At 59.7% G+C, this 55484-nt stretch carries 57 protein-coding genes, 2 pseudogenes and 1 riboswitch (1 of these 60 running past the window's edge); of the genes and pseudogenes, 23 read left to right on the forward strand and 36 right to left on the reverse strand.

Annotation, left to right across the window (positions count from 1 at the left end):
- On the forward strand, positions 1-209 hold a 209-nt coding region (locus AC1DWG_RS26595; protein ID WP_477788568.1), incomplete at its 5' end, for a ClpXP protease specificity-enhancing factor SspB.
- Positions 210-243: 34 nt separating this feature from the next.
- Here the strand turns inward: AC1DWG_RS26595 and AC1DWG_RS26600 are convergent.
- From AC1DWG_RS26600 to rplM, 7 genes are all read right to left on the reverse strand, one after another.
- On the reverse strand, positions 244-657 hold the full coding sequence (locus tag AC1DWG_RS26600; RefSeq protein ID WP_007998247.1) for a ClpXP protease specificity-enhancing factor: 414 nt from the start codon (positions 655-657) through the stop codon (positions 244-246).
- A gap of 16 nt (positions 658-673) precedes the next feature.
- On the reverse strand, positions 674-1291 hold the full coding sequence (locus tag AC1DWG_RS26605) for a glutathione S-transferase N-terminal domain-containing protein (protein WP_060539471.1): 618 nt from the start codon (positions 1289-1291) through the stop codon (positions 674-676).
- A gap of 150 nt (positions 1292-1441) precedes the next feature.
- Positions 1442-2224: a cytochrome c1 gene (locus tag AC1DWG_RS26610; RefSeq protein WP_477753046.1), complete on the reverse strand. Its 783-nt coding sequence runs from the start codon at positions 2222-2224 to the stop codon at positions 1442-1444.
- The gene (locus AC1DWG_RS26615) at positions 2224-3435 is read right to left on the reverse strand and encodes a cytochrome b (protein ID WP_310053977.1); all 1212 of its coding nucleotides are present in this window, start codon (positions 3433-3435) and stop codon (positions 2224-2226) included. Before AC1DWG_RS26615 ends, AC1DWG_RS26610 begins: the two co-directional genes overlap by 1 nt.
- Positions 3435-4028 (reverse strand): ubiquinol-cytochrome c reductase iron-sulfur subunit, encoded by a 594-nt coding sequence (gene petA, locus AC1DWG_RS26620; RefSeq protein ID WP_477760572.1) that lies wholly within the window; start codon positions 4026-4028, stop codon positions 3435-3437. Before petA ends, AC1DWG_RS26615 begins: the two co-directional genes overlap by 1 nt.
- 266 nt (positions 4029-4294) lie before the next feature.
- Positions 4295-4687 carry a 30S ribosomal protein S9 gene (gene rpsI / locus AC1DWG_RS26625; RefSeq protein WP_003228056.1) on the reverse strand — a complete coding sequence of 131 codons (393 nt, stop codon included), beginning with the start codon at positions 4685-4687 and terminating at the stop codon, positions 4295-4297.
- Between the two features lie 14 nt (positions 4688-4701).
- Positions 4702-5130 (reverse strand): 50S ribosomal protein L13, encoded by a 429-nt coding sequence (gene rplM / locus AC1DWG_RS26630; RefSeq protein WP_007917032.1) that lies wholly within the window; start codon positions 5128-5130, stop codon positions 4702-4704.
- A 245-nt stretch (positions 5131-5375) separates the two neighbouring features.
- Between rplM and AC1DWG_RS26635 the strand changes: the two genes are divergently transcribed.
- Positions 5376-6416 (forward strand): NADP(H)-dependent aldo-keto reductase, encoded by a 1041-nt coding sequence (locus tag AC1DWG_RS26635; protein ID WP_477762650.1) that lies wholly within the window; start codon positions 5376-5378, stop codon positions 6414-6416.
- 103 nt (positions 6417-6519) lie between these two features.
- Here the strand turns inward: AC1DWG_RS26635 and AC1DWG_RS26640 are convergent, their stop codons facing one another.
- Complete coding sequence (locus AC1DWG_RS26640) at positions 6520-7656, reverse strand: acyl-CoA dehydrogenase family protein (RefSeq protein ID WP_046041911.1); 1137 nt, start codon at positions 7654-7656, stop codon at positions 6520-6522.
- A gap of 221 nt (positions 7657-7877) precedes the next feature.
- On the opposite strand from AC1DWG_RS26640, the gene AC1DWG_RS26645 reads away from it, so the two are divergent.
- The gene (locus tag AC1DWG_RS26645; RefSeq protein WP_477753065.1) at positions 7878-8798 is read left to right on the forward strand and encodes a GlxA family transcriptional regulator; all 921 of its coding nucleotides are present in this window, start codon (positions 7878-7880) and stop codon (positions 8796-8798) included.
- A gap of 169 nt (positions 8799-8967) precedes the next feature.
- On the opposite strand, the gene zapE is transcribed toward AC1DWG_RS26645, so the two are convergent.
- From zapE to AC1DWG_RS26660, 3 genes are all read right to left on the reverse strand, one after another.
- Positions 8968-10062 carry a cell division protein ZapE gene (zapE, locus tag AC1DWG_RS26650; RefSeq protein WP_095943473.1) on the reverse strand — a complete coding sequence of 365 codons (1095 nt, stop codon included), beginning with the start codon at positions 10060-10062 and terminating at the stop codon, positions 8968-8970.
- Positions 10063-10152: 90 nt separating this feature from the next.
- Positions 10153-11508, reverse strand: coding sequence for a tryptophan--tRNA ligase (locus AC1DWG_RS26655; RefSeq protein WP_477753042.1), 1356 nt, complete (start codon positions 11506-11508; stop codon positions 10153-10155).
- A gap of 24 nt (positions 11509-11532) precedes the next feature.
- Positions 11533-12162, reverse strand: coding sequence for an alpha/beta hydrolase (locus AC1DWG_RS26660; protein WP_477762648.1), 630 nt, complete (start codon positions 12160-12162; stop codon positions 11533-11535).
- A gap of 144 nt (positions 12163-12306) precedes the next feature.
- Between AC1DWG_RS26660 and AC1DWG_RS26665 the strand changes: the two genes are divergently transcribed.
- On the forward strand, positions 12307-12741 hold the full coding sequence (locus AC1DWG_RS26665) for a Z-ring associated ZapG family protein (RefSeq protein ID WP_007989833.1): 435 nt from the start codon (positions 12307-12309) through the stop codon (positions 12739-12741).
- Between the two features lie 260 nt (positions 12742-13001).
- On the opposite strand, the gene AC1DWG_RS26670 is transcribed toward AC1DWG_RS26665, so the two are convergent.
- The 7 genes from AC1DWG_RS26670 to AC1DWG_RS26700 all read right to left on the reverse strand — a co-directional run bounded on the left by AC1DWG_RS26670 (position 13002) and on the right by AC1DWG_RS26700 (position 23682).
- Positions 13002-13742 (reverse strand): YiaD family glycine zipper/OmpA-like lipoprotein, encoded by a 741-nt coding sequence (locus AC1DWG_RS26670; protein WP_477755992.1) that lies wholly within the window; start codon positions 13740-13742, stop codon positions 13002-13004.
- Positions 13743-13845: 103 nt separating this feature from the next.
- Positions 13846-14487, reverse strand: coding sequence for an MBL fold metallo-hydrolase (locus AC1DWG_RS26675; protein ID WP_108215462.1), 642 nt, complete (start codon positions 14485-14487; stop codon positions 13846-13848).
- A gap of 86 nt (positions 14488-14573) precedes the next feature.
- Complete coding sequence (locus tag AC1DWG_RS26680) at positions 14574-17312, reverse strand: winged helix-turn-helix domain-containing protein (RefSeq protein WP_477788569.1); 2739 nt, start codon at positions 17310-17312, stop codon at positions 14574-14576.
- 176 nt (positions 17313-17488) lie between these two features.
- Positions 17489-18853: a DUF1329 domain-containing protein gene (locus AC1DWG_RS26685; RefSeq protein ID WP_477760568.1), complete on the reverse strand. Its 1365-nt coding sequence runs from the start codon at positions 18851-18853 to the stop codon at positions 17489-17491.
- 28 nt (positions 18854-18881) lie between these two features.
- The gene (locus tag AC1DWG_RS26690; protein ID WP_477756219.1) at positions 18882-20783 is read right to left on the reverse strand and encodes a DUF1302 domain-containing protein; all 1902 of its coding nucleotides are present in this window, start codon (positions 20781-20783) and stop codon (positions 18882-18884) included.
- A 339-nt stretch (positions 20784-21122) separates the two neighbouring features.
- Positions 21123-22805: a fatty acid--CoA ligase gene (locus tag AC1DWG_RS26695; RefSeq protein ID WP_477756220.1), complete on the reverse strand. Its 1683-nt coding sequence runs from the start codon at positions 22803-22805 to the stop codon at positions 21123-21125.
- 247 nt (positions 22806-23052) lie between these two features.
- Positions 23053-23682 carry a LysE family translocator gene (locus tag AC1DWG_RS26700; RefSeq protein WP_218426697.1) on the reverse strand — a complete coding sequence of 210 codons (630 nt, stop codon included), beginning with the start codon at positions 23680-23682 and terminating at the stop codon, positions 23053-23055.
- Positions 23683-23773: 91 nt separating this feature from the next.
- On the opposite strand from AC1DWG_RS26700, the gene AC1DWG_RS26705 reads away from it, so the two are divergent.
- From AC1DWG_RS26705 to AC1DWG_RS26715, 3 genes are all read left to right on the forward strand, one after another.
- Positions 23774-24739, forward strand: coding sequence for a 2-hydroxyacid dehydrogenase (locus AC1DWG_RS26705; protein WP_477788570.1), 966 nt, complete (start codon positions 23774-23776; stop codon positions 24737-24739).
- Between the two features lie 33 nt (positions 24740-24772).
- Positions 24773-25771 (forward strand): class I SAM-dependent methyltransferase, encoded by a 999-nt coding sequence (locus tag AC1DWG_RS26710; RefSeq protein ID WP_347908947.1) that lies wholly within the window; start codon positions 24773-24775, stop codon positions 25769-25771.
- Between the two features lie 39 nt (positions 25772-25810).
- Positions 25811-25935: riboswitch (yybP-ykoY riboswitch) on the forward strand.
- 89 nt (positions 25936-26024) lie between these two features.
- A complete protein-coding gene (locus tag AC1DWG_RS26715; RefSeq protein ID WP_008016665.1) occupies positions 26025-26609 on the forward strand; it encodes a TMEM165/GDT1 family protein in 585 nt (194 codons plus the stop codon).
- A 150-nt stretch (positions 26610-26759) separates the two neighbouring features.
- On the opposite strand, the gene AC1DWG_RS26720 is transcribed toward AC1DWG_RS26715, so the two are convergent.
- Positions 26760-27578, reverse strand: coding sequence for a M48 family metallopeptidase (locus AC1DWG_RS26720; protein ID WP_477755329.1), 819 nt, complete (start codon positions 27576-27578; stop codon positions 26760-26762).
- Positions 27579-28939: 1361 nt separating this feature from the next.
- On the opposite strand from AC1DWG_RS26720, the pseudogene AC1DWG_RS26725 reads away from it, so the two are divergent.
- Both AC1DWG_RS26725 and AC1DWG_RS26730 read left to right on the forward strand, forming a co-directional pair.
- Positions 28940-29137 (forward strand): annotated as a pseudogene (locus AC1DWG_RS26725) (HAMP domain-containing protein); the annotation flags it as partial.
- A gap of 111 nt (positions 29138-29248) precedes the next feature.
- Positions 29249-29992 carry a methyl-accepting chemotaxis protein gene (locus tag AC1DWG_RS26730; RefSeq protein WP_411741538.1) on the forward strand — a complete coding sequence of 248 codons (744 nt, stop codon included), beginning with the start codon at positions 29249-29251 and terminating at the stop codon, positions 29990-29992.
- Between the two features lie 107 nt (positions 29993-30099).
- On the opposite strand, the gene AC1DWG_RS26735 is transcribed toward AC1DWG_RS26730, so the two are convergent.
- The 3 genes from AC1DWG_RS26735 to AC1DWG_RS26745 are packed head-to-tail and all read right to left on the reverse strand — an operon-like array spanning position 30100 to position 31211.
- On the reverse strand, positions 30100-30723 hold the full coding sequence (locus AC1DWG_RS26735; protein ID WP_046041890.1) for an SOS response-associated peptidase: 624 nt from the start codon (positions 30721-30723) through the stop codon (positions 30100-30102).
- A 35-nt stretch (positions 30724-30758) separates the two neighbouring features.
- Positions 30759-31019: a putative signal transducing protein gene (locus AC1DWG_RS26740; protein ID WP_007979315.1), complete on the reverse strand. Its 261-nt coding sequence runs from the start codon at positions 31017-31019 to the stop codon at positions 30759-30761.
- Between the two features lie 9 nt (positions 31020-31028).
- Complete coding sequence (locus AC1DWG_RS26745; RefSeq protein WP_218426687.1) at positions 31029-31211, reverse strand: CPXCG motif-containing cysteine-rich protein; 183 nt, start codon at positions 31209-31211, stop codon at positions 31029-31031.
- Positions 31212-31350: 139 nt separating this feature from the next.
- Here AC1DWG_RS26745 and AC1DWG_RS26750 point away from each other — a divergent pair, with 139 nt between their 5' ends.
- Positions 31351-32517: a 1-acyl-sn-glycerol-3-phosphate acyltransferase gene (locus tag AC1DWG_RS26750; RefSeq protein ID WP_477755327.1), complete on the forward strand. Its 1167-nt coding sequence runs from the start codon at positions 31351-31353 to the stop codon at positions 32515-32517.
- Positions 32518-32591: 74 nt separating this feature from the next.
- Here the strand turns inward: AC1DWG_RS26750 and AC1DWG_RS26755 are convergent, their stop codons facing one another.
- Positions 32592-32870, reverse strand: coding sequence for a hypothetical protein (locus tag AC1DWG_RS26755; protein WP_477755326.1), 279 nt, complete (start codon positions 32868-32870; stop codon positions 32592-32594).
- Positions 32871-33060: 190 nt separating this feature from the next.
- Between AC1DWG_RS26755 and AC1DWG_RS26760 the strand changes: the two genes are divergently transcribed.
- Entirely contained in the window at positions 33061-33267 is a 207-nt protein-coding gene (locus AC1DWG_RS26760; protein WP_085613384.1) for a hypothetical protein, read from the forward strand.
- A 121-nt stretch (positions 33268-33388) separates the two neighbouring features.
- Here AC1DWG_RS26760 and AC1DWG_RS26765 read toward each other — a convergent pair whose 3' ends face one another.
- Positions 33389-33973, reverse strand: coding sequence for a YajG family lipoprotein (locus tag AC1DWG_RS26765; RefSeq protein ID WP_007973847.1), 585 nt, complete (start codon positions 33971-33973; stop codon positions 33389-33391).
- A gap of 204 nt (positions 33974-34177) precedes the next feature.
- Between AC1DWG_RS26765 and AC1DWG_RS26770 the strand changes: the two genes are divergently transcribed.
- The gene (locus AC1DWG_RS26770; protein ID WP_477762645.1) at positions 34178-34417 is read left to right on the forward strand and encodes a hypothetical protein; all 240 of its coding nucleotides are present in this window, start codon (positions 34178-34180) and stop codon (positions 34415-34417) included.
- A gap of 738 nt (positions 34418-35155) precedes the next feature.
- The gene (mqo, locus tag AC1DWG_RS26775) at positions 35156-36664 is read left to right on the forward strand and encodes a malate dehydrogenase (quinone) (RefSeq protein ID WP_477762644.1); all 1509 of its coding nucleotides are present in this window, start codon (positions 35156-35158) and stop codon (positions 36662-36664) included.
- A 67-nt stretch (positions 36665-36731) separates the two neighbouring features.
- On the opposite strand, the gene AC1DWG_RS26780 is transcribed toward mqo, so the two are convergent.
- The 4 genes from AC1DWG_RS26780 to AC1DWG_RS26795 form a co-directional block, all read right to left on the reverse strand.
- The gene (locus AC1DWG_RS26780) at positions 36732-37019 is read right to left on the reverse strand and encodes a PA4642 family protein (protein WP_218426680.1); all 288 of its coding nucleotides are present in this window, start codon (positions 37017-37019) and stop codon (positions 36732-36734) included.
- Positions 37020-37082: 63 nt separating this feature from the next.
- Positions 37083-37568: a hypothetical protein gene (locus AC1DWG_RS26785; RefSeq protein WP_477760567.1), complete on the reverse strand. Its 486-nt coding sequence runs from the start codon at positions 37566-37568 to the stop codon at positions 37083-37085.
- Positions 37569-37697: 129 nt separating this feature from the next.
- On the reverse strand, positions 37698-38171 hold the full coding sequence (locus AC1DWG_RS26790; protein WP_477788571.1) for a WbuC family cupin fold metalloprotein: 474 nt from the start codon (positions 38169-38171) through the stop codon (positions 37698-37700).
- Between the two features lie 3 nt (positions 38172-38174).
- Positions 38175-38732 carry a hypoxanthine-guanine phosphoribosyltransferase gene (locus AC1DWG_RS26795; protein ID WP_008045996.1) on the reverse strand — a complete coding sequence of 186 codons (558 nt, stop codon included), beginning with the start codon at positions 38730-38732 and terminating at the stop codon, positions 38175-38177.
- Between the two features lie 175 nt (positions 38733-38907).
- Here AC1DWG_RS26795 and upp point away from each other — a divergent pair, with 175 nt between their 5' ends.
- Positions 38908-39546: a uracil phosphoribosyltransferase gene (upp, locus tag AC1DWG_RS26800; protein WP_108214877.1), complete on the forward strand. Its 639-nt coding sequence runs from the start codon at positions 38908-38910 to the stop codon at positions 39544-39546.
- A 2-nt stretch (positions 39547-39548) separates the two neighbouring features.
- Entirely contained in the window at positions 39549-40823 is a 1275-nt protein-coding gene (locus tag AC1DWG_RS26805; RefSeq protein WP_477756262.1) for a uracil-xanthine permease family protein, read from the forward strand.
- Positions 40824-40932: 109 nt separating this feature from the next.
- Here the strand turns inward: AC1DWG_RS26805 and hemH are convergent, their stop codons facing one another.
- On the reverse strand, positions 40933-41955 hold the full coding sequence (gene hemH, locus AC1DWG_RS26810) for a ferrochelatase (protein WP_477788572.1): 1023 nt from the start codon (positions 41953-41955) through the stop codon (positions 40933-40935).
- A gap of 13 nt (positions 41956-41968) precedes the next feature.
- Positions 41969-42871, reverse strand: coding sequence for a TIGR01777 family oxidoreductase (locus AC1DWG_RS26815; protein WP_477762642.1), 903 nt, complete (start codon positions 42869-42871; stop codon positions 41969-41971).
- 196 nt (positions 42872-43067) lie between these two features.
- Between AC1DWG_RS26815 and AC1DWG_RS26820 the strand changes: the two genes are divergently transcribed.
- The 7 genes and pseudogenes from AC1DWG_RS26820 (at position 43068) to AC1DWG_RS26850 (ending at position 48862) form a co-directional block, all read left to right on the forward strand.
- Positions 43068-44054, forward strand: coding sequence for an NAD(P)/FAD-dependent oxidoreductase (locus tag AC1DWG_RS26820; RefSeq protein ID WP_477756333.1), 987 nt, complete (start codon positions 43068-43070; stop codon positions 44052-44054).
- A gap of 158 nt (positions 44055-44212) precedes the next feature.
- Positions 44213-45172, forward strand: coding sequence for a YbgA family protein (locus tag AC1DWG_RS26825; protein ID WP_477762641.1), 960 nt, complete (start codon positions 44213-44215; stop codon positions 45170-45172).
- Positions 45172-46113, forward strand: coding sequence for a MerR family transcriptional regulator (locus AC1DWG_RS26830; RefSeq protein WP_477788573.1), 942 nt, complete (start codon positions 45172-45174; stop codon positions 46111-46113). The genes AC1DWG_RS26825 and AC1DWG_RS26830 overlap by 1 nt, the downstream gene beginning before the upstream one ends.
- A gap of 21 nt (positions 46114-46134) precedes the next feature.
- Positions 46135-47577: a deoxyribodipyrimidine photo-lyase gene (phrB, locus tag AC1DWG_RS26835; RefSeq protein ID WP_477788574.1), complete on the forward strand. Its 1443-nt coding sequence runs from the start codon at positions 46135-46137 to the stop codon at positions 47575-47577.
- Between the two features lie 2 nt (positions 47578-47579).
- Positions 47580-47678, forward strand: a pseudogene (locus AC1DWG_RS26840) (transcriptional regulator); the annotation flags it as partial.
- The gene (locus AC1DWG_RS26845) at positions 47675-48457 is read left to right on the forward strand and encodes an SDR family NAD(P)-dependent oxidoreductase (protein ID WP_477762638.1); all 783 of its coding nucleotides are present in this window, start codon (positions 47675-47677) and stop codon (positions 48455-48457) included. The pseudogene AC1DWG_RS26840 and the gene AC1DWG_RS26845, both read left to right, overlap by 4 nt.
- 99 nt (positions 48458-48556) lie before the next feature.
- Positions 48557-48862, forward strand: coding sequence for a YkgJ family cysteine cluster protein (locus tag AC1DWG_RS26850; RefSeq protein WP_007981864.1), 306 nt, complete (start codon positions 48557-48559; stop codon positions 48860-48862).
- Between the two features lie 122 nt (positions 48863-48984).
- Here the strand turns inward: AC1DWG_RS26850 and AC1DWG_RS26855 are convergent, their stop codons facing one another.
- The 6 genes from AC1DWG_RS26855 to hemA all read right to left on the reverse strand — a co-directional run bounded on the left by AC1DWG_RS26855 (position 48985) and on the right by hemA (position 54361).
- On the reverse strand, positions 48985-49503 hold the full coding sequence (locus AC1DWG_RS26855) for an acyloxyacyl hydrolase (RefSeq protein ID WP_223454734.1): 519 nt from the start codon (positions 49501-49503) through the stop codon (positions 48985-48987).
- Positions 49504-49628: 125 nt separating this feature from the next.
- Positions 49629-50420: a glutamate racemase gene (gene murI, locus AC1DWG_RS26860; RefSeq protein WP_477788575.1), complete on the reverse strand. Its 792-nt coding sequence runs from the start codon at positions 50418-50420 to the stop codon at positions 49629-49631.
- Positions 50413-51168, reverse strand: coding sequence for a molybdopterin-synthase adenylyltransferase MoeB (locus tag AC1DWG_RS26865; protein ID WP_477754147.1), 756 nt, complete (start codon positions 51166-51168; stop codon positions 50413-50415). The genes murI and AC1DWG_RS26865 overlap by 8 nt, the downstream gene beginning before the upstream one ends.
- Positions 51162-51992 (reverse strand): peptide chain release factor N(5)-glutamine methyltransferase, encoded by an 831-nt coding sequence (prmC, locus tag AC1DWG_RS26870; protein WP_477754148.1) that lies wholly within the window; start codon positions 51990-51992, stop codon positions 51162-51164. The genes AC1DWG_RS26865 and prmC overlap by 7 nt, the downstream gene beginning before the upstream one ends.
- Complete coding sequence (gene prfA / locus AC1DWG_RS26875) at positions 51993-53075, reverse strand: peptide chain release factor 1 (RefSeq protein ID WP_477788576.1); 1083 nt, start codon at positions 53073-53075, stop codon at positions 51993-51995.
- The gene (gene hemA, locus AC1DWG_RS26880) at positions 53072-54361 is read right to left on the reverse strand and encodes a glutamyl-tRNA reductase (protein WP_007973881.1); all 1290 of its coding nucleotides are present in this window, start codon (positions 54359-54361) and stop codon (positions 53072-53074) included. Before hemA ends, prfA begins: the two co-directional genes overlap by 4 nt.
- A gap of 313 nt (positions 54362-54674) precedes the next feature.
- Here hemA and AC1DWG_RS26885 point away from each other — a divergent pair, with 313 nt between their 5' ends.
- A protein-coding gene (locus tag AC1DWG_RS26885; protein WP_477762635.1) for a tetratricopeptide repeat protein crosses the window boundary here: on the forward strand, positions 54675-55484 show its start. Its footprint extends 915 nt past the window's final position; only the first 810 of its 1725 coding nucleotides appear in the window; the start codon lies at positions 54675-54677; its stop codon lies off the right edge, out of view.

Consider the following 55484-nt stretch of genomic DNA (forward strand, 5'->3'; position numbering starts at 1 on the left):
GGCGCTTTGGTGGCGTGCCGCACACCTTGTACGTGCCAATTGCTTCGATCCTGGGTATCTACGCCCGGGAGAATGGCCAAGGCATGGTGTTCGATCTGGTATCGCCGATGGGCGAGGATGACGAGATCGTGCCCGATGACGATCTTCCACCACCCGACAGCGAGCCGCCGCGTCCAAGCGGTCGACCCAGTTTGAAGGTGGTGAAGTAATAAAAAAGGCGATCCGWWCGGATCGCCTTTTTTATTACTTCACCACCTTCAAACTGGGTCGACCGCTTGGACGCGGCGGCTCGCTGTCGGGTGGTGGAAGATCGTCATCGGGCTCGATCTCGTCATCCTCGCCCATCGGCGATTCCAGATCGAACACCATGCCTTGGCCATTCTCCCGGGCGTAGATACCCAGGATCGAAGCAATTGGCACGTACAAGGTGTGCGGCACGCCACCAAAGCGCCCTTCGAAACTGACCGCCTCGTTGTCCATGTGCAGATGACGCACAGCCTGTGGCGACACATTCAGGACAATTTGTCCGTCACTGGCAAAACCCTGAGGCACCTGGACCGACGGATACTCGGAATTGACCAGCATGTGCGGGGTGCAATCGTTGTCCACAATCCACTCGTAGAGCGCGCGGACCAGATAAGGTCGACTGGAGTTCATAGCGGCTCCTTAAGCCTTAGCGCATATCGCGTTCGACACCAGACAGACTCGCCTGGAAAGCCTCACGCGCAAACGAGCGCTCCATGTAATCAAGCAGCGGCTTGGCAGGCCGCGGCAGTTCTATACCCAAAATCGGCAATCGCCAGAGTATTGGCAGTAGGCAGCAGTCCACCAGACTTTGTTCCTCACTGAGGAAAAACGGCTTGTCGGCAAACAGTGGCGACACACCCGTCAGGCTTTCGCGCAACTCTTTCCGAGCCACGGCACGGGCCGCCTCCTTGGTCCGCGAATCCAGAATCAGATCCACCAGGCCACACCAGTCACGCTGAATACGATGAATCAGCAGACGACTGTTGGCACGCGCCACAGGATAAACCGGCAGCAAGGGCGGGTGCGGGTAACGCTCATCCAGATATTCCATCACCACAGTCGACTCCCACAACGCCAGGTCGCGATCGACCAGGGTGGGCAAGCTGCCGTAAGGGTTCACCTCAATCAGTTTAGGTGGCTGACGCCCAGCTTCCACGTAAATGATCTCGGCGCTGACACCCTTCTCTGCCAGTACGATGCGCACTCGGTGGGAATAGTGGTCGGCGGGGTCGGAGTAACAGGCCAACCGATTGGTCACGCCCATGGCGATCCTCCTCGCTTGTAGAAATTATCGAACGCGGAAAAACGAGCGCGCCCAGAGGACGCCTCCCGTAACGACTGGATAACCAGGCTCGCTACATCTTCAGAGGCGCCCTTGGGCGCGCGCGATTAACAGCAATAGCTTGAAGCTTTATCAGTGCACGTCTTTCCAGTATTCGCGCTTGAGCAGGTAAGCGAAGACGAAGAAGAACGCCAGGTACAACAATACGTACGTACCGATGCGCTGATGTTGCAGCTTAACCGGGTTAGCCGAGTAAGCCAGGAAGGTTACCAGATTCTTGACCTTCTCATCGAACTGCTCTTCAGTCAGAGCACCGCTTTTCGGCACGATGGTCAGTTGATCGCACGCTTCATGAGTCAATGGCGTACCGGTCAGCGGATCAAATTGCTTTTTGCCGCCTTCGACGATCTGAACCTGTTTGCAACCAACCACCTGGCGACCTTGCAGGCCGGCCAGGACGTTTGGCATGCCCACGTTCGGGAAGACCTTGTTGTTCACACCCCATGGACGCGACGGATCTTCGTAGAACGACTTCAGGTAACCGTAGAGCCAGTCGGTACCGCGAACACGAGCAACCAGGGTCAGGTCCGGCGGAGCGGCGCCAAACCAGGCCTTGGCGTCCGCTGGCTGCATGCCGATGCTCATGTGGTCGCCGATCTTGGCGCCAGTGAACATCAGCTTCTCCAGCATCAACTCATGGGGAATGCCCAGGTCGTCGGCAACTCGCTCATAGCGTTGGAACTTGGCACTGTGGCAACCCATGCAGTAGTTGGCGAACGTACGTGCACCATCCTGCATGGCTGCTTTATCGGAAACGTCAACGTCGACTTTTTCCAGCTCGGGGCCACCGTGCTCAGCTGCGAAAGCGAACACTGGCAACGCAGCAAGCATCAATACAGCAAATAGTTTTTTCATCAGCCAGTCACCCTTTCCGGAACCGGTTTGGTCTTCTCGAGCCGGGTGTAGAACGGCATCAGAATGAAGTAGGCGAAGTACAGGAAGGTACATACCTGCGACAGCAACGTACGCTCAGGGGTTGGAGCCAATACGCCCAGCACACCCAGGATCACGAACGCGATGCAGAACACCCAGAGCCAGATCTTGCTCAGCCAGCCTTTGTAGCGCATCGACTTGACCGGACTGCGGTCGAGCCATGGCAGGACGAACAGCACAGCAATGGCCGCGCCCATGGCGATCACACCGAAGAGCTTGTCCGGAATCGCGCGCAAGATGGCGTAGAACGGGGTGAAGTACCAGACCGGAGCAATGTGCTCTGGGGTCTTGAAGGCGTTCGCCACTTCAAAGTTCGGCTTTTCGAGGAAGTAACCGCCCATTTCCGGGAAGAAGAACACGATCGAGCAGAAGATGAACAGGAACACCACCACACCGACGATATCTTTCACGGTGTAGTACGGGTGGAAGGCAATGCCATCCAGCGGTATGCCGTTTTCGTCCTTGTGTTTCTTGATGTCCACGCCGTCCGGGTTGTTCGAACCGACTTCGTGCAACGCCAGGATGTGCAGCACCACCAGACCCAGGATAACGATCGGCAGGGCAACCACGTGCAAGGCGAAGAAGCGGTTCAGGGTAATACCGGAAATCAGGTAGTCACCACGAATCCACTGGGTCAGGTCGTTACCGATGACCGGGATCGCACCGAACAGCGAGATGATCACCTGGGCACCCCAGTAGGACATCTGCCCCCACGGCAGCAGGTAACCCATGAAGGCTTCGGCCATCAGCGCCAGGTAGATCAGCATGCCGAAGACCCACACCAGCTCACGCGGTTTCTGGTACGAACCGTAGAGCAGGCCACGGAACATGTGCAGATAGACCACGATAAAGAACGCAGAGGCGCCGGTGGAGTGCAGCAGACGCAGGATCGAGCCGTACTCGACGTCGCGCATGATGTATTCGACGGAGGCAAACGCCTCTTCCGCCGACGGGTTATAGCTCATGGTCAGCCAGACGCCGGTAACGATCTGATTGACCAGAACGAGCAGCGCCAGGGAGCCAAAGAAATAGAAGAAGTTGAAGTTCTTCGGAGCGTAATACTTGCTGAGATGGTCTTCCCACATCTTGGTTGCGGGAAAGCGTGCATCAACCCAATCCATGAATTTGCTCATCACGCCTTCTCCGTATCGACGCCAATGACAATGATGTCGTCGGTCTCATAGGAATGCGGGGGAACTGGCAGGTTCAAAGGCGCAGGTTGCGACTTGTAGACGCGACCAGCCAGATCGTAGTGGGAACCGTGGCAAGGGCAGAAATAACCGCCTACCCAGTCTTTCCCCAGATCCGCAGGTGCCACTTCGGGACGGAAGGTCGGCGAGCAACCCAGGTGCGTGCAGATACCGATCAGCAGCAGAACCTCAGGTTTGATCGAACGGGTTTCCGGATCAACGTAAGTCGGTTGTGTCGAGTTCTTGGAGGTCGGGTCAACAAGCTGGCCCTCGATCTTCTTCAGATTCCCCAGGATTTCCGGCGTACGGCGGACGATGAACACCGGCTGGCCGCGCCACTCAGCAATCATCTGCTGGCCTGGCTCGACTTTGCTGACATTCACTTTCACCGGTGCACCTGCGGCTTTCGCCTTGGCACTGGGAAACCATGACCCCACGAACGGGACCGCAGCCCCCACCGCTCCTGCAGCACCCACCACGGATGTGGCTGCTACCAAGAAGCGACGCCGGCCTGCATTCACGCCGTCATTGCTCATTCAGTCCTCTCCATCAGCTTTGTGGCCTGTTAAATCAGGCGTCTACTAAGTAAATCTATGTACTTATAAAAATTTTGCCGAATGGTAATGAAAAGCCCCAATTCTGACAAGGTAATTACCGGAGCCCGTCATCCCCAAGCCTTGTAGTATAGGGCGCCTGCGGATGTGGCAAGTTGTCACAGCGCAATTCTTTGATAAATCGCAGACACAAAAAACGCCCAGCTCCGTGAGGAAACTGGGCGTTCTTTTTTGAACGTGAAAGCGAATTAACGCTTCGAGTACTGCGGACGCTTACGCGCCTTACGCAGACCGACTTTCTTACGTTCAACTTCACGAGCATCGCGGGTTACGAAGCCGGCTTTACGCAGGGCGCTGCGCAGAGTCTCGTCGTAGTCCATCAGAGCGCGAGTGATACCGTGGCGGATTGCGCCAGCTTGACCACTTACACCACCGCCGATCACGGTGACGTAGATGTCGAACTTCTCGACAGTCTCAGTCAATTCCAGCGGCTGACGAACTACCATGCGGGCAGTTTCGCGGCCGAAGAAATTATCCAGCGAACGGTTGTTGATGGAGATGTTACCAGTACCCGGACGCAGGAAAACGCGTGCGGTTGCGGTCTTGCGACGGCCAGTGCCGTAATTTTGAGTCGCCGACATAATGTACTATTCCGTTAAAACTTCAGTTCTTGGGGCTGCTGAGCAGTATGTGGGTGTGCAGCGCCCGCATAGACTTTCAGCTTACGGTACATGTCGCGACCCAGCGGGTTCTTAGGCAGCATGCCTTTGACCGCGGTCTCGATCACGCGCTCAGGGGCCTTGGCGATCAGCTTTTCAAAGTTGATCGACTTGATGCCGCCCGGGAAACCGGAGTGGGAGTAGTACATTTTGTCAGTGGTTTTAGCACCGGTAACACGGATCTGCTCAGCGTTGATTACGACGATGTAGTCGCCGGTGTCAACGTGAGGAGTGTACTCAGGCTTGTGCTTGCCACGCAGACGGCTCGCGATTTCGGTGGCCAGACGACCCAGGGTCTGACCAGCAGCGTCGACGACAAACCAGTCGCGCTTTACTGTTTCCGGTTTAGCAGTAAAAGTTTTCATTCTTTATAGCCTCAGGGGCCGCCCTGTAAATTAGACGGCGGATCTTACTGAATAGTGCGTACTTTGACAAGTCAAAGGCAGCCGGATACAGACGCTTTCGGGGGCTCGGGTCGGCGCGTCCGTTCAACGGCAAGATTCTTCGGCGGCGGCGCATCACTTCCACTGCAGAAAGAGGTGCGCAATTATGCAGATTGCGAAAAATAATTCAACCTGCTTTTATGATTGTTTTGCCCAAGGAGCACCCGATGGACTATCGCCAGCTAGGCCGAACCAATCTGAACGTGAGTGCCCTCTGCCTCGGAACCATGACCTGGGGCGAGCAAAACAGCGAGGCAGACGCCTTCGCCCAGATCGAGCGGGCCAAGAGCGCCGGAATCAACTTCATCGACACCGCCGAGATGTACCCGGTGCCACCCAAGGCTGAAACCTACGCCACCACCGAACGCTACATCGGCAATTACTTCAAGAGCCGCGGCGACCGCGTCGACTGGATCCTGGCCAGCAAGATCGCCGGCCCCGGCAACACTATCGACTACATCCGCGATAAAAACCTGCGCCACAATCGCCAACACATTACTGAGGCGGTTGATGCCAGCCTCAAGCGCCTGCAAACCGACTACATCGACCTGTACCAGTTGCACTGGCCGGAGCGCAGCACCAACTTCTTCGGTCAACTCGGCTACAAGCACAAGATCGAGGCCAACCTGACCCCGCTGGAGGACACCCTCGAAGCGCTGGACGAACAGGTCCGCGCCGGCAAGATCCGCCACATCGGCCTGTCCAACGAGACGCCATGGGGCACCATGCGCTTTCTGGCCCTGGCCGAAGCCCGAGGCTGGCCGCGTGCCGTGTCGATCCAGAACCCGTACAACCTGCTCAACCGCTGCTTTGAAGTCGGCCTGGCGGAAATCGCCATCCGCGAGCAGTGCGGCCTGCTCGCCTATTCGCCGCTGGCGTTCGGCTTCCTTTCAGGCAAGTACGAAGGTGGCGCCCGCCCGCCAAAAGGTCGCCTGAGCCTCTACAGCCGCTTCAGCCGCTATTTCAACCCGCAGTCGCAAGCTGCCTGCAGTCGTTACGTGGCCCTGGCTCGCGAGCACGGCCTGGACCCGGCGCAAATGGCCCTGGCGTTCGTAACGCAGCAGCCGTTCGTGACCAGCAACATCATCGGCGCGACCACGATGGAGCAACTGGAGAGCAACATTGCCAGTTTTGATCTGAAATTGTCGGAAGAGGTACTGGAGGGGATCGAGGCGATTCACAAGGAACATCCGAATCCGGCGCCTTGATTGATTCATAGCCCCATTCGCGAGCAGGCTCGCTCCCACAAGGATTACGCCGCACCTGTGGGAGCGAGCCTGCTCGCGATGACGGACGATCAGTCACCGCCAATCAAAGCGACCGCGCAATAATCTCCTTCATGATTTCATTGGTCCCGGCATAGATCCGCTGCACCCGCGCATCCGCCCATGCCCGCGCGATCGGGTACTCCCACATGAACCCGTAGCCACCGTGCAACTGCACACACTCGTCGAGCACCTTGCATTGCAGGTCGGTGCCCCAGTACTTGGCCATCGCTGCCGTTGGCACGTCGAGCTTGCCTTGCAGGTGCAGTTCCAGGCAGCGGTCGACGAAGACCCGGCCGATCTGGATTTCCGTGGCCATTTCCGCCAGTTTGAACCGGGTATTCTGGAAATCCGCGATCGACTTGCCGAACGCCTTGCGCTCGCGGGTGTAGTCCAGCGTCCATTGCAGCGCCGCTTCAGCTGAAGCCAGCCCGCCAATGGCCACCGTCAGGCGCTCTTGGGGCAATTCCTGCATCAGGTAGGCAAAGCCCATCCCGGCCTGGCCCAGCAGGTTTTCCTTGGGTACACGTACGTCCTGGAAGAACAGCTCCGAGGTGTCCTGGGCTTTCATCCCGACCTTTTCCAGGCGCTTGCCCTTGTCGAAGCCTGGCGTATTGGCTTCCACCAGAAACAAACTGGTGCCCTTCGCGCCGGCCTTCGGGTCGGTCTTGGCGACGACGATCACTAGATCGGCCAGGTAGCCGTTGGTGATAAAAGTCTTGGAGCCGTTGATCACATACTCATCGCCATCGAGCACGGCCGTGGTTTTCACCCCTTGCAGATCGGAACCGGCGCCCGGTTCAGTCATGGCGATCGCGGTAACCATCTCGCCGGACACCAGCTTCGGCAGGTATTTGTGCTTCAGCGCTTCACTGCCGTAATGCAGGATGTACGGCGCCACGATGTCCGAATGCAGGGAAAAACCGATGCCGGTCAGGCCAAGTCGCCCCACTTCTTCGATCACCACCGCACTGTAGAGAAAGTCCGCCCCCAGACCGCCGTACTCCTCCGGCAAGTGTGAGCACAGCATCCCCGCCTCCCCTGCCTTGTTCCACAGTTTGCGGTCGATATAGCCCTGTTTTTCCCATTGCCCATGGAACGGCACCGCCTCTTTTTCGAGGAACGTTCGCACACTGTCGCGGAAAAGCTCGTGCTCGGAACTGAACAGGGTTCTGGGGATCATGCGACACCTTTTCTTTGTTATTAGAAGGAATTGACCGTCAGAGCCTAAGCCTCGCTTCCGATACAGGACACTGGACACATCCGACAAAAAATAAGACGATCCAGCCGTCTGGTGACCACTTCCCCCTATAAAAATAAAGTTGAATTATGTCTAACCAAGCCTCCACGCCCCTGCGGCGCGTCAGCATCCTGGCCATTGACCGGGTTTTCGCTTCCACCCTCATGCAAGCCAAGGATTTCTTCCACCTCGCCAGCCTGCGCTACGGCAAACAGCTGGGCCATGGCCTGACACCGGCGTTCGAAACCCGCCTGGTCAGCCCCGATGGCAAACCGGTCAACACCTTCAGCGATGTGCTGATTCCAGTGGATGGCGGGCTGGAAAACGCCGACATCATCGTTCTTCCCGCGTTCTGGGACGATTTCGACAGTCTCTGCAAACGTTACCCGCAAGTCCTGCCCTGGTTGCGCCAGCAACATGCGCGCGGTGCCGTACTGTGCGGCGAGGCCACCGGTGTTTTCTGGCTGGCCGAAGCCGGGCTGCTCAATGGCAAGGAAGCGACCACCTACTGGCGCTTCTTCAATGCCTTCGCCGAACGCTTCCCCCAGGTCCAGCTCAATCAGGACAAGCACCTGACCGACGCCGATAACCTGTACTGCGCCGGCGGCACCACCTCGGCGTGCGATTTGTACATCTACCTGATCGAGCGCTTCTGCGGCGCCAATGTGTCCCAGGCCGTAGCGCGGGACATTCTGTATGAGGTGCAACGCAGCTACGCGCCTGGACGCATCGGGTTTGGCGGCCAGAAGCTGCACCAGGACGTGATCATCCTGCAGATCCAGCACTGGCTCGAAGAACACTTCGCCGACAAGTTCCGCTTCGAAGACGTCGCCCGCGAACACGGCATGAGCATCCGCAACTTCATGCGCCGCTTCCAGACCGCCACCGGCGACAAGCCACTGCATTACCTGCAACGCCTGCGCATCGAAACCGCCAAGGGCTTGCTGTCCGGCAGCCGCAAGAGCATCAAGACCATCAGTTACGAAGTCGGCTACGACGATGCGAGCTTCTTTGCACGGCTGTTCCGCCAACACACGGAGTTGTCGCCGAACCAGTATCGGCAGCAGTTTCAGCAAGCGGCGTAATCACAGGCATACAAATGAACCCTGTGGGAGCGAGCCTGCTCGCGATGACTTCGGCACATCCAGCATTAATGTGACTGACTCACCGCCTTCGCGAGCAGGCTCACTCCTACAGGGATTGGCATAAAAAAGGGCCTGCATTTGCAGGCCCTTTTTTATTTTCCGAATCGTCCTACGGCTTGTGCGCCCGGGCCAGGAATTCGTGGGATTGCATTTCCAGCAGTCGGCTGAGGGTACGCTGGAACTCGAAGTTCAGCCGGCCACCCGTGTACAGGTCTTTAAGCTCGACTTCGGCAGAAATGATCAGCTTCACGTTGCGGTCGTAGAACTCGTCGACCATGTTGATGAAGCGTCGGGCGATGTCGTCGGTGGTGACGCTCATCTGCTCGACATCGCTGAGCAACACGGCGTGGAAGATCTTGCCCAGCTCGATGTAGTCGTTCTGGCTGCGTGGGCCGTCGCATAGTTCGCGGAAGTTGAACCAGGCCACGTCATCGCAGGTGCGCAGGGCACGGATTTCACGGTTCTCGATCATCAGCACGTCATTTTCGACCGCCGCCGTGCATTCCGGTGTCAGCGCACGGAAGCTCTTGCGCAGGCTTTCGTTGGCGGCTTCGTCGAGTGGATAGTGGAACAGCTCGGCTTGTTCGAGGTGACGCAGACGATAGTCGACGCCGCTGTCGACGTTGACGATCTCGGTGTTCTGCTTGATCAGCGCAATGGCCGGCAGGAAGCGCGCGCGCTGCAGGCCGTCCTTGTACAGGCCGTCCGGCACGATGTTCGAGGTGGCGACCAGGGTCACACCGTTCTTGAACAGTTCTTCCATCAGCGTGCCGAGGATCATGGCGTCGGTGATGTCGGAGACGAAGAATTCATCGAAGCAGATGACCCGGGCTTCGGTGGCGAAGCGCTTGGCAATGATGGTCAGCGGGTTTTTCTCGCCGCCCAGGGTCTTCATCTCTTCGTGCACGCGCTTCATGAAGCGGTGGAAGTGCGTACGGGTCTTTTCCTTGAAGGGCAACGCTTCGAAGAAGGTGTCCACCAGGTAAGTCTTGCCGCGACCTACGCCGCCCCAGAAATACAGGCCCTTGACCGGGGTCTGATCCTTCTTGCCAAACAACTTGCCCAGCAGGCCCGGCTTGTTTTGCTCGGCCGCGACCAGATCGTCGTACAGGCGCTGCAAATGACGCACGGCGGTTTCCTGCGCGGCGTCATGGAAGAATTCCGGGCGTTTCAGATCAGCTTGATATCGTTCTAGGGGCGTCATAATTCGTTAGCAAGGCAACAAAAACGGGCCGACACTGTAGCGACGGCCCGCAGGAATGGCAATCGGCCCTTGGTCGGGCCGAGCCGTTGATTATTCCTGAATCGGCGTCAGGGCAATGCGCAAGGCCTCGATAGCCGCGTCGCGTGCGGCGCTGTCGGCGAAGGTCGGGCTGTCGGCAACGCATTGACCTTCGAGCCAGACGCTGAAGCCCAGATCTTCACTGCGCACGTCCAGATCCTGGCCCGCTTGCAGTTGCTTGGTCACCTGCCCCGCGGTTTTACCGTCGGCGAAGTTGCGCGACAGCAGCAGTTGTTCGCCATCGGCCGCCAGCAGACGGAAGCGGAAACTGCCGTCGTCTTCACGGAAGCTGACAAACCGCGCAGCCTTCACGACTTTCTTCTTGGTGGTCGCAGCCACTTGAGTCTGGGCAACGAAGGAGCGCAGGCCTACCGCTTCACGCAGTTCGTTGAGGAAGGGTGTCGCCACCGCGCGGGCCTTTTTCGCGCCGTGTTGCAGGATGTCTTCCAGATCCGCCGGGCGCTCGATCAACAGGTTATAACGCTCGCGGGACTCGCCCAATTCGTTGTCCAGTAGCTGGAACAGACGACTCTTCGCCTCGCCCCAACCCAGACCCTGCAACAGTTCGCTGCGGAACTCGTCGGACTGCGCCGGGGTGGCGAACGCCTGGAACAAGGTGAACAGGTGTGAATTGTCCGGATCCTTGGCTTCGCCCGGCGCGCGGGAGTCGGTGACGATCCGTGAAATCGCATCCTTCATTTCTTTGGCGCTGCTGAACAGCGGAATGGTGTTGTCGTAGCTCTTCGACATCTTGCGGCCATCCAGGCCCGGCAAGGTGGCGACGCTCTCTTCGATCAACGCCTCGGGCATGGTGAAGAACTCTTTGCCCTGGCCAAAAAGATGGTTGAAGCGCTGACCGATGTCCCGCGCCATTTCCACGTGCTGGATCTGGTCACGACCGACCGGCACCTTGTGCGCATTGAACATCAGGATGTCCGCGGCCATCAGCACCGGGTAGCTGTACAGGCCCATGGTGATGCCGGCGTCCGGGTCTTCACCGGTCTCGACGTTCTTGTCCACCGAAGCCTTGTAGGCGTGGGCGCGATTGAGCAGGCCCTTGGCGGCAACGCAGGTCAGCAGCCAGGTCAGTTCGGGGATTTCCGGGATGTCGGACTGGCGGTAGAAGGTCACGCGATCGACATCCAGGCCACCGGCCAGCCAGGTCGCGGCGATTTCCAGACGCGAGCGCTGGATGCGCAGCGGGTCATCGCACTTGATCAGGGCGTGGTAGTCGGCCAGGAAGTAGAACGAATCGGCATTGCTGTCACGGCTGGCGACGATCGCCGGGCGGATGGCGCCAGCGTAGTTGCCCAGGTGCGGCGTGCCGGTGGTGGTGATGCCGGTGAGGATACGGGTACGAGTCGTCATGGGTAATCGCTTGTCAGACTGCAATCAATTCGAGAGACGCGGCAGGATCAGATCCTTGAGATCGGTCAGCTTGCCATGAAAAAAGTGTCCGCATTCTGCCACTTTCAGCAGCTCATGGGGGCGTTCGAGCTTGTCGGACCATTCGTAAACCAGCTGCGGATCGATCACTTCATCGGTTTCCGGCTGGATCAGGGTCAGTTCGCCCTGCTGTGGCAGTGGGTCCCGAGCGCCGAGGCGCATGACTGCCGGCGCGACCATGAACAGGTGCTCGACCTGCTCACCCTTGGCCTCAAGGCGTCCGCCGAGACTTGCGGCAACAAAACCGCCGAAGGAGAAACCGAACAGGGTCAGCGGCAATTGCGGGTGTCTGGCGCGAAACCATTCGGCGACAGCCTGGGCATCATCGACTTCACCGGTGCCCATGTCGTGAGAGCCTTCGCTGGCGCCGACGCCACGGTAGTTGAAGCGCAGGGTGATCAAGCCTGCATCGCGCGCAGTGCGCTGCAGGGTCGAGACCACTTTGTTGAGCATGGTGCCGCCCTGCACCGGATTCGGATGGCAGATCAGTGCCAGGCCGCGAGGCTGCTCATTATCCAGATAAAGAGCTTCCAGTTGGCCAACAGGGCCATCAATCACTACAGGGGTTTCACGCATAAGCAAGGAAGGAACTCCGTGACCTCGAATCGGGTCGACTCGTCTAGCAAATTGTCTGTGGCTGTCTATTGCGAGTGAATCGCGGTATACAGCGCAGGTTCGAGCCGTTAACGTAAAGCAAAGCCGTTTATAGAGGAAGGACTCGTGGAACACTCGCTCTTAGTTTGGTTGTTACCGACTCTTGCCCTGGTTGTGGGTGTCGCCATTGGGTTCCTGATCGCCCGCGTTGCACCGAACGCCGCGCCGAGCCGCACGCAGCGTCAGCTGGACGATATTCAGGAACGTTTCGACAGTTATCAGAACGAGGTGGTGACCCACTTCAACAGCACCGCGACACTGGTCAAGAAACTGACTCAGAGCTATCAGGAAGTGCAGGACCATCTCGCCGAGGGCGCCAACCGCCTGGCCCTGGACGAACAGACTCGCCAACGCCTGCTGGCCTCCCTGCACGCCGATGCAGCTCAGGCTCCACGGGAGCGCCTGACGCCGCCACGCAATCAGGAACCGCCTCGCGACTACGCACCGAAAGCCCCGAACGCGCCGGGCATGCTCGATGAGCATTACGGCCTGAAGAAGTAAGCAGGCCCGCACGCAAAAGCCCCCGGACAGGTAATTGTCCGGGGGCTTTTTTGTTTCTGATCCTGTATCTCTGCTGCCCACACTGGCCTCTTCGCGGGCAAGCCCGCTCCCACAGTTTCCGAGGTCGACCCAGAACCCTGTGGGAGCGAACTTGCTCCGGGCGGCGTTCCGACGATGGGGCCGGAACTGACGACAAAAAAAACCGCCCGATCTGTAGAGGATCGGGCGGGCCTTTTTACGCCTGGGGTTCAATCAGACGATCAAGGGTACTGCTGAACCTGACCTTGTTGCTGGGCACCATACTGCTGGCCCGGAATCGCCTTGAGGTTAACCTCGACACGGCGGTTCTGCGCACGGCCATTGACGTCAGCGTTGCTGGCAACCGGGCCATCCGGGCCGGCACCGCGAGCGCTCAGGTTGGCACCGCTGACACCTTGCGAGGTCAGGTAGGTTGCCACGCTCTGGGCACGACGCTGGGACAGGTCCATGTTGTGCTGGCGGCTGCCGGTGCTGTCGGTATAGCCGACGATTTCGATCTGGTTCTGGTTGAACTCTTTCAGCGAGCCCGCCAGGTTGTTCAGCGGCTGATAGAAACCTGGGGCAATATTCGCCGAATCGGTAGCGAACGTGATGTTGCCCGGCATGATCAGCTTGATCTGGTCGCCCTGGCGCTGCACTTCAACACCGGTGTTTGCCATGCTGGCGCGCAGCTTTTTCTCTTGTTGATCGGCGTAGTAGCCGTAGCCGGCGGCAGAAGCACCAACCACCGCAGCACCGATCAGTGCGCCCTTGCCACGGTTATCGTGGTTGATCGCAGCACCGGCCAGCGCACCGGCCAGAGCGCCGAGGCCACCGTATTTCGCGGTCTTGCTCATGCCTTCGGAGCCGCTATCCGCCTGGCCCTGAGCCTGGCCTTGACCACCGTAAGGGTTAGGCGAGGCGCAACCGGACAAAACGGCCACAGCCGTAGCGACAATAATCAAACGACGCGTGGTGAACATGTAAAGCTCCTACTTTTTTGCATTCTGTGGTGCAACGGGCCAAGGCATCAGCCTTTGCGGGCGTTGGATCATGTTAATGGGTAAAAATTCCGAATGTTACAAATCAGCCCCGAACAAAGGGGTTCTCGCGCATTTCGTCGCCCAGACGGGTATCCGGACCATGCCCGGTCACCACCGTCGCCTCTTCGTCGAGGGTGTACAAACGCTGCTTTATCGAACGCACGATGGTGGCCTGGTCGCCCCCCCACAAATCCGTGCGCCCGACGCCGCGACGAAACAGCGTATCACCGGCAATCAGCAGCTTGGCCTCGGAAAACCAGAAGCTCATGGAGCCCGGCGTATGACCTGGCGTGTGCAGCGCCACGCCACATCCGCAGGCCAGTTCTTCATCATCGGCCAGCCAGCGATCCGGGGACGGTACCGGGGTATAAGGAACGCCGAACATCTGGCACTGCATTTCCAGGTTGTCCCACAGAAACTGGTCTTCCTTGTGCAGATGCAGGGTCGCGCCGGTTTTCTCCTTGAGTTGACCGGAAGCCAGGAAATGATCGAGGTGCGCATGGGTGTGAATGATGCTGACCACTTTCAGCCCCAGGGCATCGAGACGCGCCAGGATCAGCTCATGATTGCCACCCGGATCAACAACGATGGCCTTTTTCGTCACCGGATCGCCGATGATCGTGCAGTTGCACTGCAACGGGCCGACGGGGAAGGTTTCGCGGATGAGGGTGGGTTGCTGGGACATCGGGGCCTGCTCGATAAACGGGGACGAACGATTTTCGCACAATTGAGCATCGAGCCAATGGCCGCGATGGGTAACGTGAAAAATCCTTAACCCAACACCCCCAACTCCTTCGCCCGCGCTACCGCCTGCGTCCGCCGCTCGACCCCGAGTTTGCTGTTGATGTGGCTGGCGTGGGTCTTCACCGTGTGCAGGGAAATAAACAGCTGATCGCTGATTTCCTGGTTCGAACAGCCCTGAGCGATCAATCGCAGGACCGCCATTTCCCGCGTGCTGAGCTGCTCCGCGGCCGCGCAGGACTCCAGTCCGGGACGGGCAGCCAATGCCGGCAGTTTTTCACTGAGACTCAGGGAAACAGGGGTTGGCGGGCAAAGTTGAAGTTGCCCACGCAGCCAGTCCGGATGCTCGGCCAGCAGGCCCTCAAAGGGTTGCAGCACCCCTCCGCCAGCAGCATCCAGCGCCTGAGCCAGTGCCTTGCGGGCTTCCGGCTCCCTTCCGCTGCCCAGCAATAACGCCACTTTCTGGGTCAACGCCATGGCACTGAGCATCTGCCGGCCGCTTTGCTGGCCATGTTCGAGCAGCGCATTCAAACGCCCTTCGGCCAGCATCGGTTGGCCCTGGATGACGTCGAGCAAGGCTTGTTGCAATTCGATATGCAGCGGCAATTGCGGGTGGAACTCCGGTGGTGCCGCCCCGTTTTCGCCGTTATAGGTCTGCCCCAGGCGCGACAGCCAGGCTTCGGCCAGATCGGTGCGCCCCTGGGCCAGCCAGAGTTCACATTTGACCAGGGTGATCATGGCCAGGTAGTAGATGGGTGGCACGTCCCAGATGTGCATGAGCCGTTCAGCTTCAGCAAGTTCGGCAAAGGCTTTGGCGAACTCGCCGCTGCTGCCTTCCAGCCTGGCAATCACACAATGGCCGATCAGCACGCTGATGTCACGACAGGCGCGCGCCTCGCTCAAACCGGCCTGCAATCGCAGCCGCGCCGCCTGCGGCTGCATGCGCAGGGCCAGCAGAAAGCCTTCATACAAGGTCAGCCGGGCTCGAACTGCATACAGCCGCTGCGCAGACAAGCTCTGCAGGCGTTGCATCCCCTGACGGACCTCCTCCAGCGCCCGACAGATTTCTCCGCGCGCTTGCAGAACCCGGGCGCGGTCGTAGTGCGCCAGCGCTTCGAACAACGGGTTGCCGACCCGTTGCGCCAGCTCCAGCGATTCGCGGTTCAGCCCCCGCGCCCGCCACAAATCACCGTCGGCAATGGCCAGGTTGGACAGGGTCGAGAGGCACATCAGGCGCTGGCCGTAACGCTTGGACGGAAGACTGTCCAACGCTTCGCGGCAGTACTGCAGCGTCAGTTCGCGGTTGCCGCGCCCACGGGCAATGATGCCGCTCAACGCCAGCCATTGAGCGAGCATGGACTTCTGGGCGGTGGCCGACGGCGCAGGCAAGAAACGGCTCAAATGGCTGGCCAGTTCCTCGGCGGCATCCAGCTGGCAAGCCATCCCCAGCGCCCAGCTATAGAGCACAATCAGTCGCGGCGTGCTGATCAGCAAGCTGTCAGGCAAGTCCATTTTCCAGCGCAGCAACATGCCGACGTTCTGCTCGGCCAGCAGTTGCTCTTCGGAGAGGTTCTGCACCAGGTTCGCCGCGACGTCCAGGTGACCGGCACGCAAGGCCTGCTCCACGGCCTCATCGAGCAATCCCTGGGCATTGAACCAGCGGCAGGCACGCAAGTGCAGGCTGGCGGCCGGCACCATCGACTGGGAAGCAGGCCGTGTGCGCAACAGATCGGAAAACAGGTGGTGGTAACGATACCAATGGCCATGCTCGTCCAGTGGCACCAGGAACACCTGGTGGGCAAGCAGGAAGCGCAGGATCTCCCCGCTGTCATGGGCGTCGCGAACGGCGTCGCACAGTTTGCTGCAAAATCGTTCCTGGGGTGCCGTGTCGTAGAGGAACGACTGGACCTCGGCAGGCAGGCAATCGATGACTTCTTCGAGCAGATAATCGCGGATCAGCCCTTCCCCACCGTGCAACGATTGCGGCAGCGCGCCATCGGTGCCTGCCTCGGAGGCGGCCAGCAGCCAGAAGCGCAACCCCGCGACCCAGCCTTCGCTGCGCTGGATCAGGTTTTCCAGCGCTTCGCCACGCAAGGAACTGCTGTGGCGATCAAGCAGGCTCAAGGCTTCGTCGTGGGTCAGGCGCAGATCCTGTTCATGCAACTCAAGTAGTTGCCGTGACAGCCGCAGCCGCGCCAGATGCCAGTCGGGACGTTGGCGACTGGTGACCATCACCAGCAAGCCATCGGGAAGATGATTGAGGAAAAACTGCAGGCAGCGGTCCAGCACCGGCCCTTGGGCCAGATGGTAATCATCCAGCACCAGCAGTAATGGCGTCGCTGTAGACAGGTGCACGGCCAGTTCGTCAAGCAGGCCGTCCAGCCACTCTTCGAACGCGAACGGCTGATGGCGCTGGCGCATTTTCAACAGCCCGAGGGATTGCCTGCCCAGATGCGGGAAATAGTCCTGAAGACCTTCCAGCAGGCGCTCGAGAAAACGCCCCGGGTCACTGTCGCGCGGGCTCAACCCCAGCCAGAGACTTTGCCAATGCGCCGGCAACCCCTGACAAAACTCCACCGCCAACGAACTCTTGCCGAACCCTGCCGGTGCGCTGACCAGCAATAACCTGCCGCCGAGCCCGGCACTCAGTCGTTCGCACAAACGTGGACGCAGCACATGGCCGTCGGGCAACGGCGGGCGGAAGAAGCGCCCGTCGAGTGTCGCGACGGCGATGTTTGCAGAACCTGGGGATGTAGACAAATCAGTCATAGCCGGCTCTTGTTTGAATTGCGGGTGGCGGCGTTGCAGATGTCCGCAGACTAGCCGTAAACGGATAGGGAATGAAGGTAGTTGCTACAAATGGCTACAAAAAGTCTACAAACAAAAAAAAACGCCCCGAACCAGTCGGGGCGTTTTCAGAGGGTGCGGCCTCTACTCAGTTCACCTTAGCGAACACCATCCTGACGCAAGGCGGCCGGGGTGAAGTCGCTGGTGGTGGCAGTGAAGCCGAAGTCATAAGCCGACTTCTCTTCGTTCTTCATGCCCAGCGCCAGGTAACGTCCCGATTGCAGGTCATACAAGGCTTCGAGGGCATACCACGGCACTTGCTTGTCGTAGTAGTTCTCGGCGTGGGCCTCGGCGACGCGCCACAGTTGACCGCGACCGTCGTAATGGTCGATGACCGCTGCTTGCCAGGTGTCTTCGTCAATGTAGAAGTCACGCTTGGCGTAGATATGACGCTGGCCTTCCTTCAGGGTTGCAACCACATGCCACACACGGCGCAACTCGTAACGAGCCAGGTCCTGGTTGATGTGACCGGCCTTGATGATGTCGGCGTACTTGAGCTTCGGATCGTCGAGCTTGTAGGCATCGGAGCCGATGTACATCTCTTTCTTGCCTTCGAGCTTCCAGTCGTAACGATCCGGTGCACCATTGAACATGTCCAGGTTGTCGGAAGTACGCAGGCCGTCGGCTGCAGTACCCGGGCCGTCATAGGACACTTGCGGTGCACGGCGCACACGACGCTGACCGGCGTTGTAAACCCACGCCGAGCGCGGCTCCTTGACCTGATCGAGGGTTTCGTGAACCAGCAGCACACCACCGGCCAGACGTGCCGGCGCGGTCACTTTCTGCTTGAAGTAGAACAGGATGTTGCCCGGATTTTTCGGGTCGTAATCCTTCATCTTGTCGCGGAACACGAACTGGTCCTGGAAGTACACCAGGCTGAACGAACCGTTCGGCTGTGGTGTGGCCTGTGTCACCAGGCGGGTCACGCTACCGCCGCGATAACGGGTGATGTGGTTCCAGATGACTTCCACGCCGCTTTTCGGAATCGGGAACGGAATGGCGGTTTCAAAGTTCTCCAGACCGTTACCGCCAGACACCAGATTGGTGTTGGTGGCGTTGCGCTTGATGGCGGCGAACACGTCATCCGGCACAGTGGCACCGCGGTGGGACGGATACACCGGCATCTTGAAGGTTTCCGGGTAGCGCTTGAACATCGCGTACTGGCCCGGGGCGAGCTTTTCCTTGTATTGGTCGACGTTCTGCGCCGTGATGGTGAACAGCGGTTTTTCACCCGGGTACGGATCGGACAGGAAGCCTTTGCTGTCGACGCTGCCGGCGTTCTTCGGCAGCGGTTTCCAGGCCGGGATCGAACCGTCGGCGTTACCCGCCATTTCGGCGCCCATCGGGGTCAGGCTCTTGCCCAGTTTGTCGGCCTCGGCCTGAGGAACCGCTGCGATGACGCTGGTCGCCAGCAGCGAAAGACCCAGAACACCGGCGTGGAACAGACTCTTTGTTATTTTCATTTATGCGTTCGTCCTGAAAATACTGTGCTTAGAAGTTCACGCCGAGGCTGAGCGCAACGAAGTCGCGGTCATCCACGGTGGTGTACTTGCCGTCGAAGAAGTTGGTGTAAGCCAGGCTCGCGGTGTAGGTGTTCTGGTACTCGGCGTCGACACCCAGGCTCACCGCCTTGCGGCCTTCCTCGAAGTTGCCGCCAGGGCCAGGGGAGTAACCGCTCACGTCATGGGACCAGGCAACGTTCGGCTTGAGGTTCACACCGGCAAACACGTCGTTGTATTCCCAGATGGCGCGACCGCGGTAGCCCCACGAAGTCGGGGTGGTGAAGCCTTCGTTGGTGCAGTTGCGGCTGCGGTTGTTGGTCGGCGTACCCGGGCCGGCACCGTTGATGGTGCTGGTGTTGAGCGCCACGCAGGTATCGAGCGCGCCAGAGGCTGGCAACTCACCCGGGCCGTAGACCGGATCGCGGCCATAACGAACGTCGGAAGTGCTTTCCAGGCCGCCAACGTGGGTCACGCCCACCTCACCCACCAGGGTCAGACGGCTGGCGCCCATGACCTGATCGAAGAAGTGCGTCAGGGTAGTCTGGAACTGGGTGACTTCCTTGCGACGATACCCGTGCAGGTCTTGACCCGGCACGCCGGTAAGCAGCGATGCATTGGTCAACGGATTGTTCGGGTTGTTATTGCCCAAAGGACGTACACCGGAGAACAGGATGTCGGTGGAGTTGAGCTGCACCGGAGCGTTCGGACGGTAGCTGATCTCACCGCTCCACGCCGTACCGGTAGGCAGGGTGGTGGAGAAGCTCAAGCCATACAGGCGAATGTCTTCGGGGTATTCGATGAAGTATTGCGAATTACCTGCCACCAGCAGTGGCCCGAGTGCCGCGAACGGGCCTGGAAGTCCCGCTGCAGTGTTGTAGACCGACTGAGGCGCACCGGTGGCGCTGAAGATCGGCGCACGGCTGTGGTAATTCATGAAGTAGGCGCCGAACTCGGTGTCCAGCGGATCGAACATGTACTTGAAGGACGCACCCCACTGACCGCTGTCGCGGGCATCACGATCGGGGCCACGACGCACCAGGACACCCTCTTCGTTGACGTCGACGCCGTTGGCGGCCAAAGGCCCCAGGGCAACGGCCGGAATTTGCGAGCGCTTGTTCAGCACGCGCAGGTTGTTGTCGCAGCCGTCGGCAACGATGTCTGGCTGGGAGAAAAACGTGCCGCAGTTGTCGACGACGGTCTGGTCCCATTCAATTTGATAGAACGCTTCGGCCGAGAGGTTTTCGGTCAGGCTCTGGGACACATAGAACATGTTGACCGGGATCAGGCCTTCCTTGATCTCGGCACCCGGACGGCGGAATGCCGACACGTCGATCGGGTTGATCGAGTTGATGCCACCACCGATGAATGTACTTTCACCCCAGCTCACGACCTGCTTGCCCAGACGCACGGAGCCTGGCTGATCGGCAATGGAGTAGTTGTGGTAGACGAAGGCGTCGAGGAGTTGAGTGCCAGCGGACTTGGCGCCTTCCTTGCGACCGTCGTCGCTGATGTCCTTGAACGGACGACTTTCGTCTTTCAGTTCAAAGTCGTACCAGTATTTGCCACGGACGAAAACACCGGTATCGCCGTATTTCAGTTCAAGGTCATGGATGCCCTTGAAGATCTTCGAGAAGGTTTCCCCGCTCTTGAAGTTCAGGTGACCGTCATCAGAGGTCTGGGACAAACCCTTGCCGCCGTTGTTGACGCCGATGAGGTTCTTGTTCGGCTGCTGAGTAGACCAGCTGGCACCAATCGACAGGGATGAGTCGAACTGACCTTCGATTTCACCTACGTTGAAACTGACGCCGAATGCTGGCCCGGCGAGCGTAGAGGCAAGACTGACAGCCAGGGGCAGTTTCGCCCGGCGCCAGAACTGGTTTACTGATGTCATCGACGCTACTCCATGTGCATTTTATTTTTATGGCAATGAGCACTTCTAAAAACGCTGTGGATAACCGGGAGCCATGGCATCCCAAAGTCATTCCAAAGTTGCATCGCCCCGGTTCGTGCGGTTGCTCCGTTCTTAAAAATCCTTGAACGGACTATAGCCAGCAGGTAGTAGTGCTTGATCCCTCTAAAGTGTGATTTGCAGTTGCCAGCCACTCTGGAACAGTCCTTTCGCCAGTCCGACACCCGTCGGCACGGCAAGGATGGCTGAAAAATTCGATTTGACAAGCCAAGCGCTTGCTTGGTGGGGCTGGCATGCCCTTTCGGGCACGCCAGGAGGCGCTTAAAGCGTCGAGAGGAAGGTGCTGTTGGTGGCTTGCCATTCGGTGATGTCGACACGAATGCGCTTCTTGTCGAGTTTGCCGACGCTGGTCTTGGGAATTTCAGTAACAAGGGCGATCTGGCTCGGAATCGCCCACTTGCTCAAGTGCCCCAGCTCCACAAACGGCTTGAGGTGCTCCTTGAGTTCCCGGGCTCCGATTGCGTACCCCTCACGGAGCACCAGCAGGGCAAACGGCCGCTCGCCCCACTGCGGATCGGGGATCCCCACTACTGCTACTTCACGTACCGCCGCATGACGGCTGATCAGGTCTTCGAGGTCCAGGGAGGAAATCCACTCGCCACCGGTCTTGATCACGTCCTTGATCCGGTCACGAATGTCGATCACGCCCATGCTGTCCAGGGTCGCCACGTCACCAGTGTGCAGCCAGCCGCCGGCCCAGAGCTCGGCGCCCTTCTGGGGTTCATTGAAATAACCCTCGGTGAGCCACGGTGCACGCAGCACCAGTTCACCCTGAGTCTCGCCATCGGCGGGCAGGAAGTTGCCCTCGGTGTCGACGATCGCCGCCTCCACCAGCGGCCCAGGCACGCCGGCCTTGATCCGGTAAGTGGTGCGTTCGTCTTCAGTGCCGGCCATCAATTCGTCGTTGAGGTGCGCACACGACACCAGCGGCCCGGTTTCCGACATGCCGTACGCAGCGGTCAACTGAATGCCCTTGGCCTTGGCTGCCTCGTACAACGTACGGTTCAGGGCGCTGCCGCCGATGACGATTTTCCAGCCGCCGAAGTCGACATTCTGTGCGGCCTTGGCATTGAGGACCATCTGCAGGATGGTCGGCACGCAATGGGAGAACGTGACCTTCTCCTTGCGCCACAATTCCACCAGGTACTCCGGGTCATAGCGGCCGGGATACACCTGCTTGAGCCCGAGCATGGTCGCCACATACGGCAAGCCCCAGGCGTGGACGTGGAACATCGGGGTGATCGGCATGTACACGTCGTTGGTGCCCAACAGGCGCACGCTATCGATCGCGCCCATGATGGTCGACACGCCCATGGTGTGCAGCACCAGTTGCCGATGGGTGAAGTACACACCCTTGGGGTTGCCGGTGGTGCCGGTGGTATAGAACGTGGTCGCGACCGAGTTTTCGTCGAAATCCTCGAAGTCGTACTGCGGGCTCGCCGCGGCCAGCAGTTGTTCGTATTCGCCGACGAGGTTCGGCAGGTCCGCGGTTTTTTCCGGCAGGTCAGTCAGCAACAGGGTTTTGTCGACCGTCGTCAGATGCCCTTCGATGGCCTTGTAGAGACCGACGAACTCGCTGTTGACCAGCACGAAGCGGTCCTCGGCGTGGTTCATGGTGTAGAGGATCTGTTCCGGCGACAGGCGCACGTTGATGGTATGGATCACCGCACCGATCATCGGGATGGCGAACATGCATTCCAGGTAACGATGGCTGTCCCAGTCCATCACACCCACGGCATCCCCGGGCTTGACCCCGGCCGCTGTCAGCACGTTGGCCAGTCGGGCCACCCGTTCGATCAGGGTCGGGTAGCTGTAGCGCAACTTGTCGCGGTAGATGATCTCGCGGGTTTTCTCATAACGGGCACCAGACATCAGCAGCCGCTTGATCAACAGCGGGTACTGGTAAGCGCCTTCGGCCGGGGGGATAACGCGAGTCTGCAACATAAGAATCCCTTTTTCTGACTGCACGGTCGTGACTGAAAGTACGCACTGTAGTGCCCTTGATCGTCAGCCAAATCAGCCAAAGGAATGATTTGCAGAGCCGCATGAATACTGGCGTTGCGCCAGCCTTCACAGAAGTTTGGTGATTGCGGATGGACCCGATGTAGGAGCTGCCGCAGGCTGCGATCTTTTGGCGATTCCAATAATGTTGAAGATCAAAAGATCGCAGCCTGCGGCAGCTCCTACGAAATCAATGCATCTCGGTAAAAGCCAGCTTCACGCCAATCGCAATCAGCACCGCGCCCATGGTCCGGTCGAACCAGTGACCCATGCGCGCAAAACCGGCGCGCACGCGCTGCTGGCTGAACAGCATCGCCACCAGGCAGAACCAGGTTGCCGTCGCCACCGCCAGGTAAACCCCGTAACCGGCCTGCACGGCCAGTGGCGTTTGCGGATTGATGACCACGGTGAACAGCGAGAGGAAGAACAGCGTGGCTTTCGGGTTGAGACCGTTGGTGACGAAACCTGAGGTGAAGGCACCCCGGGCCGTGCGCTCGCCGGCTTCCTTGTGCAGATCGTCCGCCACAGGCTTGGCCGGTTGCGCGCGCAGTGCCTTGTAACCGATGTACAGCAGGTAAGCGGCGGCGGCCCATTTCAAGGCATTGAACAGCACGATCGACTGGGACACGATCAGGCCGATACCCAACAGCGAATAACCCACGTGCAGGAAAATCGCCGTCCCCACACCCAGCGCGGTCCAGGTGCCCGCGCGGCGACCGTGGGTAACACTCTCACGCACCACCACGGCAAAGTCCGGGCCGGGGCTGGCCACGGCCAGCAGGTGAATCAGGGCAACGGTCAAGAACTCTGTCCAGTACATGGGGGCTCCTTTAGGCCAAGCGTATCTATTTATTTCATCTGGTAGGCTCGGCAGATTACGCCTTCAGTTCAATGCACAAAAGGTACAGTTGATGACGAATACTCGCCGCGCCGTTTTCCTTGACCACCCGTCCCTGGACCTCGGCGACCTTGACCTCAACCCGCTGCGCAGTTGTTTCAGCGAACTGCAGCTATTCGCCCAGACCTTGCCCGATCAAGTCATTGAACACCTCAAGGGCGCCACAGTTGCCATCAGCAACAAAATTGTCATCGATGCCGCGACCATGGCCGCCAGCCCTGATCTCAAGCTGATCCTGATCACCGCCACCGGCACCAACAACGTCGACCTCGCCGCCGCCCGCGCCCACGGGATTACCGTGTGCAACTGCCAGGGTTACGGCACACCGTCGGTGGCGCAGCACACGATCATGCTGCTGCTCAACCTGGCCACGCGTCTGGCCGATTATCAAAAAGCCGTCGGCGCAGGCCGCTGGCAGCAGGCCAAACAGTTCTGTTTGCTGGATTACCCGATTGTCGAACTCGAAGGCAAAACCCTTGGACTGCTGGGCCACGGCGAATTGGGCGGCGCAGTCGCACGGCTGGCCGAAGCCTTCGGCATGCGCGTTCTGCTGGGGCAAATTCCCGGACGCCCCGCCCGGCCGGACCGCTTGCCGTTGGATGAACTGTTGCCACAGGTCGATGCCCTGACCTTGCACTGCCCACTCAACGAACATACCCGCCACTTCATCGGTGCCCGTGAACTGGCCTCGATGAAGCCCGGTGCATTTGTGGTCAACACCGCACGCGGTGGATTGATTGATGAACAGGCTCTGGCCGACGCCTTGCGCAACGGGCATCTGGGCGGCGCCGCCACTGACGTGCTGAGCGTCGAGCCCCCCGTCAATGGCAATCCGCTGCTGGCCCACGACATCCCGCGCCTGATCGTCACCCCGCACAATGCCTGGGGCAGCCGCGAAGCGCGCCAGCGAATCGTTGGCCAAGTGACCGAAAACGCACAGGGATACTTCAGCGGTAAGGCGCTGCGGGTCGTCAGTTGATAAACTGCGGCACTTTTTTCCACGGGAGCAGTTATGGATCCGCGCAGTGAAGTACTGCTTCGTCAGGCCGAGTTATTCCAGGGTTCGGTGTTGTTGGCCGGTTTGCCCGCCGACGACTTACTGGGTCGTCTGCCCGATGCTCATGGCTGGTGCTGGCACGCCGGCGATCAGGCCGCGCTGGACGCCCGCTTCGCCGAGCGCAGCCATTTTGGCGTGAATGCGCCGGAGCGCGAGTTCGATAGCGCCGTGGTGTTTCTGCCCAAGGCCAAGGACCTGACCGACTACATCCTCAACGCCCTCGCCTCGCGGCTGGCCGGCCGCGAGCTGTATTTGGTCGGCGAGAAAAAAAGCGGCATCGAAGGTGCCGCCAAACAACTCAACCCGTTCGGCAAGCCACGCAAACTCGACAGCGCGCGACACTGCCAGCTCTGGCTGGTCACTGTGGCCAACGCGCCTGAAGCCAAACCGCTGGAAAGCCTGGCGCAGACCTACGAACTGCCGCTGGCCGAAGGCCCGTTGAAGGTCATCAGCCTGCCAGGGGTGTTCAGCCATGGCCGACTGGACCGCGGCAGCGCGCTGTTGCTGGAACATCTGGACAAACTGCCCAGCGGTCACTTGCTCGATTTCGGTTGCGGCGCAGGGGTTCTGGGGGCGGCGGTGAAACGTCGTTACCCGCACAACCAGGTCACTTTGCTGGATGTGGATGCCTTTGCCGCTGCCAGCAGCCGTCTGACCCTGGCGGCCAATGGTCTGGAAGCCGAGGTGATTACCGGTGACGGAATCGATGCCGCGCCGATGGGTTTGAGTGCGATCCTGAGCAATCCGCCGTTCCATGTCGGCGTGCACACCGACTATTTCGCCACTGAAAACTTGCTGCGAAAAGCAGCCAAACATCTGAAAAACGGTGGCGAACTGCGCCTGGTAGCGAACAGTTTCCTGAAGTATCAACCGTTGATCGAAGAGCATCTTGGCGTGTGTGCGATCAAGGCTGAAGGGCAGGGCTTCCGGATCTATCGAGCCAAGCGCGGATAGAAATTTGTACTTGCCGAATGGATTTTGCCTAGGCAGAATCCGCTCCGTCCTAGGGGAGTAGTCTCCCACGAGCGCCATGCTCGTCCGGCATGCGTCAACATACTTGGTCCTCAGACCATGGCGCATGCGACCCAAGCATCCACATCAGATGGATCGCAGGGTTTGACAAGACCTATGACACGAACACCTTACCCGGGGCGGGAAGGCTGTACGTGTCATAGCCGTGTCGACCCGCCCCTTAGGAAACCCCCTGATGCTGGATTCACTACTCGTACCTACCGCAATCGTTGCCTTGGCCGAAATCGGCGACAAGACGCAACTGCTCGCGCTCATTCTCGCTGCCCGTTTCCGCAAGCCCTGGCCAATCATCGCCGGTATCGTCGCCGCGACCCTGGCCAACCACGCGGCCGCCGGTGCAGTCGGTGCCTGGGTCGGCAGTTTCTTCTCGGATACGATGCTGCACTGGATCCTCGCCGCAAGCTTCGCCGCCACGGCGCTGTGGACCTTGGTCCCGGACAAGATGGATGACGACGAAGCCAGCACCGCCCGCAAGTTCGGGCCGTTCCTGACCACGCTGATTGCGTTCTTCCTGGCGGAAATTGGCGACAAGACTCAGATCGCAACCGTGATGCTGGCTGCGCAATATCCGGAGCTGTGGCTGGTGATCATCGGTACCACCCTCGGCATGTTGATTGCCAACGTGCCCGTGGTATTGGCCGGTAACTTTGCCGCGGACAAATTGCCATTGACCCTGATCCGTCGACTGGCGGCGTCGGCGTTCTTCATCCTGGCGATTGTCGCGGTGTACAAGGCGATGCAGAGCAGCGGGTGGGTTTGACGGTTTAGGTCGATAGACCGCGTTATCGTTCTTCGCGAGCAAGCCCGCTCCCACATTGGGTCTCCAGTGCACACAAAATCTGCAGTCAATGGAAATCAGTGTGGGAGCGGGCTTGCTCGCGAAGAGGCCAGCAGCCTCACCGCATGACTATCAGGACTTCTTGGCCTGCTCATACAAAGGCATGACCTTCGGAATCGCCGCCTGCAACGCTGCAATACGACTCGACGACGCCGGGTGAGTGCTCATGAACTCCGGTGGCGCACCTTCCGAGACCTTGCTCATCTTGTTCCACAGGGTGATCGCGGCATTCGGGTTGTAACCGGCGCGGGCGGCCAGTTCCAGGCCGATCAGGTCCGCCTCGTTTTCATTGGCGCGGCTGTTGGGCAAGGTCATGCCGTAGTTGGCCACGGTATCGGCCAGGGCCATGGTGTCCTGCCCCAATCCCAACAAGGCACCGGCGCCCTGCTTGGCCATTTCGATGCCGTAAGCCTTGGACATCGCTTCACGACCGTGCTCGCGCAGAGCGTGGGCGATTTCATGGCCCATGATCGCGGCGATTTCATCGTCGGTCAGGTGCAGGCTGTCGATCAGCCCGGTGTAAAAGATGATCTTGCCGCCAGGACCGCAGTTGGCGTTGAGTTCATCGCTCTTGATCAGGTTGACTTCCCACTTCCATTGGGCCGCGTCCGGACGGAAGTTCGGTGCCTGGGCAATCAGCCGGTCGGCAATCGCCTGAACCCGCCGGGCTTCATTGCTGGTCTTGTCCAGCACACCTTTGCTGGACGCTTCGCCCACTGTCTTCTGATAGGACTGGGCGTACATCTGGTCGACCTCTTGCGAGGACAACATGCTGAACATGTACTGCTTGCGCTCAATGCCCACGGCACCGCCGCTGGTGGTATTGACCGACTGACAACCGGTGAGCAGCAGCGCTGCGCTCAGTGCACTGACAACCAAAATCTTGTTCATCAAAAAATTCCCTGAAAACATGCCGCGTATCCTAGGCGTGGAAATGTGTCGACGCCAGATACAATGGACGTAAGACGCACAATTCGGACAAAGCTCTCATCGCCGTAGAAAACATTTCACATACGCCGACAACCCCCAGTCCATCCCGCCGTGCATTGATTCAATTACGACATCCAACACCCGAAAACAGTCATTTCAACTGCCCGCGCTCATGCCCGCCCGACACCCTGCCGATACACCTGGGCAGACGTCCTTTCGCGTGCGGAGCCACCATGAAATTCAAATCGATCCAGTTTTCCGTGGCGGCCCTTGCCGGCGCCATTGTCCTTAGTGTCGTGGTAGCGCTGGTGGTGTACGCGCTGTTTTCCGGCGCCCGGACGCAAGACATGGTCCAGGAACGGACCCAGGCACAATTCGAGCAAGTCATCGAACAACGCCTGACGTCCCTGGCGCAAACCCAGGTCAGCCAGATCCAGCGTGAACTCGAAGCACCGCTGCTGATTGCCGGCGCACTGGTGCGGGTCAACGCCCTGATTGGCACACCGGGTGCCAATGGCCAGCCTGCGCTGAGCCTCAGCCGCGAGCAATTGATCGGCCTGATCAAGGAAAACGTAGTCAAGAACCCGAAAATCCTCGGCACCTATATCGGTTGGGAGAAAGACGCACTGGATCACAACGATGCGGCCTACGTCGGCACCCAGGTAGTCGGCATCGACGCCGCCAACGGGCGCTTCCTGCCCTGGTGGTTCCGCAACGACGACGGCACCCTGGGCCTGGACAAACTGGTGGACGTCGACGACCAGAAGACACTGTCCACTGGCGTTCGCGCCAGCGAGTACTATCTTTGCTCGAAAGAAACCAGGAAATCCTGCGTGATCGATCCGGCGCCTTATAAGGTCGGCGACAAGATCGTCATGCTCGCCTCCTTTATTGAGCCAATCATGCTCAACGGTGCCTTCCAGGGCATCGTCGGCGCTGACCTGTCGGTGAACTTCATCCAGGAAATGCTTCTGGGCGCCAACCAGAAACTCTACAGCGGTGCCGGTGAAATGGCCCTGATCGGCGGCAATGGGCGGATCGTTGCCTACACCAAGGACCCGAGCAAATTCGGCGAGAAGGTCAGCGACATCCTCGACAGCAAACAGATCGCCAACATGGCCAATCTCAAGCGCGGCGAAGTCACCTACACCGTCGACAAGGCCCAGGGCCGGATCGAGTTGTACTTGCCGTTCGGCATCGGCCAGACCGACGCCCGCTGGACCCTGATGCTGCAGTTGCCGCTGAATGCGGTCATGGCCGACCTGCAAAAACTCCAGGCCGACCTGGACGCACAGCGCAAATCCGACACCTTCGGCATGGCGATGGTCGGCCTGGTGATTGCCGGTATCGGTTTGCTGGTGATCTGGCTGGTGGGCCACGGCATCGCCCGTCCGCTCAAGCAAATGGTGGCCATGCTCGACGATATCGCCCAGGGCGAAGGTGACCTGACCCGACGCCTGATCAGCGACCGTGCCGATGAGCTGGGTTCGATCGCCAAAGGCTTCAACACCTTCCTGGCCAAGTTGCAGGCGATGATCACCCAAGTGGTGACGTCGGTGCAGAGCGTCAGCGATTCGTCGGAACACACCGCCGACATCGCCATCCGCACCAACACTGGCGTACACAAACAAATGGCCGAGATCGATCAAGTGGCCACCGCCGTGCAGGAAATGACCGCCACCGCCCAGGACGTGGCACGCAACGCGACCCAGGCCGCACAAGCCGCCAGCCATGCCGACCAGGCCGCCAGCCAGGGCATGCAGATCGTGCGCGACACCTCGAACTCGATTGGCGCCCTCGCCGTGGAAATCGGCCGCGCCGTGGGCGTGGTGCAAACCCTGGCCAAGGACAGCGAAAACATCAATGCCATCCTCACTGCCATTCGCGGGATCGCCGAGCAGACCAACCTGCTGGCTCTGAACGCGGCCATCGAAGCCGCCCGCGCCGGTGAGCAGGGACGTGGATTTGCCGTAGTGGCCGACGAAGTGCGTAACCTGGCGCAGAAGACGCAAAAGGCCACCGAAGAAATCCAGGCCATGATCCAGCAACTGCAGCAAGGCACTCGGGATGTGGTGCGGGTCATGGAGGACAGCCAGAACCGCACGGACGAAAGCGTGCAGCACGCGGCCAAGGCTGCCGAAGCGCTGGAAACCATCACTCAGGCGGTGTCGGTGATCAACGACATGAACACCCAGATTGCCAGCGCGGCCGAAGAGCAAAGTGCGGTGGCGGACGACATCAACCGCAACGTGATCAACATCGGCCAGGTGGCCAATGAAGTGGCCGGTGGCGCGGATGAGTCGAGTGCGGCCAGTGCGGACTTGACCAAGCTGGCCGAGCAGCAGCGGCGGTTGATCAATCAGTTCAGGGTTTGATTCAAGGACCCCTTCGCTGGCAAGCCAGCTCCTACAATGGATTTGCTTGCGCCGCAGCACCCTGTAGGAGCTGGCTTGCCAGCGAAGGCGTCAGCGCAGCCAACACATCAACCCGGCGTCAGACACTCCGGCCCATTGAGCTTCGGATCATTCACCATATTGGCCAGCACCCGCTCGCGCAATGCGGCAGGCTCACTGGCCAGCAAGGCTTGCAAAGCATGCAACGGCGTCTCGGGATCCAGCCACGCGGCCTGCCCCGCCTCATCAAGAATCAACGGTCGCCGCTGGCTCGCCGCCGGCTGGGTAATCACCGCGGTACTGAGCCAAACCTGTTCCTGTACCGGATACGCCTCCCAGATCGCCGCAAAAAACAGCGACGAGCCCTCCCCCGGTGTCAGCCAATACGGGCGCTTGCGCGTTGTGCCGCGCCATTCGTAGAAACCATTGGCCGGCAACAGGCAGCGGCGCTCGCGCAAGGCCTGGCGAAACATTGGCTGTTCGGCAACGGTTTCGGCGCGGGCGTGGGCTGGGGTGCGGGACAGATCGGTCAGCCAGGGCGGCGTCAGGCCCCAGCGGGCGCGGGCCAGCGTGCGCTGGCCGTCAGGTTCGGCCCGCAGCATCAACACCGAATCATTGGGGGAGATGTTCCACTGCGCCTGCTGGTCGGCGGGAAAACCGGGCAGCGCCGCGAAGGCGGGGTTCCAGCGAAACAGGGCATAACGTCCACACATGGGGCAACACGGCTCTTGATCAAACGAACGCCAGCCTAACAGACCAGCGTGCCGGGAAAGCTGTCCGGTTCATCGCCGGACAGCGGCAGCGCGGCATTGTACGCGGTGATCAGCTCGCGGGCGTATTCGGCCTGATCGTTCTCGACCGACAACCCGAGCAGGCCATAGATCGGCAACTCCCCGGAGCCGCCGAGCAAATCACGGCCCACCAGATGCGCCTCGATGCCCTCGCTGGCGAGCATGCCTTGCAGCAATTCGCCTTCCATCAGGTTCTCCGGATCGTAGATGCGTTGCATACATGCCCCTCAGTCGTTTTCACTGAACACTTCGAGATGCCATTCCTCTTCATGAACCTGCAACACGAAGGTTATCGGCCGGCAGCACACCTGACAGTCTTCAATATACGTCTGATCCCCGCCGGACAGATCCAGGGTGGTCTCGACTTCCTCACCACAATACGGACATTCATATTGCGCAGTTTCCAGCATCGCGGTCTCCCAGGTGACTTGTGCGTATAATCGCCGGTCTATTTGCAGGGCTATTTTTGTCTGGCTACTTTTTCAGACCGTGCCCCGCCGGTTTTCGATCAGAACCTTTACTTACCCTAGCCGTTTCTAACAAGAGAGCATGATGGGCGAATTCGATGCCATCCGACCTTACGACGACAGTGAAGTCCCGGCAGTGCTGGCACGACTGCTCGGCGACAAGGCGTTTCTAGATATCCTCACCCACTTCCGCTTCCCGCGTTTCGCCGGCGCTTTAGGCTGGGCACTCAAACCTCTTATAGCCCATCGGTTGCGCCGTGAGTTTGCCGGCATTACCTCCGTGGCCACGTTACAGGACAAAGTCGAGGTTTACGTCGACCACACCATCGAGCGCGCCACCGACGGTGTCACTTATACCGGGGTGGAGCAATTCAAGTCCGGCAATGCCTACCTGTTTATCGCCAACCACCGCGATATCGTGATGGACCCGGCCTTCGTCAACTATGCCGTGTACCACGCCGGCCTGCCGACCCCGCGCATCGCCATTGGCGACAACCTGCTGCAAAAGCCTTTCGTCAGCGACCTGATGCGCCTGAACAAGAGCTTCATCGTGCACCGCTCGATCAGCGGTCGCCGGGAGAAAATGGCGGCCTATCAATTGCTGTCGGCGTACATCAACCATTCGATCCGCAACGATTGCGCCTCGATCTGGATTGCCCAGGCCGAGGGCCGCGCCAAGGACGGTGACGACCGTACCGAATCGGCGATCCTCAAGATGTTCCACATGAGCCGCAAGGACGAGCCGTTCGGCGAGGTCATCCAGTCGCTGAACCTGACCCCGGTGTCGATCAGCTACGAATACGACCCCTGCGATCAGGCCAAGGCCCGCGAGCTTTACATCCGCGCCACCACCGGCAGCTACACCAAGGTGCCCGGCGAGGATGACGTAAGCATCGCCAAGGGCATCACCGGCTACAAGGGTCGGGTGCATGTGAACTTTGCCGCGCCGATCAGCGAACTGTTCGAAGACACCAAGCAGTTGGCGGTCGAGATGGACAAGCAAATCCTCAGCGGCTATCGCTTGTTCCCGGTGCACTACCTGGCGTACGCACAGTGGAAAGACGCCGATACGCAGTTGCAGGTGCCAAAAGCCGCCGAAGTGTTCCCGGCCGAGGAACTCGCCAAGGCCCAGGAAGAATGGCAACGCCGCCTGGACGCCTGCCCTGAAGAGCATCGTCCGTTCCTGGTGCTGCAATATGCGACGCCGGTGCGCAATCAGTACCGGGTGAAGGCAGGGTTGCCGCTGTAAGCGGTTTCGGCCAGATACAAAAAACGGCGCTTGCGAGCGCCGTTTTTTGCAAGATCTTTGGCTTCAATAAAGCTCTAGACCTGAGTACTGACCCAGGAAACCAGCAGCGCCATCCCCATGCAGGCAAAACCGAAGATGTAGAAAAACCGGTTCTTGCGCAAGGTCGCCCAGTCCAGCGCGGGCTCTACATTGGAGCTGCTCTGCCGCTGCACCTGCAAACTGGCCATCGCGCGCAGTTCGCGGCGACGGGTGGCGTGCAGCAGCCAGCCGCCCGGGAAGGCAAAGAGCAAGGCCAGCAGATTGATCAATTTGGCGGGATGGGCGGTAAACAGCGTCATCAAGTGCAGCGACATCACAAACCTCAAGTCAAACAGGTGGCAGGTGCCGGACCGGCGACCGCGGCGCGGATTCTACCGAAAGCCTGCGCGCCTGCCCTCTGTTTCCGACAAATAACGAAGTAATTGATCAATGGCTGTCCTGCGTCACGGCTTCGTCATCTGTATCGGCGACCATGCGCGCCTCGAAACCGACAGGGACTACGTCATGCTCCACGCCGAAAACCAGGATCGTCTTTACCTCATCAGCCCCAGCGACGAACAGCAAGCCCTCGTCGGCAGCCTCGCTTTCAACGTTCAGGATCGCCATTGGCTGGTGTATTGCGCCCTGGGCGGGCATCAACATGCGGATTTGCCGGAAACGGATTTGCTGACGGGTGTGAGTGTGCTGGATTTTTACTCACAGGCCGCCTGACACCACGCCCTGTAGGAGCTGCCGCAGGCTGCGATCTTTTGATTTTGTTTTTTAAGGCCTGGAGCCGCCGAAGATCAAGATCAAAAGATCGCAGCCTTCGGCAGCTCCTACATGGCTCGCATTACTCGCCGAGAATCTGACCCACGGTCGGGTCCTTGAACAGGCGGGTCAACGCATCACTGAGCACATCGCTGACCAGCTTGGTGTTGGTTTCCTGGTTCGGCGCCATACCGAAGCGCTGGTCCAGGGACGAACCATAACGGCCGCTGTAGCGACGGTTGGCGTTCTGTACATCGGAGCGGAACGTCGCGCCGATGGTGGCTTCGGTCACGTACATGCCTTCCTTGGGCGACTGGTACTTCAACTCCGCCAGGGTCACGGTCAGTTGCGGTGCATTCATGGCGTTGTTCGTCGGGGTAAAGCCCAACAGCCGCACGGCGGCTTCAGCCTGGGCCTGCAGCTTCGGCAGGATCTGCGCGCCCTGCACGGTGATCGCGCTGGTCTCCGGATACAGGCCGCCACGGGTACCCAGCGTCGGCGACGGACGACCGTCCACTACGCGCACCACGACAGGCTGGCCATGGCCGACCGGGGCCAACTGGGCGGTCAGCTTGGGTTCCGGGCTCAGTTGTTGCGGGCTGTGGGCGCAGCCAACCAGGGTCAAACTGGTCACAGTGATCAAACCGAACAACAGGCGTTGCAACATGCTCTTCTCTCCAGAATCAGGCACAAACAGGCCAGCAGTATAGCGGTGCGCCACTGCAGGGAACCAGCACCTCACAGCGTTTGATGAAATCTCTGACAACCCCTGGGGGATGCGGTTCCTGTCACACAGGTGTCACCACTCATACACTTGAATGTAATCGCCTACAGGCTATCTTCTCAGTAGTCACCCACACGGTACTTCACCATGCGCCATCTGATCTCTCTGTTCGCGCCACGTCCACTGCATCGCTGCTTCGCCCTGCTCGACCGCAACGGCCACTGCCAAGCCTTCAAGCAGTGTAGCCTCCAGCCTATGGGCGATGGCTGGGTTGAAATCGAAGAGATCCGCCTGAACTGGCTGAATCAACCGCTGCCTGCCGGCGCCCGCGTCGTTTCCCGGCAGCAACAGCCACGCTCGCGAGCACAGCAACTGATGACGACCTGACCAAACACCTAATAAAAGTCATTAAACACGACCATTTCCCTGCGTTTCTTAGATACAATCTCCCCCCGATTATAAGGACGTCTCCTGATCGGGCCTCGCAGCATCGTCAATGCGCTTGTATTGACACCCCGCACCGCCCACAGAGAGCCGCCCACACAGATCGAGTGAAGCTGGCGCGCTTGCTGTTTTGTTGAGCAAAACCTCCACTTTTCGCGAATCTGCAGAGCTGTCATTACGCTCGGTCACTGAGTTGTCTGCCCGTTTTGCCTGCCTTGCATCCCATGGCGGCAATTTCATCCGGGCACGGTGCCAGGCTGGGACAGCCCTTTTTGAGGTTCACGTCTTCAAAAGAGCGTGAAAAAAACGGGTTTTCACAACTTCACAAGAGTGTGGCGAGCAAATGAATAGTTTTGCGTCTGAACATGCACCATTAGCGTCTACAACAGCCCAACGACACAGGACCGAGTATTCCTCGAACACCGGAGCCTGAAGCCTGTCCGCTACGGATTTGGTTGCACAAACGGATGTATCGACCATAAGTCGAATTGCCTCCCGCGCGCTGAAATGAGTTCATATGGCTCATAGGCACGGCAGGTAGCGTCCGTCGAAGTTGCGATAAATTGCGAAGATTCGGACATGGCGATCCTGCCATGGGTACCTGGGGCAACACTGACACGCCCCGTCACTCCTGGCAGCCATGCCGACAATTTGGTGCTGCAGATTTTGGAGACGCGTTAAATGGCGCATAACGAAGCAGTCGACGTAGTACTGGTTGGGGCCGGCATCATGAGTGCCACCCTTGCAGTACTGCTCAAAGAGCTCGACCCCGCGATCAAGCTGGAAGTCGTCGAGCTGATGGATTCCGGTGCCGCGGAGAGTTCCAACCCGTGGAACAACGCCGGTACCGGTCACGCCGGGCTGTGTGAGCTCAACTACACGCCGCAGGCAGCCGATGGCGCCGTCGACATAAAGAAAGCCGTGCACATCAACACCCAGTTCGAGGTGTCGAAGCAGTTCTGGTCGTACCTGACCAAAAAAGGCACGTTCGGCTCGTGCAAATCGTTTATCAGCCCGGTGCCACACCTGAGTTTCGTGCAGGGCGACAGCGGCGTGTCCTTCCTCAAGGAACGCTTCAAGGTGCTGAGCAAGCACCACGCCTTCGCCGACATGGAATACACCGAAGACAAGGCCAAAATGGCCGAGTGGATGCCTCTGATGATGCCTGGCCGCGATCCTGGCGAAACCCTCGCCGCGACCCGCGTGATCAATGGCACCGACGTCAACTTCGGCGCCCTGACCAACCAGTTGCTCAAGCACCTGACCAGCGCCCCCGATGCCCAGGTCAAGTACTGCAAGCGCGTGACCGGCCTCAAACGCAGCAACGGCGGCTGGACTGTCAGCATCAAGGACGTCAACAGCGGTAACAGCCGTGAAGTCGATGCCAAGTTCGTCTTCCTCGGTGCTGGCGGCGCGGCATTGCCATTGCTGCAGGCTTCGGGCATCGAAGAGAGCAAAGGCTTCGGCGGTTTCCCGATCAGTGGCCAATGGCTGCGCTGCGACAACCCGGAAGTGGTCAAGCACCACCAGGCCAAGGTCTACAGCCAGGCTGCCGTAGGCTCGCCACCGATGTCCGTGCCGCACCTGGACACCCGTGTGGTCGACGGCAAGAAATCCCTGCTGTTCGGACCGTACGCCGGTTTCACCACCAAGTTCCTCAAGCACGGTTCCTTCATGGACCTGCCGATGTCGGTTCGCGCCGGCAACATCGGTCCGATGCTGTCCGTGGCGAAAAACAACATGGACCTGACCAAGTACCTGGTCAGCGAAGTGATGCAATCGATGGAGCAGCGCCTGGAATCCCTGCGTCGCTTCTACCCGCAAGCGAAAGCCGAAGACTGGCGCCTGGAAGTGGCCGGCCAACGGGTGCAGATCATCAAGAAAGACCCGAAAAAAGGCGGCATCCTGCAATTCGGTACCGAACTGGTCGCGGCCAAGGACGGTTCCCTGGCGGCACTGCTCGGCGCTTCGCCTGGTGCCTCGGTGACCGTTTCGATCATGCTTGAGCTGATCGAAAAATGCTTCCCGAGCAAAGCCAAGGGCGAATGGGCCACCAAACTGGCCGAAATCTTCCCGGCCCGGGAAAAGGTTCTGGAAACCGACGCTGCGCTGTATCGCAAGATTAACTCGCAGAACAACGTTGCTCTGGAACTGGTTGAAGCCAGCAGCGAGACCGAAAGCTACGCTTGATTCGGCTGCATAAAAAACGCCCCGTCCTCATTGAGAGCGGGGCGTTTTTTTGTGCCTTTAAAAGATCTTAACCGCGAGCCTTGTTGATCAGCTCGATGTACTCGGCGGCATTGCGCTGATCCTTGATCAGGGCAACGAAGTCATTGCCGTGCTCATCCTTGCCATTCACGTCGTAACCCGCTTCGACGAAGAACGTCAGGAAACGCTCGAAATCGTCGATGCGCAGGCCACGGTAGGCCTTGACCAGTTTGTGCAGGGACGGGGAAGTCGCGTCGACCGGCTCGAAATCGAGGAACAATTTGATCTGCTCATCGCCGATCTCGTCACCAATCACTTGTTTTTTATCTTTACGCATTGCCGACTCCAGCTCGCAGACATTACACGGGGCGGGCAGTTTACCCCCGCGCAGGCACAGGGCTCAACGCGGACGAGTGCTGCCGGTGTGCAGATCGGCCCAAACATGCCCATTGGCGTAGCTGAGAAACTGGCAATACACCGTGTCATTGCGCAGCAAATCGATCACCACGCGGTATTGAGCGAGCGGGTAATAGAGGGTCAGGGTTTTGCTCTTATCGTCGTAGACCGGCTTCTTCAGGCTTTTGCTTTCACCATCGAAGTTGACCAGCACCTGACTGATGGTGGCGCCCTTGTTCAGGGATTTGCCCTTGAGACGAATCATTAAAGGCGACGTGACCGGAATCGGCTGTTGATTGGATTGACGCTGGGCACCGACCACCACCGAATAATCGGTGACTTGCATCAGTTGCTGCTGTTCGGGGTCGGCATCGCGCAGAGCGAGATCGTCCGGCGGCAGGAATTGACTGTGCATGGGCGCCGGCGCGGCAGCCAAGGGCAAGCTGAGGGTCAGCAACAGGGCGGCGCAGCTGCGGATAAAAGGGCTCATGGCAGGCTCCGAAATGGGGCCGGGCACTCTACCATGGGTTTCAAAGCAAAAGATCGCAGCCTGCGGCAGCTCCTACAGGGTGTACATCAAACCCCTATAGGAGCTGCCGCAGGCTGCGATCTTTTGATCCTAATCGAAATGCGCGCGCATCCAGGCCTGATACTCGGCAACACCGGGCTCGCCTTCGCGCGGCGCCCAATGTGYCAGCTCACCTTCACCGACCGGACGGTAAGGACCAGCCTTGCATTCGAACATCAGGCTGTCGGCCTCCAGCACCACCAAACCGTGAAACACACCGGTTGGCAGGTCCACACCAACACAGTCGCCACCGGCCTGCAGCACGGTCTTGCTCAGCACCGCACCGGTCTCATCGAAGATCAACACGCCCAGCCGGCCCTTGAGGACCAACAGGGTTTCGGCCTTGTTGTCGCCCAAATGCCGGTGAGGCGGGATATACGTGGACGGCTGCAACCCCACCGCCATGCGATGGCATGCGTCTTCCATCTGATGGAAGTTGTGATGCTGGCGCCCACGAGGATTGGCCGCGGCTTTCCCGGCCAGCTCGGCGAACAAGGTCTGATCCAGAAAGCGAGGCGTATCCATGTCTTACATTCCTTTAACGGCGAAAATCCCGTTGGCGTTACGCCAGTAGCCTTTGTAGTCCATGCCGTAACCGAAGATGTAGCGATCGATGCACGGCAGACCGACGAAATCGGCCTTGAGGTCCGGACGGGCCTTGCGGTCGTGGTCTTTGTCGATCAGCACAGCGGTGTGCACTTTACGTGCGCCAGCGTGTTTGCAGAAGTCGATGATCGCGCCCAGGGTGTGACCTTCGTCGAGGATGTCGTCGATGATCAGCACATCACGGTCGATGAAGGACACTTCCGGCTTGGCTTTCCAGAACAGGTCACCGCCGCTGGTTTCGTTGCGATAGCGGGTGGCGTGCAGGTAGGACGCTTCCAACGGGAAGTGCAAATAGGTCAGCAGCTTGCCGGAGAAAATCAGCCCGCCGTTCATCACGCAGAACACCACCGGATTGCTGTCCGCCAGTTGATCGTTGATTTGTGCACCGACGCGGGCGATGGCCGCCTCGACTTCAGCTTCGGTGTACAGGCAGTCAGCCTCTCGCATGATTTGACGGATATGCTCGAGATCAGCGGACATGGCGCTCTCCAGGGGGTTTGAGGGGAGGGACGGATTCGGAAAAGCGGGCAAAGGTACGCATCAAGCGAGGCCAGATCAAGCCTTTGTGGACTAACGTACTGTATGTCTATAGGACAACACCCTCGGATAGATTAATCTAGGCCGGTTTTTTTGCCCGCCGCCGGAGCCTTTCCCCATGCCCATTCATGAGATCCGCCACCCGCTGATCCGTCATAAACTTGGCCTTATGCGCCGCGCAGACATCAGCACGAAGAATTTCCGTGAGCTCGCTCAGGAAGTCGGCGCCCTGCTGACCTATGAAGCTACCAAAGACCTGCCGCTGGAATCCTACGATATCGAAGGCTGGTGCGGCACCGTATCGGTCGAGAAAATCGCTGGCAAGAAAATCACCGTGGTGCCAATCCTGCGTGCCGGCATCGGCATGCTCGAAGGCGTACTCAGTCTGATCCCGGGCGCCAAAGTCAGTGCCGTCGGCGTGGCCCGTAACGAGGAAACCCTCGAAGCCCACACCTACCTGGAAAAACTGGTGCCGGAAATCGACGAACGCCTGGCAATGATCATCGACCCGATGCTCGCCACCGGCGGCTCGATGGTCGCCACCATCGACCTGCTGAAAAAAGCCGGCTGCAAGGACATCCGCGCCATGGTGCTGGTCGCCGCGCCAGAAGGCATCGCCGCCGTAGAGAAAGCTCACCCGGACGTGATCATCTACACCGCTTCCATTGATCAAAAACTGAACGAACACGGCTACATCATCCCAGGGCTTGGCGACGCCGGTGACAAGATCTTCGGCACCAAGCAGAAGGACGCGTGAGCATGCAGCAAGAGTTCAACGATCCGCTCTGGCGCACGGTGCTGTCCGGCGCACAGATGCTGTTCGTGGCCTTCGGCGCCCTGGTGTTGATGCCGCTGATCACCGGCCTTGACCCGAACGTGGCGCTGTTCACGGCCGGCCTGGGGACGATCCTGTTCCAGATCGTCACCGGGCGTCAGGTGCCGGTGTTCCTGGCATCGAGCTTTGCATTCATCACCCCGATCATTCTCGCCAAGGGCCAATTCGGCCTCGCCGCGACCATGGGCGGTGTGATGGCGGCGGGTTTTGTCTACACCTTCCTCGGCCTCGCGGTGAAGATCAAAGGCACCGGTTTCATCGACCGCCTGCTGCCGCCTGTGGTGATCGGCCCGGTAATCATCTCCATCGGCCTGGCCATGGCACCGATTGCCGCCAACATGGCCATGGGCAAGGCTGGCGACGGTAGCGAGCTGATTCACTACCAGACGGCAATGATGATCTCGATGCCCGCGCTGCTGACCACGCTGATCGTCGCGGTGTTCGGCAAGGGCATCTTTCGCCTGGTGCCGATCATCTCTGGCGTGCTGGTCGGTTTCGGCATGGCGTTCTACTTCGGCGTGGTCGATACCGCGAAGATTGCAGCGGCACCATGGTTCGCCATCCCGAACTTCACCGCGCCGGAATTCAACTGGCAGGCGATCCTGTTCATCGTTCCGGTAGCCCTGGCTCCGGCCATCGAACACATCGGCGGCGTGATTGCCGTGGGTAGCGTGACCGGTCGCGATTACCTGAAGAAGCCTGGCCTGCACCGCACCCTGCTCGGCGACGGCATTGCCACCACGGCGGCCGGTCTGTTCGGCGGCCCGCCCAACACCACCTACGCCGAAGTAACCGGCGCGGTGATGCTGACCAAGAACTACAACCCGAAAATCATGACCTGGGCGGCGATCTTCGCCATCAGCCTGGCGTTTATCGGCAAGTTCGGTGCGCTGCTGCAAAGCATTCCGGTACCGGTGATGGGCGGGATTCTCTGCCTGTTGTTCGGTTCGATTGCGGCGGTGGGGATGAACACGCTGATCCGCCACAAGATCGATCTGGCCGAGGCGCGCAATCTGGTGATTGTTTCGGTGACCCTGGTGTTCGGGATCGGCGGCGTGCTGATCGGCACCGGCACCGGGCCGGACGATTTCGGCCTCAAAGGCATTGCGCTGTGTGCGGTGGTGGCGATTGGCTTGAACCTGATCCTGCCGGGCAATGACAGCTGGAAGCACAAGAAGGCGAATGAGCCGCTGATCTGATTGGATGAAGACCTGAGATCTTTGTTGCCAGTCAGATAGCATTCGCGGGCAAGCCCGCTCCTACAAGTTCTATGCAAAACCTGTAGGAGCCGGCTTGCCGACGAAGCTTTTAAAGCACCAACGGCGCACGCTCGCACAACGCACTCAACGCCCGAGCCCAACGCGGGTCATCGTTAAGGCACGGTACCAGCACCAACTCCTCTCCCCCTGCTGCGCGGAATTGCTCCTTGCCGCGATCTCCGATTTCTTCCAGGGTCTCGATACAATCGGCAACGAACGCCGGGCACATCACCAGAATCTTTTTCACGCCGCTTTTGGCCAACTCATCAAGGCGCGCTTCGGTGTAGGGCTCGATCCATTTGGCGCGTCCCAGACGCGACTGGAACGACACCGACCACTTGCCCTCCGGCAACCCCATGCGCTTGGCAAACTCTGCCGCCGTACGCAGGCACTGACCGCGATAACAGGTGGCGACCACCTCAGGTGGCGCCCCGGCGCAGCAATCGCCGCCCCCTTCGAAGCTGTGACCGGGGTTGAGCTTCTTCAGATGCCGCTCCGGCAATCCATGAAAACTCATCAATAAATGATCGTAGTCCTGCTGCAAATGCGGCCGCGTCGTGGCGACCAGCGCATCGAGGTATTCCGGTTGATCGTAGAAAGGTTGAAGAACCGACAATTGCACGTTGAGGTTTTTCTCGCGTACCACGCGTTTGGCTTCCTCGATGACCGTGGTGGTGGTGCTGTCGGCGAACTGTGGATAAAGCGGCGCCAGCGTAATCCGCTTGTGCCCTGCGCCGACCATGCGCATCAGTGTCGATTCGATCGACGGCTCGCCATAGCGCATGGCCAGTTCGACCGGGCCGTGGTGCCACTGGATGGTCATGGCTTGTTGCAAACGACGGCTGAGTACCACCAGCGGCGAGCCCTCGTCCCACCAGATCGAGGCATAAGCATGGGCCGACTGCTCGGGACGCTTAATCAGGATCAGCGACACCAGCAAGCGTCGAACCGGCCATGGCAGGTCGATCACGTACGGGTCCATCAGAAATTGGTTGAGGTAGCTGCGCACATCCGCCACCGAGGTGGAGGCAGGTGAGCCCAGGTTGACCAGAAGCAACGCGTGATCAGTCATGCAACGTCCTATTTCAAAGGCGACTGGACAGATCGTCCAGAGCCGCGCGCAAATCCATGAACTTAAAAGTGAAACCAGCCTGTAACAAACGCACCGGGGTGGCGCGCTGGCCGCCCAGCAACAGTAAGGACAACTCACCCAGCCCCACCTTCAATACGAAGGCCGGCATCGGCATGAACGCCGGGCGATGCAGTACGCTACCCAGCGTCTTGGCAAACTCGCGGTTGCGCACCGGTTTGGGCGCGCACGCATTATAGGGACCGCTGGCCTCGTTGCGATGCAGAAGAAAATCAATCAGGGCGATTTGATCGTCGATATGAATCCACGGCATCCACTGCCGGCCGTTGCCGATGGGCCCTCCCAGACCCAGTTTGAACGGCAGTAACAGCCGCGACAAAAAGCCACCCTCCGCCGACAGCACCAACCCGGTACGGATGTGAATGACGCGAATGCCCATCGCTTCGGCCCGCTGTGCAGTCTCCTCCCAGGCGATGCATAACTGGCTGGCGAAGTCTTCACTGATCGGCCCCGAATCCTCGGTCAGTTCACGCTCGCCGCCGTTGCCATACCAGCCGACAGCTGAACCGGAAATCAGGACCCGGGGTTTCTGCTCGCGACTTTCGAGCCACGCCAGCAGGGTTTCGGTGAGCGTGATGCGACTGCTCCACAACAAGGCTTTTCGCTTGTGCGTCCAGGGTCGGTCGGCAATCGGCGCTCCGGCCAGATTGACGATCGCATCCACTGGCTCCTGCCCCAGATCCTCCAGCCGGGCAATTCCACGCACTTGGGTACCACATGTTTTCGCGACTTTTTCAGGCTGGCGACTCCAGACTGTCAGGCGATATCCCTGACCCGACCAGTGCCGGCAAAGCTGACGTCCTATCAAACCAGTACCGCCGGTCAGCAATATGTGCATGACTTCTTCCTCGCGTGGCGTTTTACCCTGTCCATTAGTCTATTTTTATAAGCAGGGATCTTTGGTATCGAGCAGGCTCTATGTTTAACAATAGGCCAAGCTGTCAGAACGAGAACGCTAAAAGTTATACCAACAAACAATATTGTACAGGTTTGAACCCCGGCGTAGTCTGTACAGAAAGGTAAACGAGGCACCTATGACTGTACCTATCGCAATCATTGGCACCGGCATTGCCGGACTCTCCGCCGCCCAGGCCCTGACTGACCTCGGGCATGTGGTTCAACTGTTCGATAAAAGCCGCGGTAGTGGCGGGCGCATGTCGAGCAAACGCAGCGATGCGGGCGCTCTGGACATGGGTGCGCAGTATTTCACCGCCCGTGACCGTCGCTTTGTCACCGAAGTCCAGCGCTGGCAGGCCAAGGGCTGGGTTGCCGAGTGGACGCCGCAGCTGTACACCTACCATGGTGGCCAGCTTAACCTGTCGCCAGACGAGCAGACCCGCTGGGTCGGCACGCCGCATATGAGCGCCATCACCCGCGCCCTGCTTGGTGAACTTGAAGTGCATTTCGCCTGCCGGATCACCGAGGTCTATCGCGGTGAAGAACACTGGCATCTGCAGGACGCCGAGGGCTTCACCCACGGACCGTTCAGCCACGTGGTCATCGCCACGCCAGCCCCGCAGGCCACGGCTTTGCTGGCATCTGCGCCGAAACTCGCCGGTGCCGCCGCCGGGGTGAAAATGGACCCGACCTGGGCCATCGCCCTCGCCTTCGAAACGCCGCTGGAAACGCCCATGGAAGGCTGCTTCGTGCAGGACAGCCCCCTCGACTGGCTGGCTCGCAACCGCAGCAAACCCGGGCGTGACAACACTCTCGACACCTGGGTGCTGCACGCAACCAGCGCCTGGAGTCGCCAGCACATTGACCTGTCCAAGGAAGCCGTGATCGAACAACTGCATGGCGCCTTCGCCGAACTGCTGCACGATTCCATGCCCGCACCGACCTTCAGCCTCGCCCACCGCTGGCTCTACGCCCGCCCCGCCAGCAGTCACGAATGGGGCACCCTGGCCGATGCAGACCTGGGGCTGTATGCCTGTGGCGACTGGTGCCTGTCCGGGCGCGTCGAAGGGGCCTGGCTCAGCGGTCAGGAAGCCGCTCGCCGCTTGCATGAACACCTGCAGTAAGCAAAGGCATCAACCCGAGCAAATCGCTGCTGTCGCCATGGACAGCAGCCCGCCACAATACTTATACACAACATTTGACTTGTACAACTTCGAATCTATGATGAAGTTATCCTGTACAGACTCGACCGTCTGCACCGGTTCAGATTCGAGGTGCTCCGATGTCCCACGCCCACGCCAAACCGAAAATCGCCATCAGCGCCTGCCTGATGGGGCTCGACGTGCGCTACAACGGCGGGCACAAGGAATCGCGGTTGTGCAGCCGCACCCTCACTGATTACTTCGATTTCATCCCGGTCTGCCCGGAAGTGGCCATCGGCCTGGGCGTGCCCCGCCAACCGATTCGGCTAGTGGGCAGCGCAGATCAACCCGAAGCCGTGGGCACCCTCGACCACAAGCTTAACGTGACACAACCGTTGGCCACCTACGGCCGGGACATGGCAGCGCAGTTGGGGGATATCTGCGGCTACATCTTCATGCAAAATTCCCCGTCCTGTGGCCTGGAGCGGGTCAAGGTCTACCACGCCAACGGCGCACGGGCGGATATTGGCGGGCACGGGATCTACGCCCGGGCCTTCTGCCTGCGGCACCCGGACTTGCCGGTGGAGGAAGACGGCCGGCTCAACGATCCGGTGCTGCGGGAAAACTTCCTCACCCGGGTGTTCGCCTACAGCGCCTGGCAGCAGCTACGTCAAGAGGGCATGACCCGGCACGGTCTCACGGGCTTTCACTCGCGCTACAAATACCTGCTGATGGCCCACAACCCGGTGCAATACAAAACCCTGGGCAATCTGCTGGGCAACATGGGCAAAACCGATCCGCAGGAACTGGGCCCCCGCTATTTCAGCGAACTGATGTCGGCGCTGAAAAAATGCGCCACTCGCCGCACTCACACCAACGTCCTGCAACACCTCAGCGGCTACCTGAAACAGGCCATCAGCGGCGAAGACAAGCAGGAAGTGCAGCACGTAATCAGCCAATACCGCCTGGGTATCGTGCCGCTGGTGGTGCCGCTGACGCTGCTCAAGCATCACTTTCGCCAACACCCCGATCCGTACATCGCACAGCAGGTTTACCTGCAACCGCACCCGGAAAACCTCAGCCTGCGAAACGCCATCTGATGAAAAAAAAACTCGACACCAGCGCCCGCGAAGACCTCGGCGATGACTTTGAAAAGGCGTTGGACGAAGGCTGGCTGCCGATCCGAGAAGTGGCGCGGCAAACCGGCGTCAATGCCGTGACCTTGCGCGCCTGGGAGCGGCGCTACGGTCTGATCGTGCCGCAACGCACACCCAAGGGGCATCGGTTGTTCTCGGCCGACCATGTACAACGCATCCAGGCCATTCTCACCTGGCTCAACCGTGGCGTTGCCGTCAGCCAGGTCAAGCAACTGCTCGACACGCCGCAAGCCTTCAGCGAGTCCGTCGACAACGATTGGCACGCCTTGCTGCAAACGTTGCTGCAGGCGGTCAGCGGATTGCAGGAGCGCGCCCTGGATGACAGCGTCAATCAGGCGATGGCGTTGTATCCGCCGCGAACCCTGTGCGAACAGTTGCTGATGCCCTTGCTGGCCGCTCTGGAGCAACGCTGGCAAGGCCAGTTCGGTGCGCAGATGGAGCGGGGCTTTTTTTGTGCCTGGCTGCGTAGCAAGTTCGGTGCACGCATCTACCATAACAATCGTCAGTTGTGCACCGCGCCGCTGCTGCTGATCAACCACTCGGACCTGCCCATGGAGCCGCACCTTTGGCTAACGGCCTGGCTGATCAGCAGCGCCGATTGCCCGGTGGAAGTCTTCGACGGGCCACTGCCGGTCGGCGAACTGGCATTGGCGGTCGAACTTCTGCAACCCCGTGGGATTCTGCTGTACTCAAGCAAAGCCCTGAATCCGGCGCAGCTGCCGAAACTTTTCAAAGGTGTCAGTTGCCCAAAAATGATTGCCGGACCAACGGTATGCATCCACCGCACCGAGCTGTCTGTCAGTACTGCCGAGATCGCTGATTTGTACCTGGCCGAAAATCCGTTGTCGGCACATCAGGCACTCGTTCAGCGCGGGCTGATTTAAATGAATCGCGTGGATACCAACATGCAATTGATCTGGCTGCGCAGCGACTTGCGCCTGCATGACAACACCGCCCTCTCGGCTGCCGCGGCTCGCGGCCCGTGCGTGGCGGCATTTCTGTTGAGCCCGGAACAATGGCTGGAACACGACGATGCGCCCTGCAAAGTGGACTTCTGGCTGCGTAACCTACGCGAGTTGAGCCGCGAACTGGGTCAACTGAACATTCCCCTGCTGGTCCGCCTGGCACCTCGCTGGGATGACGCACCCAGCGTATTGCTGAACCTGTGCCGACAGTTGCAGATCGACGCTGTGTACCTCAACGAAGAGTACGGCATCCACGAATCCCGTCGCGATGCAGCCGTCACCCAGACGCTGAAGGCTGAAGGCATCGAAGTTCGCCGCTACCTCGATCAATTGCTGTTCAAGCCCGGGAGCGTGCTGACCCGGACCGGCACTTACTTTCAGGTCTTCAGCCAGTTCCGCAAAGTCTGCTACGAACGACTGCACCGCTCGCTGCCCAGCCTGGTCTGCGCGCCGCACAAACAAACGCCGCTGAACATTGCCAGCGATGCGATCCCCGTGAGTGTCGACGGCTTCGCAACACCCGATGAGAACCTGCGCAACCTGTGGCCGGCGGGCGAAACCAAAGCCTGGCATCGCCTCGACAGCTTTAGCGATGTGCAGATCGCGCGCTATCAAAGCGAACGGGATTTCCCGGCGAAGCCCGGCACCAGTCAGCTCTCGGCCTATCTGGTCGCCGGGGTGATTTCTGTGCGCCAATGCCTGCACGCGGCCTTGAACAGCAATCAAGGTGAATTCGAAAGTGGCAAGACTGGCGCCGTCACCTGGATCAACGAACTGCTGTGGCGCGAGTTCTACAAACACATCCTGGTGGGCTACCCTCGGGTTTCCCGACACCGCGCGTTTCGTCCGGAAACCGAAGCATTGGCCTGGCGCAACGCCCCCGAAGAACTGGCCGCTTGGCAACAGGCGCGTACCGGTTTGCCGATTATCGACGCCGCCATGCGCCAACTGCTGGCAACCGGCTGGATGCACAACCGCCTGCGCATGGTGGTGGCGATGTTCCTGACCAAGAACCTGTTGATCGACTGGCGCGAAGGCGAACGCTTTTTCATGCGTCACCTGATCGATGGCGACCTGGCGGCGAACAACGGTGGCTGGCAGTGGAGTTCCTCCACCGGCACCGACTCGGCGCCTTACTTCCGGATTTTCAACCCGCTGAACCAGTCGGAAAAATTCGACCCCGAAGGCGTGTTCATCAAGCAATGGCTGCCGGAACTGGCCGGGCTGAATAAAAGAGAAGTGCACAACCCCGCCAATCTCGGCGGCCTGTTCGGTGTTGTGGATTACCCCTCACCGATCGTCGACTTGAGTACCTCCCGTACACGCGCGTTGACGGCGTTCAAAAATCTACCCTCACGGCAGTACACCGCAATTGGGTCATGAGTTACCGCTACCGGGATTGCCTCGATGCCGGGGCTCTGTTTTATGAATATTTACCCGTATTGGGCCGGGCAATTGCCTGGCTGAAAAGGAGATTGGGATGAGTTGCGCACTCGCACGACGATACTGGCTGACCGGTGCCAGCAGCGGCATCGGTGCCGCCCTGGCCGAAGAAATCCTGAAAACCGGTGCGCACCTGGCCGTCAGCTCGCGCATCGTGGCCCCCCTCAAAGACTTGTCGCAACGTTATCCGGGACAGGTGCTGGTGGTCGCCGGAGACCTGACCAACAGCCAGACCGTGCGCGAGATCGGCGAGCAGATTGCCGAGGACTGGGGCTCGCTGGACACCGTGATACTCAATGCCGGCACCTGCGAGTACGTGGATGCCAAACAGTTCGACGCCTCGATTGTCGAGCATGTCGTGCGCACCAACCTGCTGGCCAGCAACTATTGCATCGAAGCGGCCCTGCCCCTGCTGCGTGCCGGCACCGCACCGCACATGGTAGCCATGGCCAGTACGGTGACTTACCTGCCACTGCCCAAGGCAGAAGCGTACGGCGCCTCGAAGGCCGGGCTGCGTTATCTGTTCGAATCCCTGCGCATCGACCTGGCCCCGGAAGGTATTGAACTCACAGTGATCAGCCCCGGGTTTGTCGAAACGCCGCTGACGGCGAAAAACGACTTCCCCATGCCCTTGAGCTGGCCGGTGGAGAAAGCCGCACGGCACATCTTCGAAAAACTCAAGGAGCGCCCGCTGGAAATCGCTTTCCCGGCAGCGTTCATGGCCGCCCTCTGGCCGCTCTCCAAACGGCCGGACCGAGTGAAACTGGAGATCGGCAAACCCATGGTGCGCAGCCAGCCACCGATCAAGGATCAACCCTGAAAATCGCCACCATCGGCATCGGTATCGCGGACGTTCCGATACTTGAGCGTCCGTCAGACCTTTCACACAGCACCCGGCGACTGCCTTACACTGCGCGCCATGAAAACCATCCCCCATACGCAAATCGCGGAACCCGCGGTCACGTGCTCGACCTGTGCAGCCTGCTGCTGCCAGCTCGAAGTCATGCTGATCACCGATACGGGTGTGCCTGAACGGTTCATCGATACCGATGACTGGGGCGGGGAAGTCATGCTGCGCCTGGACGACGGATGGTGTGCCGCACTGGATCGCAACACGATGATGTGCACCATCTACGAAAAACGCCCGCTGATCTGCCGGGAATTCGAGATGGGCGCACCGGAGTGCATCGACGAACGCCAGGGGATTTCGACGGCGTATCGCTGAACAGGAAAACAACACAGCTCCTGTAGGAGCGAGCCTGCTCGCGATTGCGGACTGTCAGCCAACTAAGCTGGCAACTGACACACCGTCATCGCGAGCAGCCTCGCTCCTACAGGGGGATGCAATTACAACGGCAACGTGTAATGCAGCGAGTAGCTTTCTACACCGTCGTTGGAACTGGCGAGCCCGGCGTTGGAATAGTGCGTCGCACGGATCCCGACTTCATGGCCGCCGTTGAAGCGCAGGCCAAAACCGAACCGGTCTTCAAACTGGAAGGCACTGCCGATGTTGTTGTCTTCGAGTCGGGTATTGGAGAACACCGCCACGCCAATGCCTGCTTCAACGTAGGGCTTGACGTTCTGACCGGCAAATTCGTAAACGAACACCGGAGAGAACGACAGGCTGTTATTGCTCGAGGTCTTGTCGCCTTCCCAATAGGTGTAGGCGCCGCTCCAGTAACCGGTCACGCGACCGACGTCACTCTGCCACCAGCTCTGGTCCCAATCGAATTGCATGCCCAGTCGATACGTCATGGTCGAATCGCTGGTCTGACCAACCGCGAACTCCACACCAGCCGCCTGCGCGGTAAAGGTGTGCCCCATTAATGCGGCCGCAATCGCGGCCAAACAGAATAGTCGCTTCATTAGAAACTTCCCTTTCCGAACAATTTCGTATGGTTTTTTTTTGTTGCTCAACCCTGCAAAGCTATGGAAATCGGCGATTTATCAGAAGCTCACCCCAATTTTTCGTTTGATTCCTTTGGACTTTCTTACCTGTTGAAGCTTCGCACAATGCCAGCCGTATTCCACAGTATCGGCAAGATATTTCTGAAATGAACCGGATCGGCGCTGGTCCAGAACTGCGCTTCTCGGGCAGGCCCCTCGGCGAGCAGCTCGCCTTCGACCAAAAGCCGCTGGAGTTGCCGTGCGACGGCGGCACCGGTATCGATCAGGCTGATGTCCTCGGGGATCATCTGCCGCAGCATCGGCTTGAGAAAAGGGTAATGGGTGCAGCCGAGAATCAGGGTGTCCGCGCCGGCAGCCAGCAGTGGTTCGACATACCCGGCCAACAGCTGACGCAGCTCGGAACTGCGCAGATCGCCGTTTTCAATCAGTTCAACCAGACCGGGACACGGCTGGGTGATCACTTTCACGTCCGTGGCGAAGCGGTCGAGCAATGCGGCGAACTTGGCGCTCTGCAAGGTGCCGGTGGTGGCCAGCACCCCCACCACGCCGGAGCGGGTTGCGGCGGCGGCCGGTTTGACTGCCGGCTCCATGCCGACAATGGGCCATTCGGGATAGTCACGGCGCAAGTCGGCGACGCCAGCCACCGTCGCCGTGTTGCAGGCCAGCACCAGGGCCTTGGCGCCCTGTTGCTGAAAGAAGTCGGCCATCACGCTGCAACGCTGCTGGATAAATTCCGGGGTTTTCTCGCCATAGGGAATATTCCCGCAGTCGGCGACGTACATCAGCGTCTCGTTGGGCAGCAAGCACTGGATCTCGGCTAGCACCGAGAGCCCGCCGACACCGGAGTCGAACACACCAATCGGCGCTTCACGCATGTTTCGACCCACAGACGCTGCAACCCGGATCGCGCTTGACCCGCAATTCACGGAAGCGCGTGCCCAAGGCATCGATCAACAGCAGGCGCCCCACCAGCGGCTCGCCGAATCCGGCCAGCAATTTCAGCGCTTCAAGCGCTTGCAGACTGCCGACCAGCCCCACCAGCGGACCGACCACGCCGGCTTCGCTGCAGGTCAGTTCGGCTTCGCTGCCGTGCCCGTATAGGCAGTGGTAGCACGGACTCTCCGGCCGACGCGGATCGAACACCGACAGTTGCCCTTCGAGGCGAATCGCCGCGCCGCTGACCAGCGGTTTGCCGGCGGTTACGCAAGCGGCGTTGACCGCTTCACGGGTGGAAAAATTGTCAGAACAATCGAGGACCAGATCCACCCCCGCCACCACGGCGGCCAGGGAATCCTCATCCAGCGCCGCACGATGAGCGATCAACTGGATCTCGGGATTGATCGCGCTCAGGCGCTTGATTGCCGAATCGACCTTGGACATGCCGACGCTGTCGGTGTCGTGAATGATCTGGCGCTGCAGGTTGGTCAGGTCGACCGTATCGAAGTCCGCCAGGTGCAATTCGCCAACACCAGCGGCTGCCAGATACAGCGCCACTGGCGCGCCAAGGCCGCCAAGACCGACAATCAATACGCGGCTTTCCTTGAGCCGCAATTGGCCGTCGATATCGATGTGTTGCAGCAGAATCTGCCGGCTGTAACGCAGCAACTCCTGATCATTCAGCACGGCAGGCGCCCCAGACTGATGCGTTGGTGACCGCCCAGATCGGTGCGGCTGTGGACTTCTTCAAATCCGCGGGTCAGCAGCAAATCGCGGACCGCCTCGGCCTGATCGTAGCCGTGTTCGAGCATCAGCCAACCGCCGGCGTCCAGATGGTCCGGCGCCTGGGCGACGATCAGGCGCAGATCCTCGAGCCCGTCGACACCGGCCACCAAAGCACTGGCCGGTTCAAAGCGCACATCGCCCTCAACCAGATGCGGATCGGCCGCTGCGATGTAGGGCGGATTGCTGATGATCAGTTGAAAACGCTGACCTTCCAGGGCACTGAACCAATGGCTGCTCAGCACGGTGGCGTTGCCCAGGTGCAGACGCTGGCGATTGCGTTCGGCCAGGGCCACGGCTTCCAGAATTCGGTCCACGGCAGTGACGCTCCAGGCCGGACGTTCGCTGGCCAGGGCCAGGGCAATCGCGCCGCTGCCGGTGCCGAGGTCGAGTACTTTAGCCGGTGTGGCCGGCAACAGTTCCAGCGCGGCCTCCACCAGCAGTTCGGTGTCCGGGCGCGGGATCAATGTGTGCGGTGCCACTTCCAGATCCAGCTTCCAGAAACCCTGCTGGCCGAGGATATAGGCCACCGGCTCACCGTTGCGGCGGCGCTGCAAATATTCGGCGAACGTCAGCGCCGCTTCGCTCGGCACGATGCGCTCCGGCCAGGTGTGCAGGAAACTGCGGGACTTGCCCAAGGCCGCCGCCAGCAGCAATTCGGCATCCAGACGCGCCGTGGGCGAGTCGGGCAAATCGGCGGCGCGCAACAAACTGGCAATGATCGTCATTTACTCACCTATCGCTGCCAGTTGATCGGCCTGGTATTCGGCCAGCAACGGCTCGATCACCGCCTCTACACCGCCGGCGAGGATCTCGTCGAGGGAATACAGGGTCAGGTTGACGCGGTGGTCGGTGACCCGGCCCTGGGCAAAGTTATAAGTGCGGATGCGCTCGGAGCGATCACCGGAACCAACCAGCAACTTGCGCTCACTGGCGATGGCGTTGGCCGCGGCGGAGGTCTGTTGATCGTTCAGCTTGGCCGACAACCAGGACATCGCCCGGGCGCGGTTCTTGTGCTGTGAACGTTCTTCCTGGCACTCGACCACGATGCCGGATGGCAAGTGCGTGATGCGGATCGCCGAGTCGGTCTTGTTGACGTGCTGGCCACCGGCGCCAGAGGAGCGATAGGTATCGACGCGCAGGTCGRCCGGGTTGATCTCGATGGCTTCCTGCTCGTCCGGCTCGGGCAACACCGCCACGGTGCAGGCCGACGTGTGGATGCGGCCCTGGGATTCGGTCGCCGGAACCCGCTGCACGCGGTGCGCGCCGGATTCGAATTTCAGCTTGCCGTAGACGTTGTCGCCCTCGACCCGGGCAATCACCTCTTTATAGCCGCCGTGTTCACCCTCGTTTTCCGAGAGGATCTCCACTCGCCAGCCACGGCGCTCGGCGTAGCGCGAATACATGCGGAACAGGTCACCAGAGAAAATCGCTGCCTCGTCGCCGCCGGTGCCGGCACGGATTTCGAGAAACACGTTGCGCCCGTCGTTCGGGTCCTTGGGCAGCAGCATGCGCTGCAGGTCGGCTTCAAGCGTGACCAGGCGTTCCTTGGCCTCGCGGACTTCTTCCACGGCCATTTCACGCATGTCCGGGTCGCTGTCCTTGAGCAGTGCCTGGGCGCCTTCGAGGTCGTCCTGCACTTTCAGCAGTTCTTTATAGGTGCCTACGATCGGTTCGACTTCCGCGTACTCCTTGGAATAGGTGCGGAACTTGTTCTGATCGGAAATGACCTCGCCGTCGCCCAGCAGGGCAGTCAATTCCTCGAAACGGTCCTGGAGTATATCCAGCTTATTGAGCAGTGACGCTTTCATTGCGGTTTTTTATCCGAAAAGCTATCCGATGAGCCCTCACCGAGGGCAAAGAGTTCCTGGGCCATCGCCAACGCATCCAGGCGACCTTCGGCAGAAAGCTTTTTCAATTGCACGCTCGGTGCGTGCAACAGTTTGTTGGTCAGCCCGCGAGCCAGTTGCACCAGCACCTCTTCGGCACTGCTGCCATTGGCCAGCATGCGCTGGGCCTTTTGCAATTCTTCGTCGCGCAGGCGTTCGCTCTGTTGACGATAAGCCTTGAGCACGTCCACCGCCGCCAATTCACGCAGGCGGACCATGAAGTCTTCGGCACCGACCGAGACCATCTCTTCGGCGGCCTGGGCTGCGCCCTGACGGCTCTTGAGGTTCTCGGCAACCACCTCGTGGAGATCGTCGACGCTATAGAGGTAAACGTCGTCCAGCTCGCCGACTTCTGGCTCGATGTCGCGGGGAACGGCGATATCCACCATGAAAATGGGTTTGTGCTTGCGCAGTTTCAAGGCGCTTTCCACTGCACCCTTACCCAGAATCGGCAATTGGCTGGCAGTGGAACTGATGACGATATCGCTGCGCACCAGCTCTGCCGGAATATCCGACAGCAACACCGCATGGGCACCGAACTGTTCGGCCAGAATGCTCGCGCGCTCCAGGGTGCGGTTGGCGACCACGATGCGCTTTACACCCAGGTCATGCAGATGGCGGGCGACCAGGGTGATGGTCTCGCCGGCGCCGATCAACAAGGCCTGGCTGCGTTGCAGGTCGCTGAAAATCTGCTTGGCCAGGCTCACCGCGGCAAACGCCACCGACACCGGGTTCTCGCCGATGGCAGTGTCGGTGCGCACCTGCTTGGCCGCATTGAACGTGGCCTGGAACAGCCGCCCGAGCAACGGCCCGATGGTGCCGGCCTCGCGGGCCACGGCATAGGCCGACTTCATCTGGCCGAGAATCTGCGGTTCGCCCAACACCAGCGAGTCGAGCCCGGAAGCCACCCGCATCATGTGACGAACTGCCGCATCATCTTCATGCACATAGGCGCTTTCGCGCAGCTCGTCGTAGCTCAAATGATGATATTCGGCCAGCCAGCGCAGCACGACATCCGCCGACAGGTGATCCTGTTCTATATAGAGTTCACTGCGATTGCAGGTGGAGAGGATCGCAGCTTCGCGGCTGTCGGTGAGTCGGCAGAGCTGCTGCAAGGCCTCAACCAGCTGCTCAGGGGTAAAAGCCACGCGCTCGCGGACGTCTACTGAAGCAGTCTTGTGGTTAATACCGAGTGCAAGGAAGGCCATTCAAAGTCGCTGATGGTGACGTGAAGCCGGTAATTGTCCTACTTCGACGGAATCAGAACAACCACTCGATATCTATCGCTTCGGTAGATGGCGCCCACGTTGCGAGCATTTCTCGTTTACACAATCCTTGTAGGAGCTGGCTTGCCAGCGAAAGCGGCAGCACAGGCGACCTGTCTGTCGACTGGACCATCGCCTTCGCCGGCAAGCCAGCTCCTACAGGGACCGTGTGCATGCGAAAATGCCAGGCCGGTTATGTTTGGCCGAAAGCTTGTGTCATGATGATCCGACCGCAGGTTAGTCGTCCTCTTCCTATATGAATAGATCTTCCGCGTTGCTCCTCGCTTTTGTCTTCCTCAGCGGCTGCCAGGCCTTGGCACCCGTTCCGTCGGACGGTACGTCGCCGGTTGAAGACAGCACCCCGGTCCCTGAAAAGCCCAAGGTCTACAGCTCATTCAGCGAGGACACCATCTTCAGCCTGTTGAGCGCCGAACTGGCTGGCCAGCGCAATCGTTTCGACATTGCCCTGGACAACTATGTGACCCAGGCCATCAATACCCAGGATCCGGGCATTTCCGAGCGGGCATTCCGTATCGCCGAATATCTGGGCGCCGATCAGGCAGCCCTGGACACCGCGCTGATCTGGGCCAAAAACGCCCCCAACGACCTCGAAGCGCAACGCGCCGCCGCCGTGCAACTGGCACGCGCCGGGCGTTATGACGACTCCATGGTCTATATGGAGAAAGTCCTGCAAGGCAAGGGTGACACGCATTTCGACTTCCTCGCGCTGTCCGCGGCCGACACCGACCAGGACACCCGCAACGGCTTGATGAAAAGCTTCGACCGTTTGTTGCAGCGTCATCCGGACAACAGCCAGCTGATTTTCGGCAAGGCGCTGCTGATGCAACAGGATGGCGATACCAAAGGCGCGCTGAAGCTGCTGGAAAACAATCCGCCGGACGACGGCGAAATTGCCCCGATTCTGCTGCGTGCACGCCTGTTGCAAACCCTGAATCGCGGTGACGAGGCCTTGCCGCTGCTGCAAAAAAGCATCAAGAAATACCCGGACGACAAGCGCCTGCGCCTGACTTATGCGCGGATGCTGGTTGAACAGAACCGTATGGAC

The sequence above is a fragment of the Pseudomonas sp. P4_B3 genome, assembly GCF_056402295.1.

Coding starts and splice junctions, on each gene's coding strand:
- AC1DWG_RS26600 (WP_007998247.1), bottom strand. CDS start 657: ATGAACTCCAGTCGACCTTATCTGGTCCGCGCGCTCTACGAGTGGATT.
- AC1DWG_RS26605 (WP_060539471.1), bottom strand. CDS start 1,291: ATGGGCGTGACCAATCGGTTGGCCTGTTACTCCGACCCCGCCGACCAC.
- AC1DWG_RS26610 (WP_477753046.1), bottom strand. CDS start 2,224: ATGAAAAAACTATTTGCTGTATTGATGCTTGCTGCGTTGCCAGTGTTC.
- AC1DWG_RS26615 (WP_310053977.1), bottom strand. CDS start 3,435: ATGAGCAAATTCATGGATTGGGTTGATGCACGCTTTCCCGCAACCAAG.
- petA (WP_477760572.1), bottom strand. CDS start 4,028: ATGAGCAATGACGGCGTGAATGCAGGCCGGCGTCGCTTCTTGGTAGCA.
- rpsI (WP_003228056.1), bottom strand. CDS start 4,687: ATGTCGGCGACTCAAAATTACGGCACTGGCCGTCGCAAGACCGCAACC.
- rplM (WP_007917032.1), bottom strand. CDS start 5,130: ATGAAAACTTTTACTGCTAAACCGGAAACAGTAAAGCGCGACTGGTTT.
- AC1DWG_RS26635 (WP_477762650.1), top strand. CDS start 5,376: ATGGACTATCGCCAGCTAGGCCGAACCAATCTGAACGTGAGTGCCCTC.
- AC1DWG_RS26640 (WP_046041911.1), bottom strand. CDS start 7,656: ATGATCCCCAGAACCCTGTTCAGTTCCGAGCACGAGCTTTTCCGCGAC.
- AC1DWG_RS26645 (WP_477753065.1), top strand. CDS start 7,878: ATGCAAGCCAAGGATTTCTTCCACCTCGCCAGCCTGCGCTACGGCAAA.
- zapE (WP_095943473.1), bottom strand. CDS start 10,062: ATGACGCCCCTAGAACGATATCAAGCTGATCTGAAACGCCCGGAATTC.
- AC1DWG_RS26655 (WP_477753042.1), bottom strand. CDS start 11,508: ATGACGACTCGTACCCGTATCCTCACCGGCATCACCACCACCGGCACG.
- AC1DWG_RS26660 (WP_477762648.1), bottom strand. CDS start 12,162: ATGCGTGAAACCCCTGTAGTGATTGATGGCCCTGTTGGCCAACTGGAA.
- AC1DWG_RS26670 (WP_477755992.1), bottom strand. CDS start 13,742: ATGTTCACCACGCGTCGTTTGATTATTGTCGCTACGGCTGTGGCCGTT.
- AC1DWG_RS26675 (WP_108215462.1), bottom strand. CDS start 14,487: ATGTCCCAGCAACCCACCCTCATCCGCGAAACCTTCCCCGTCGGCCCG.
- AC1DWG_RS26680 (WP_477788569.1), bottom strand. CDS start 17,312: ATGACTGATTTGTCTACATCCCCAGGTTCTGCAAACATCGCCGTCGCG.
- AC1DWG_RS26685 (WP_477760568.1), bottom strand. CDS start 18,853: ATGAAAATAACAAAGAGTCTGTTCCACGCCGGTGTTCTGGGTCTTTCG.
- AC1DWG_RS26690 (WP_477756219.1), bottom strand. CDS start 20,783: ATGACATCAGTAAACCAGTTCTGGCGCCGGGCGAAACTGCCCCTGGCT.
- AC1DWG_RS26695 (WP_477756220.1), bottom strand. CDS start 22,805: ATGTTGCAGACTCGCGTTATCCCCCCGGCCGAAGGCGCTTACCAGTAC.
- AC1DWG_RS26700 (WP_218426697.1), bottom strand. CDS start 23,682: ATGTACTGGACAGAGTTCTTGACCGTTGCCCTGATTCACCTGCTGGCC.
- AC1DWG_RS26705 (WP_477788570.1), top strand. CDS start 23,774: ATGACGAATACTCGCCGCGCCGTTTTCCTTGACCACCCGTCCCTGGAC.
- AC1DWG_RS26710 (WP_347908947.1), top strand. CDS start 24,773: ATGGATCCGCGCAGTGAAGTACTGCTTCGTCAGGCCGAGTTATTCCAG.
- AC1DWG_RS26715 (WP_008016665.1), top strand. CDS start 26,025: ATGCTGGATTCACTACTCGTACCTACCGCAATCGTTGCCTTGGCCGAA.
- AC1DWG_RS26720 (WP_477755329.1), bottom strand. CDS start 27,578: ATGAACAAGATTTTGGTTGTCAGTGCACTGAGCGCAGCGCTGCTGCTC.
- AC1DWG_RS26730 (WP_411741538.1), top strand. CDS start 29,249: ATGGCCGAGATCGATCAAGTGGCCACCGCCGTGCAGGAAATGACCGCC.
- AC1DWG_RS26735 (WP_046041890.1), bottom strand. CDS start 30,723: ATGTGTGGACGTTATGCCCTGTTTCGCTGGAACCCCGCCTTCGCGGCG.
- AC1DWG_RS26740 (WP_007979315.1), bottom strand. CDS start 31,019: ATGCAACGCATCTACGATCCGGAGAACCTGATGGAAGGCGAATTGCTG.
- AC1DWG_RS26745 (WP_218426687.1), bottom strand. CDS start 31,211: ATGCTGGAAACTGCGCAATATGAATGTCCGTATTGTGGTGAGGAAGTC.
- AC1DWG_RS26750 (WP_477755327.1), top strand. CDS start 31,351: ATGATGGGCGAATTCGATGCCATCCGACCTTACGACGACAGTGAAGTC.
- AC1DWG_RS26755 (WP_477755326.1), bottom strand. CDS start 32,870: ATGTCGCTGCACTTGATGACGCTGTTTACCGCCCATCCCGCCAAATTG.
- AC1DWG_RS26760 (WP_085613384.1), top strand. CDS start 33,061: ATGCTCCACGCCGAAAACCAGGATCGTCTTTACCTCATCAGCCCCAGC.
- AC1DWG_RS26765 (WP_007973847.1), bottom strand. CDS start 33,973: ATGTTGCAACGCCTGTTGTTCGGTTTGATCACTGTGACCAGTTTGACC.
- AC1DWG_RS26770 (WP_477762645.1), top strand. CDS start 34,178: ATGCGCCATCTGATCTCTCTGTTCGCGCCACGTCCACTGCATCGCTGC.
- mqo (WP_477762644.1), top strand. CDS start 35,156: ATGGCGCATAACGAAGCAGTCGACGTAGTACTGGTTGGGGCCGGCATC.
- AC1DWG_RS26780 (WP_218426680.1), bottom strand. CDS start 37,019: ATGCGTAAAGATAAAAAACAAGTGATTGGTGACGAGATCGGCGATGAG.
- AC1DWG_RS26785 (WP_477760567.1), bottom strand. CDS start 37,568: ATGAGCCCTTTTATCCGCAGCTGCGCCGCCCTGTTGCTGACCCTCAGC.
- AC1DWG_RS26795 (WP_008045996.1), bottom strand. CDS start 38,732: ATGTCCGCTGATCTCGAGCATATCCGTCAAATCATGCGAGAGGCTGAC.
- upp (WP_108214877.1), top strand. CDS start 38,908: ATGCCCATTCATGAGATCCGCCACCCGCTGATCCGTCATAAACTTGGC.
- AC1DWG_RS26805 (WP_477756262.1), top strand. CDS start 39,549: ATGCAGCAAGAGTTCAACGATCCGCTCTGGCGCACGGTGCTGTCCGGC.
- hemH (WP_477788572.1), bottom strand. CDS start 41,955: ATGACTGATCACGCGTTGCTTCTGGTCAACCTGGGCTCACCTGCCTCC.
- AC1DWG_RS26815 (WP_477762642.1), bottom strand. CDS start 42,871: ATGCACATATTGCTGACCGGCGGTACTGGTTTGATAGGACGTCAGCTT.
- AC1DWG_RS26820 (WP_477756333.1), top strand. CDS start 43,068: ATGACTGTACCTATCGCAATCATTGGCACCGGCATTGCCGGACTCTCC.
- AC1DWG_RS26825 (WP_477762641.1), top strand. CDS start 44,213: ATGTCCCACGCCCACGCCAAACCGAAAATCGCCATCAGCGCCTGCCTG.
- AC1DWG_RS26830 (WP_477788573.1), top strand. CDS start 45,172: ATGAAAAAAAAACTCGACACCAGCGCCCGCGAAGACCTCGGCGATGAC.
- phrB (WP_477788574.1), top strand. CDS start 46,135: ATGCAATTGATCTGGCTGCGCAGCGACTTGCGCCTGCATGACAACACC.
- AC1DWG_RS26845 (WP_477762638.1), top strand. CDS start 47,675: ATGAGTTGCGCACTCGCACGACGATACTGGCTGACCGGTGCCAGCAGC.
- AC1DWG_RS26850 (WP_007981864.1), top strand. CDS start 48,557: ATGAAAACCATCCCCCATACGCAAATCGCGGAACCCGCGGTCACGTGC.
- AC1DWG_RS26855 (WP_223454734.1), bottom strand. CDS start 49,503: ATGAAGCGACTATTCTGTTTGGCCGCGATTGCGGCCGCATTAATGGGG.
- murI (WP_477788575.1), bottom strand. CDS start 50,420: ATGCGTGAAGCGCCGATTGGTGTGTTCGACTCCGGTGTCGGCGGGCTC.
- prmC (WP_477754148.1), bottom strand. CDS start 51,992: ATGACGATCATTGCCAGTTTGTTGCGCGCCGCCGATTTGCCCGACTCG.
- hemA (WP_007973881.1), bottom strand. CDS start 54,361: ATGGCCTTCCTTGCACTCGGTATTAACCACAAGACTGCTTCAGTAGAC.